Origin of the sequence: Marinobacterium nitratireducens, assembly GCF_014645375.1 — a bacterium.
Classification (GTDB): Bacteria; Pseudomonadota; Gammaproteobacteria; order Pseudomonadales; family Balneatricaceae; genus Marinobacterium_A; species Marinobacterium_A nitratireducens.
Window position 1 is genome coordinate 617951 of record NZ_BMLT01000002.1, and the last position, 51272, is coordinate 669222.

At 63.6% G+C, this 51272-nt stretch carries 38 protein-coding genes (1 of these 38 cut by a window edge); 28 read left to right on the forward strand and 10 right to left on the reverse strand.

What is annotated here, in order from left to right; translation table 11 throughout:
- The 3 genes from IEX85_RS05730 to IEX85_RS05740 form a co-directional block, all read right to left on the reverse strand.
- Positions 1-683, reverse strand: partial view of an ATP-binding protein gene (locus tag IEX85_RS05730; RefSeq protein WP_188859299.1) — the 5' portion only. 592 nt of this gene lie to the left of the window's left edge; only the first 683 of its 1275 coding nucleotides appear in the window; the start codon lies at positions 681-683; its stop codon lies off the left edge, out of view.
- Positions 684-809: 126 nt separating this feature from the next.
- Positions 810-3941, reverse strand: coding sequence for an efflux RND transporter permease subunit (locus IEX85_RS05735; protein ID WP_188859302.1), 3132 nt, complete (start codon positions 3939-3941; stop codon positions 810-812).
- Positions 3942-3944: 3 nt separating this feature from the next.
- A complete protein-coding gene (locus tag IEX85_RS05740) occupies positions 3945-5138 on the reverse strand; it encodes an efflux RND transporter periplasmic adaptor subunit (protein ID WP_188859303.1) in 1194 nt (397 codons plus the stop codon).
- Positions 5139-5295: 157 nt separating this feature from the next.
- On the opposite strand from IEX85_RS05740, the gene IEX85_RS05745 reads away from it, so the two are divergent.
- The 8 genes from IEX85_RS05745 (at position 5296) to IEX85_RS05780 (ending at position 20922) form a co-directional block, all read left to right on the forward strand.
- Positions 5296-5940 carry a TetR family transcriptional regulator gene (locus tag IEX85_RS05745; RefSeq protein ID WP_188859305.1) on the forward strand — a complete coding sequence of 215 codons (645 nt, stop codon included), beginning with the start codon at positions 5296-5298 and terminating at the stop codon, positions 5938-5940.
- A gap of 413 nt (positions 5941-6353) precedes the next feature.
- On the forward strand, positions 6354-11459 hold the full coding sequence (locus tag IEX85_RS24125; RefSeq protein ID WP_188859313.1) for an Ig-like domain-containing protein: 5106 nt from the start codon (positions 6354-6356) through the stop codon (positions 11457-11459).
- A 98-nt stretch (positions 11460-11557) separates the two neighbouring features.
- A complete protein-coding gene (locus IEX85_RS05755; RefSeq protein ID WP_188859315.1) occupies positions 11558-13741 on the forward strand; it encodes a type I secretion system permease/ATPase in 2184 nt (727 codons plus the stop codon).
- Positions 13738-14925: a beta-barrel domain-containing protein gene (locus IEX85_RS05760; protein ID WP_188859318.1), complete on the forward strand. Its 1188-nt coding sequence runs from the start codon at positions 13738-13740 to the stop codon at positions 14923-14925. The genes IEX85_RS05755 and IEX85_RS05760 overlap by 4 nt, the downstream gene beginning before the upstream one ends.
- Before the next feature lie 196 nt (positions 14926-15121).
- Complete coding sequence (locus tag IEX85_RS05765) at positions 15122-16183, forward strand: peptidoglycan-binding domain-containing protein (RefSeq protein ID WP_188859325.1); 1062 nt, start codon at positions 15122-15124, stop codon at positions 16181-16183.
- Positions 16184-16202: 19 nt separating this feature from the next.
- The gene (locus IEX85_RS05770; RefSeq protein WP_188859327.1) at positions 16203-17987 is read left to right on the forward strand and encodes a TolC family protein; all 1785 of its coding nucleotides are present in this window, start codon (positions 16203-16205) and stop codon (positions 17985-17987) included.
- Positions 17988-18117: 130 nt separating this feature from the next.
- Positions 18118-19704 carry a peptide chain release factor 3 gene (locus tag IEX85_RS05775; protein ID WP_188859329.1) on the forward strand — a complete coding sequence of 529 codons (1587 nt, stop codon included), beginning with the start codon at positions 18118-18120 and terminating at the stop codon, positions 19702-19704.
- A gap of 441 nt (positions 19705-20145) precedes the next feature.
- The gene (locus IEX85_RS05780; RefSeq protein WP_188859331.1) at positions 20146-20922 is read left to right on the forward strand and encodes a TatD family hydrolase; all 777 of its coding nucleotides are present in this window, start codon (positions 20146-20148) and stop codon (positions 20920-20922) included.
- A 158-nt stretch (positions 20923-21080) separates the two neighbouring features.
- Here the strand turns inward: IEX85_RS05780 and IEX85_RS05785 are convergent, their stop codons facing one another.
- Together IEX85_RS05785 and IEX85_RS05790 are read right to left on the reverse strand one after the other, a co-directional pair.
- Positions 21081-21491: a hypothetical protein gene (locus IEX85_RS05785; RefSeq protein ID WP_188859333.1), complete on the reverse strand. Its 411-nt coding sequence runs from the start codon at positions 21489-21491 to the stop codon at positions 21081-21083.
- Entirely contained in the window at positions 21491-23401 is a 1911-nt protein-coding gene (locus IEX85_RS05790; RefSeq protein WP_188859335.1) for a beta-ketoacyl synthase, read from the reverse strand. Before IEX85_RS05790 ends, IEX85_RS05785 begins: the two co-directional genes overlap by 1 nt.
- Before the next feature lie 298 nt (positions 23402-23699).
- Here IEX85_RS05790 and IEX85_RS05795 point away from each other — a divergent pair, with 298 nt between their 5' ends.
- Positions 23700-24356, forward strand: coding sequence for a YiaD family glycine zipper/OmpA-like lipoprotein (locus tag IEX85_RS05795; RefSeq protein WP_188859337.1), 657 nt, complete (start codon positions 23700-23702; stop codon positions 24354-24356).
- A 122-nt stretch (positions 24357-24478) separates the two neighbouring features.
- Here the strand turns inward: IEX85_RS05795 and IEX85_RS05800 are convergent, their stop codons facing one another.
- Positions 24479-24679, reverse strand: coding sequence for a hypothetical protein (locus IEX85_RS05800; RefSeq protein ID WP_188859339.1), 201 nt, complete (start codon positions 24677-24679; stop codon positions 24479-24481).
- 135 nt (positions 24680-24814) lie between these two features.
- Positions 24815-26008 carry a flagellar assembly protein T N-terminal domain-containing protein gene (locus IEX85_RS05805; RefSeq protein ID WP_188859341.1) on the reverse strand — a complete coding sequence of 398 codons (1194 nt, stop codon included), beginning with the start codon at positions 26006-26008 and terminating at the stop codon, positions 24815-24817.
- 195 nt (positions 26009-26203) lie between these two features.
- On the opposite strand from IEX85_RS05805, the gene IEX85_RS05810 reads away from it, so the two are divergent.
- Positions 26204-26896 (forward strand): FlgO family outer membrane protein, encoded by a 693-nt coding sequence (locus IEX85_RS05810; protein ID WP_188859343.1) that lies wholly within the window; start codon positions 26204-26206, stop codon positions 26894-26896.
- A 2-nt stretch (positions 26897-26898) separates the two neighbouring features.
- The gene (locus tag IEX85_RS05815; RefSeq protein ID WP_188859344.1) at positions 26899-27369 is read left to right on the forward strand and encodes an LPP20 family lipoprotein; all 471 of its coding nucleotides are present in this window, start codon (positions 26899-26901) and stop codon (positions 27367-27369) included.
- A gap of 391 nt (positions 27370-27760) precedes the next feature.
- Here the strand turns inward: IEX85_RS05815 and IEX85_RS05820 are convergent, their stop codons facing one another.
- The 3 genes from IEX85_RS05820 to map all read right to left on the reverse strand — a co-directional run bounded on the left by IEX85_RS05820 (position 27761) and on the right by map (position 31781).
- Positions 27761-28057, reverse strand: a complete 297-nt coding sequence (locus IEX85_RS05820) for a DUF1244 domain-containing protein (protein ID WP_188859346.1) — start codon at positions 28055-28057, stop codon at positions 27761-27763.
- A 244-nt stretch (positions 28058-28301) separates the two neighbouring features.
- On the reverse strand, positions 28302-30998 hold the full coding sequence (locus IEX85_RS05825; RefSeq protein WP_188859349.1) for a [protein-PII] uridylyltransferase: 2697 nt from the start codon (positions 30996-30998) through the stop codon (positions 28302-28304).
- 9 nt (positions 30999-31007) lie between these two features.
- Complete coding sequence (gene map, locus IEX85_RS05830; RefSeq protein WP_188859351.1) at positions 31008-31781, reverse strand: type I methionyl aminopeptidase; 774 nt, start codon at positions 31779-31781, stop codon at positions 31008-31010.
- 265 nt (positions 31782-32046) lie between these two features.
- On the opposite strand from map, the gene rpsB reads away from it, so the two are divergent.
- From rpsB to tilS, 17 genes are all read left to right on the forward strand, one after another.
- Positions 32047-32781: a 30S ribosomal protein S2 gene (gene rpsB / locus IEX85_RS05835; protein WP_188859353.1), complete on the forward strand. Its 735-nt coding sequence runs from the start codon at positions 32047-32049 to the stop codon at positions 32779-32781.
- A gap of 111 nt (positions 32782-32892) precedes the next feature.
- The gene (gene tsf, locus IEX85_RS05840) at positions 32893-33753 is read left to right on the forward strand and encodes a translation elongation factor Ts (protein ID WP_188859355.1); all 861 of its coding nucleotides are present in this window, start codon (positions 32893-32895) and stop codon (positions 33751-33753) included.
- A gap of 87 nt (positions 33754-33840) precedes the next feature.
- On the forward strand, positions 33841-34599 hold the full coding sequence (gene pyrH / locus IEX85_RS05845; RefSeq protein WP_188859357.1) for a UMP kinase: 759 nt from the start codon (positions 33841-33843) through the stop codon (positions 34597-34599).
- Positions 34589-35146 (forward strand): ribosome recycling factor, encoded by a 558-nt coding sequence (gene frr, locus IEX85_RS05850; protein ID WP_188859359.1) that lies wholly within the window; start codon positions 34589-34591, stop codon positions 35144-35146. The genes pyrH and frr overlap by 11 nt, the downstream gene beginning before the upstream one ends.
- Before the next feature lie 38 nt (positions 35147-35184).
- Entirely contained in the window at positions 35185-35949 is a 765-nt protein-coding gene (gene uppS / locus IEX85_RS05855) for a polyprenyl diphosphate synthase (protein WP_188859365.1), read from the forward strand.
- A 7-nt stretch (positions 35950-35956) separates the two neighbouring features.
- Complete coding sequence (locus IEX85_RS05860) at positions 35957-36754, forward strand: phosphatidate cytidylyltransferase (RefSeq protein ID WP_229721803.1); 798 nt, start codon at positions 35957-35959, stop codon at positions 36752-36754.
- Positions 36754-38106, forward strand: coding sequence for a sigma E protease regulator RseP (gene rseP, locus IEX85_RS05865; protein ID WP_188859369.1), 1353 nt, complete (start codon positions 36754-36756; stop codon positions 38104-38106). The genes IEX85_RS05860 and rseP overlap by 1 nt, the downstream gene beginning before the upstream one ends.
- A gap of 45 nt (positions 38107-38151) precedes the next feature.
- Positions 38152-40464, forward strand: a complete 2313-nt coding sequence (bamA, locus tag IEX85_RS05870; RefSeq protein WP_188859371.1) for an outer membrane protein assembly factor BamA — start codon at positions 38152-38154, stop codon at positions 40462-40464.
- 9 nt (positions 40465-40473) lie between these two features.
- Complete coding sequence (locus tag IEX85_RS05875) at positions 40474-40974, forward strand: OmpH/Skp family outer membrane protein (protein ID WP_188859373.1); 501 nt, start codon at positions 40474-40476, stop codon at positions 40972-40974.
- A gap of 6 nt (positions 40975-40980) precedes the next feature.
- Positions 40981-42033 carry a UDP-3-O-(3-hydroxymyristoyl)glucosamine N-acyltransferase gene (gene lpxD, locus IEX85_RS05880; RefSeq protein ID WP_188859375.1) on the forward strand — a complete coding sequence of 351 codons (1053 nt, stop codon included), beginning with the start codon at positions 40981-40983 and terminating at the stop codon, positions 42031-42033.
- Entirely contained in the window at positions 42030-42467 is a 438-nt protein-coding gene (gene fabZ, locus IEX85_RS05885) for a 3-hydroxyacyl-ACP dehydratase FabZ (protein ID WP_188859376.1), read from the forward strand. The genes lpxD and fabZ overlap by 4 nt, the downstream gene beginning before the upstream one ends.
- Before the next feature lie 3 nt (positions 42468-42470).
- Positions 42471-43241, forward strand: coding sequence for an acyl-ACP--UDP-N-acetylglucosamine O-acyltransferase (lpxA, locus tag IEX85_RS05890; RefSeq protein ID WP_188859377.1), 771 nt, complete (start codon positions 42471-42473; stop codon positions 43239-43241).
- Between the two features lie 7 nt (positions 43242-43248).
- On the forward strand, positions 43249-44397 hold the full coding sequence (lpxB, locus tag IEX85_RS05895; RefSeq protein WP_188859378.1) for a lipid-A-disaccharide synthase: 1149 nt from the start codon (positions 43249-43251) through the stop codon (positions 44395-44397).
- The gene (rnhB, locus tag IEX85_RS05900) at positions 44397-44999 is read left to right on the forward strand and encodes a ribonuclease HII (RefSeq protein WP_188859379.1); all 603 of its coding nucleotides are present in this window, start codon (positions 44397-44399) and stop codon (positions 44997-44999) included. Before lpxB ends, rnhB begins: the two co-directional genes overlap by 1 nt.
- Before the next feature lie 6 nt (positions 45000-45005).
- Positions 45006-48500: a DNA polymerase III subunit alpha gene (gene dnaE, locus IEX85_RS05905; RefSeq protein ID WP_188859380.1), complete on the forward strand. Its 3495-nt coding sequence runs from the start codon at positions 45006-45008 to the stop codon at positions 48498-48500.
- Between the two features lie 291 nt (positions 48501-48791).
- Positions 48792-49748, forward strand: a complete 957-nt coding sequence (accA, locus tag IEX85_RS05910) for an acetyl-CoA carboxylase carboxyl transferase subunit alpha (RefSeq protein ID WP_188859381.1) — start codon at positions 48792-48794, stop codon at positions 49746-49748.
- Between the two features lie 23 nt (positions 49749-49771).
- Positions 49772-51082 carry a tRNA lysidine(34) synthetase TilS gene (tilS, locus tag IEX85_RS05915; RefSeq protein ID WP_188859382.1) on the forward strand — a complete coding sequence of 437 codons (1311 nt, stop codon included), beginning with the start codon at positions 49772-49774 and terminating at the stop codon, positions 51080-51082.
- The last annotated feature ends 190 nt before the right edge of the window (positions 51083-51272 follow it).

A 51272-nucleotide genomic window follows, 5' to 3' on the forward strand; every position in this document is an offset into this window, starting at 1 on the left:
TCCCTCAGCAGCACGCGCATGGTGCCGAGCGGGGTGCCCAGTTCGTGCGCGGTGCCGGCGGCGCTGTTGGCCAGCGCCAGCAGCTGCTGGTCCTCGATGCGTTTCTGCCGGGCCCGCTCCAGGCGCTGCTGCTGCTGCATCAGGCTTTCGTGCATCCGGGCGACGAACCAGCCGATCATCATTACCGTCAGCAGGAAGCTGAGCCACATGCCGGTGATATGCAGATTGAACAGCTTCGGCAGCTGGTGCTGGTGGATATCGGCCAGGTTCCACAGTGGCATATGATGCAGCAGCAGCGAGCCGTAGATGGCGACCACCAGCGCGGCGGTCAGCCAGGTGTAGCGCCAGGGCAGCGTCGTTGCCGCGATGATCAGCGGGATCAGCAGCATGAAAATGAAAGGGTTGGTGGCGCCACCGGTCTGATAGAAGAGGGCGCCGTAGAGCACGGCGTCGGCGGTCAGCTGGCCGAACAGCTCCGGGTTCGTCACCGGCAGCCGGGAGCCGAGGCGTTTGTAGGTCACCACGTTGACCAGCGCCATCGCCAGCAGCGTGGCGCTGGCGAGCCAGTTGTCGATCTGGGTGCGCAGGCCGTAGACCGCGTACAGCAGCAGCAGGCTGAGCCCGAACAGCGCGAAGGTGCGGATGTAGGTCAGTTGCAGCAGTTGCTGGCGGTTGCCGAACAAGGCCGGATCTCCAGAGTGCGAAAGACGCCCAGTATACCGCGAGGGGAAGAAAGTTCGCCCACGGAGTGGGCTCCTACGAATGCCGGAAGGGTTGTAGGAGCCCGGTCTCCGGGCGAAGCGGTGCTATCAGTCGGCCGTTGCGAGTGCAGGTTCCGACTCGGGTGTCTTCTGTCTGCTGAAGTAGCGCATCACCAGTACGAAGAACAGCGGCACGAAGAAGATCGCCAGCACCGTTGCGCTGATCATGCCGCCCATCACGCCGATGCCGATGGCGTTGCGGCTGCCGGCGCCGGCGCCGCTGCTGATCGCCAGCGGCAGCACGCCGAGGATAAAGGCAAGGGATGTCATCAGGATCGGCCGCAGGCGCAGGCGCGACGCCTCGACCACCGACTCGAACAGCCCCTTGCCCTGGTCATGCAGCTGCTTGGCGAACTCAACGATCAGGATGGCGTTCTTGGCCGACAGGCCGATGGTGGTGAGCAGGCCGACCTGGAAGTAGACGTCGTTCGACAGGCCGAAGAGGCTGGCGGCGACAATGGCGCCGAGCACGCCCAGCGGTACCACCAAGATGACCGCGAAGGGCACCGACCAGCTTTCGTACAGCGCGGCCAGGCAGAGGAACACCACCAGGATCGACAGTGCGTACAGCAGCGGTGCCTGATCGCCGGCCATGCGCTCCTGGAACGACAGCCCGGTCCACTCGATGCCGACGCCGTCCGGCAGCTGATCGACGATGCGCTCGATCGCGGCCATGGCGTCGCCGGTGCTCATGCCGGGAGCGGCCTGGCCGACGATATTGATCGCCGGTATACCGTTGTAGCGTTCCAGACGCGGCGAGCCGAAGCTCCATTCGCTGCGGGCGAAGGCGTCGAAGGGCACCATTTCGCCATTGCTGTTGCGCACGTGCCAGAGCTTGAGGTCTTCGGCGTTCATGCGAAAGGGCGCGTCGGCCTGCAGGTACACCTTCTTGACGCGGCCCCGGTCGATGAAATCGTCGACATAGGCCGAGCCCCAGGCGATCGACAGCGCCGAGTTGATATCGGCGATGCTCAGACCCTGCGCCATGGCGCGGTCGTAGTCGATCTCGATCCGAAGCTGGGGGGTGTCATTGAGACCGTTGGGCCGCACCTGGACCAGCGCCGGATCCTGGGCCGCCATGCCGAGCAGCTGGTTACGGATCTCGGTCATACGCTCGTGGCCCAGATTGCCCCGGTCCTGCAGGTAGAAGTCGAAACCGCTGCCGGTACCGAGCTCCGGAATCGCCGGCACGTTGAAGGCGAAGGCCTGGGCTTCCTTGATCTGCATCAGGAAGCCCATGGTGCGCCCGATAATGGCATTGGCGCTGGCCTGGGGCGTCTTGCGCTCACTCCAGTCCTTCAGCTTGACGAAGGCGATACCGGCATTCTGACCGCTGCCGGCGAAGCTGAAGCCGGATACGGTCAGTACCGATTCGATGTAGTCCGACTCTGCCTCCAGCAGGTGGTCGCGGGCATTCGCCATCACGGCTTCCGTCCGCTCCAGCGACGCCCCTGCCGGCAGCTGCACCAGTGCCAGGAATACGCCCTGATCCTCCTCCGGCAGGAAGGAGCTTGGCAGACGCACGAACAGCAGCGCCAGCACCGCTACCAGCGCCAGGTAGACCGCCGTAACGCGGACCGGGCGGCGTACCAGGCTGCCGACACCGCGCTTGTAGCCTTCGGTACTGCGGTCGAAGTTACGATTGAACCAGCCAAAGAAGCCGCGTTTGCTGCCGTGCTGCCCCGACTTGAGCAGCGTGGCGCACAGCGCCGGTGTCAGAATCAGCGCGACCAGCACCGACAGCGCCATCGCCGAAACGATGGTGACGGAGAACTGGCGATAGATGGCACCGGTGGAGCCGGTGAAGAACGCCATGGGGACGAAAACCGCGGAGAGTACCAGGGCAATGCCGATCAGGGCGCTGGTGATCTGCGACATCGACTTGCGGGTGGCCTCGCGTGGGGACAGTCCCTCTTCGGCCATGATGCGTTCGGCGTTCTCGACCACCACGATGGCGTCGTCGACCAGCAGACCTATCGCCAGCACCATGCCGAACATCGTCAGGGTGTTGATCGAGAAGCCGAGCGCCGCCATGACGCCGAAGGTGCCGAGCAGCACGACCGGCACCGCGATGGTCGGAATCAGGGTGGCGCGGAAGTTCTGCAGGAACAGGTACATGACCAGGAACACCAGCAGAATGGCTTCGAACAGGGTTTGCACCACTTCTTCGATGGATATCTTGATAAAGGGTGTGGTGTCGTACGGGTAAACCACCTCGACGCCGTCCGGGAAGTAGGCGGAAAGTTCCGAGATGCGTTCGCGAACCCGCTCGGAGGTATCCAGTGCATTGGCGCCGGTGGCGAGTTTGATCGCCGCCGCCGCCGTCGGCTGGCCGTTGTAACGCGCGTCGACGCCGTAGCTGTCGGAGCCGAGTTCGATACGCGCCACATCCTTGAGGTACACGCGGGAACCGGCGGGGGTCACGCGCAACACCAGGTTGCGGAACTCCTCGACACTCTGTTTGCGGCTCTGGCCGGTGATGGTGGCGGTGAACTGCTGGCCCTCGACCGCCGGCTGTGCGCCGACCGCGCCGACCGACACCTGGCTGTTCTGGGCCGCAATGGCGGCCTGCACATCCTGCGGTGTCAGGCTGAAGCTGGTGAGCTTGTGCGGATCGAGCCAGATGCGCATCGCGTACTGGCCGCCGAACTGGGTCACGTCACCGACACCGCTGACGCGGCTGAGCGGCTCGCGCAGGTTGGACGCCACATAGTCGCCAAGGTCCTCGCGACTCATGCGCCCGTCGGTGGAAATCAGCGAGACCACCATCAGGAAGCTGCTCGACGACTTGGACACGTCGAGGCCCTGCTGCTGAACCGCGGCCGGAAGCTGGGTGGTGGCGGCCTGGAGCTTGTTCTGGACCTGCACCTGGGCGATGTCCGGATCGGTGCCGGCCGCGAAGGTAAGGGTCACGCTGGCCGCGCCGGTCGAGTCGCTGGTGGAGGACATGTACATCAGGTTGTCGAGCCCGGTCATGTTCTGCTCGATGACCTGGGTGACGGATTCCTCCAGAGCCTTGGCCGATGCACCCGGGTAGGTGGCGGTGATGGTCACTGCAGGCGGCGCGATACTCGGGTACTGAGCCACCGGCAGCTTGAGAATCGAAAGGCCGCCGGCGAGCATGATGACGATGGCGATGACCCAGGCGAAAATGGGTCTGTCGATGAAATACCTGGCCATGGTTTAGCTATCCTGCGGGTTGCTGTTCCGGGTCTGGACGACGTGCTCGGAGGTGCCCGTCTCCATGGGCTTTACGGTCATGCCGGGTCGGACTTTCTGGATACCGGCGACGATCACGCGAACGCCGTCCTCGAGACCGGACTCGACCAGCCAGTTGCCGTCGATGGCGCGGCCCAGCTCTACGGTGCGCTTTTCCACCTTGTTGTCGGCAGTGACGACCAGCACGCTGGCGCCGCCGTTGGGGGTGCGGGTGACACCGGCCTGAGGCACCAGCATGCCTTCGGGGCGCTTGCCTTCGGTCAGTTGGCCGCGCACGAACATGCCCGGCAGCAGCAGCAGGTCGGGATTGGGCACTTCGGCGCGCAGGTTTACCATGCCGGTGCTTTCGTCGACGGTGACGTCCGAGAACTGCAGCGTTCCGGGGGCGTCGTAGCGGGTGCCATCCTCGAGCTGCAGGTGAATCCGGGCGCTTTCGCCCGGGCCCGCGACCAGGCTGCCGTCGGCAAAGGCGCGCTTGAGACGCAGCAGCTCGCTGGTGGACTGACGCATGTCGACGTACAGCGGGTCGAGTTGCTGGATAGTGGTCAGCGGCGCCGCCTGCTCGGCGGTGACCAGGGCGCCTTCGGTGACGCCGGACTTGCCGATGCGGCCGTCGATCGGTGCCTTGACCTCGGTATAGGCAAGATCGATGCGGGCACGCTCCAGTGCGGCCCGGGCCGCGGCGACTTCAGCCTGTGCCTGCTTCCAGGCGGCATGGGCGTCGTCCTGGTCCTGGCGGCTTACCGCCTGTCGCTTGGCCAGTTCCGTATAACGGTCGGCTTTCAGGCGGGCGCTGCGTTCCGCCGCCTGCGCCTTGGCCAGGGAGGCTTCGGCACTGGCGACCTCAGCCTTGTAGATGACCGGGTCGATACGGTACAGCACCTGGCCGGTCTTGACGTCCGAGCCTTCCTCGAAGAGGCGCTCAAGAACGATCCCGGTCACCTGGGGCCGCACTTCGGCAATACGGTGCGCCGCGGTACGCCCGGTGAGCTCGGTTCGCAGGTCAACCGCGCGGCTGTGCACCGTCAGAACATCGACTTCGGGTGCCGGAGCGGCGTGCCCGGCGGTTGCGGTCGGAGCCGAAGTATCACAGCCGGCGAGCAGCAGGCCGGCCACCAGGGCAGCGGAAAGCGATCTAACGAGTGACGTGTGCAGCATGGGAAACTCTTTGAAGTTGGCTCTGTGCGATGCGGTCAGTCCCTGACGAGTGAGCCGCTGGAATTCTAGTCTGTTGTCTATCTTACATACAAACGCGTATGTATGTAAGATAGACGGGCTTGAACTTTAGAATAATTACAGAAGCCGGAGTTACCCCTTGGCCCGTCGTACCAAAGAAGAAGCACTGGAAACCCGAAACTGCCTGCTGGACACGGCGCTGCACCTGTTCTGTGTCAGGGGAATCGTCAACACCACCCTGACCGATATCGCCAGCGAGGCCGGGCTGACCCGTGGCGCCGTTTACTGGCACTTCAAGAACAAGGCCGATATCTTCGCGGCGTTGTGGGCGCGCCTGCGGGAGCCGCTGGATGAGCTGGCCACCATCAGCGAAAGCCCCAGTCAGCCGTACCCGCTGGAACGTTTGCGCGAATTTCTGGTGGCGGTACTGCGTACCATCGTGTTCCAGCCCGAGCACCAGCAGATATTCCGGCTGCTGATCAAAAGGTCCGAACTGGACGGTGAGTTGCAGGGTATCGGTGAGCAGTTGAAGGAAGCCCATGCGGCGTTTCGCGCCCGGATCGAACGCATCCTCTCCAATGCTCTCAATCGCGGCCAGCTTCCCGAGGGCTACCCGCTTGAACTTGGGGCCTTTCTGGTTCATTCGGCACTGGATGGCGTCGTGCTCAACTGGCTCGAGGACGGTCGCAACCGGGATCTGGCGGCCGAGGCGCCGCAAATCGTCGATGCGCTGCTTGTCATGGCACTCCGGGGGCTGTCGACGTCGACATTGCGGGCGGGGTAGGCGGACCGCGCGAACGTGATGCATCGTTGCCGAATCAAAGGGCACGCAGAGTCCAAATGGGACTTGTTCGCAGGTTCCATAATTTATGGCCGATTATAACCGTGAATTATGTCGCTGATACTGCCGTGCCCGACCGGGAATAAATAAGGTGCTGCTTTAATTGATTGTTCGTTCTATTATTTGCGCATGTTTTTGATCGAACGCTTAAAATAATGAGTGTATTCATTCACTGTTTTTCTAATTAGCACTTCCGGTTTTTTCATATCATTTCCGTTAATTCCGCTTTTGTAATTAACCTTGAATTAATAGGGTTTTATAGCGCTTGTTAGCTCGATATTCAGGGGCTAGTATCGGGTGAAAATCTGCTTTTGATATGGATGTTAAAGCTTGCGCTTGTGGCATGGAGGAAAGGTATGCCCGTGTTAATCAAAGTGTCATCCCACGGTGATCTGTCGAACCAGAAGGAAGTGATTCGAAATGCAGATGTTATCGAGTTGACCGAAGCGGGCGATATAACGCTCGATATAGCACCCGATCAGATTGCCTCCTTGTCCCGCAGCGAAGATGACCTGATAATCGAATTGCTGACGGGTGAAACCATCACCTTGGGGAATTTCTTTCTCTACGAATCCGAAAGTCATCTCTATCTGCAGGGTGCCGATTTTGACGGGGAAATATGGCTGGCCGATATCGCAGCCGATCCCGTGCCTGGGCCGTTGCCGGTTGCTTTTAACGCCGTTGCCGATACCTTCGAGGAGCTCGATGGCGGTATGTTCCTTGCCGGTGCAATGGGTGCCGGTCTGGCTGCGCTGGCGGCCAGCGGTGCCAGTGGGGGTGGCGGCTCATCGTCCGGATCCCGCGACGAAACAGCCGAAAACGACGAGCCATCGGACGACAGCGACACAGTCGGCGACGGGGAAGTCGATGACGGGGAAGGCTTGGATACGCTGGCGCCGTCGGTTGGGCTGGATCCCGTTGTCACCAACGATGAAACACCTGCGCTCGGCGGTACCGTCGATGACCCGGATGCCACTGTGGTGGTTACCGTGGACGGCAAGGACTACGAGGCCGTCAACAACGGCGACGGCACCTGGTCGCTGCCGGACGGGGCCCTGGACCCGCTGCCGGAAGGGGATAACGAAATCAGTGTCACGGCGACGGATGGTGCGGGAAACAGTTCGACCGAGACGGAAACCGTAACCGTTGACCAGACCGCCCCCGAGGTGACCTTCGACACTGAAGTCACCAACGACGACACGCCGGCGTTGAGCGGTACCGTCGATGACCCGGATGCCACCGTGGTGGTTACCGTGGACGGCAAGGACTACGAGGCCGTCAATAACGGGGACGGCACCTGGAGCCTGCCGGACGGCGCCCTGGACCCGTTGGCGGAAGGGAACAACGATATCACCGTGACAGCGACGGATGCTGTAGGAAACGAAACCGTTGTCACCGGCACCCTGACAGTCGATACCACGGCGCCGGCGGCGCCGACAATCAATCCGACCGACGGCACTCTGCTGGCCGGCAGCGCCGAGGCGGGCAGCCGCGTCGACATTGACGTCGACGGCGACGGCAGTCCCGACTACAGCGTTATGGCCGACAGTGCCGGCAACTGGTCCGTCGATCTCGACCCCGACCTCGCGGACGGCACCGAGGTCACGGCCACCGCGACCGATGCCGCGGGCAATGAAAGCCCCGAGGCGAGCGCGACCGTCGATATGTCCACGCCCGATATCACCCCCCCGGCGGCCCCGACCATCGGCGGCGCCCTCGATGATGTCGGGACGATCACCGGCTCGCTTTCCAGCGGCGACAGTACCGACGACACCACCCCGACGCTGAGCGGCACCGCCGAGGCGAACAGCACCGTCACGATCTTCCAGGACGGCGGCGAGATCGGCGCAGTTGTCGCCGATGGCAGCGGCAACTGGAGCTATACGCCGGCGGCACTGACCGATGGCAGCTACAGCTTTACGGCCACAGCGACCGATGCCGCCGGCAATGAAAGTGGCCTCAGTGCCGCCTTCGAGCTGAACGTCGACACCAGCGCCCCCGCGGCGCCGACGATCAATCCGACCGACGGCACCCTGCTGGCCGGCAGCGCGGAGGCGGGCAGTACCGTCGAGATAGACGTCGACGGCGACGGCAGTCCCGACTACAGCGTCATGGCCGATAGCGCCGGTAACTGGTCGGTCGACCTCGATCCGGATCTCGCGGACGGCACCGAGGTCACGGCCACGGCAACCGATGCCGCGGGCAATGTCAGCCCCGAGTCGAGCGCGACCGTCGATATGTCCACGCCCGATATCACCCCCCCGGCGGCCCCGACCATCGGCGGCGCCCTCGATGATGTCGGGACGATCACCGGCTCGCTTTCCAGCGGCGACAGTACCGACGACACCACCCCGACGCTGAGCGGCACCGCCGAGGCGAACAGCACCGTCACGATCTTCCAGGACGGCAGCGAGATCGGTACCGCCACAGCGGACGGCAGCGGGAACTGGAGTTTTACGCCGGCGGCGCTGGCTGATGGTTCCTACAGCTATACGGTCACCGCGACCGATGCCGCGGGTAACGAGAGCGGTACCAGCCCGGCCTTCGAGCTGACCATCGACACCACGGCGCCGACTACCGGCGACGGCAGCAACAGCATCGCCTTCGACGACGGTGGCGACGAGCTGCTGAGCGCCACCGAGGCGGGCAGCGTTACCCTGAGCGGTGTCATCGAAGCTGGCGCCACGGTGGACGGCATCAGCATCAGCGACGGTGTCACCACGCTGAACGTCGCCGCGGGTGACATCAGCGTCGACGGCAGCGGCAACGTCTCGGTCGCCGGGCAGGATCTCTCGGGTCTGGCCAACGGCACCCTGACGGTGACGATGACGGTCAGCGATGCCGCCGGCAACAGCGGGGATATCACCGATACCACCACCCTCGATACCACCGGTCCCGCCACCGGCGACGGCAGCAACGCCATTGCCTTCGACGACGGCGGCGACGAGCTGCTGAGCGCGGCGGAAGCCTCCAGCGTGACGCTGAGCGGCACCGTCGAGTCCGGCGCCACGGTGGACGGCATCGCCATCAGCGACGGTGTCACCACCCTCAACGTCGCCGCGGGCGATATCAGCGTCGACGGCAGCGGCAACGTCTCGGTCGCCGGGCAGGATCTCTCAGGTCTGGCCGATGGCACCCTGACGGTGACGATGACGGTCAGCGACGCGGCCGGCAACAGCGGGGATATCACCGATACCACGACGCTGGATACCACCGCACCGGCTGCACCGGTTATCGATCCCACAGATGGCACAGTCATTACCGGTACGGCCGAAGCCAACAGTACGGTGAATATCGATGTCGGCGACGATGGCAGCATCGATTACACGGTGGTGGCCGATGGCAGCGGCAACTGGTCCGTGGATGCCGATCCGGATATCGCTGACGCAACAGTGATTACGGCGACTGCAACCGATGCGGCGGGCAATGTCAGTCCGGAAGGCAGCGTTACGGTCGATGCCGGCCTTGTCGATGTCACCCCGCCGGCACAGCCTGTGATCAGCCATGCCGGGGATGACGTCGCCCCGCTGACCGACGATCTGGCCTCGGGCGACAGCACCAACGACACGACGCCGACCCTGGTGGGTACCGCCGAAGCGGGCAGTACCGTCGAAATTTTCCAGGACGGCGGCAGCGTCGCGACGGTCACCGCCGACGGCAGCGGAAACTGGAGCTACACCTCAGCGGCGCTGGCCGACGCGACCTACGAGTTCACCGTGACGGCGGAGGATGCCGCCGGCAACACCAGTGTGCTCAGCGCGCCGTTCGAGCTGACCATCGACACCACGGCGCCGGCGGCGCCGACAATCGTCAGCGCCGCCGACGATGTCGGAGCCCTGACCGATCCGCTATCCAGCGGTGACAGCACCGACGATACCACCCCGACCCTGACCGGCACCTCCGAAGCGAACAGCACCGTCACGATCTTCCAGGACGGTTCCGAGATCGGCACCGCCACGGCCGACGGCAGCGGTGACTGGACCTTCACGCCGGCGATGCTGGCCGACGGCAGCTACAGCTTTACCGCGACGGCGACCGACGCGGCGGGTAACGACAGTGCGCTCAGCGCCGCCTTTGCGCTGACGATCGATACCGCAATAGACGCGGATGCCGACGGCAGTACCGTCAGCATCGACAGCATCACGGTTGATGACGGCGTGGACAATGCCGACTTCATCACCTCCGATACCAGTCTGCTGATCAACGGCACCCTGGACCTGGACGATGGCACCAGCCTGAGCGTCGAGTTCGACGGCACCACCTATACAGCCGCCGACAGCGAGCTCAGTGTCGACGGCAGCGGCAACTGGACGCTGGATCTGACGGCATCGCCCCTGGCCGAGGGTTCCTATAGCGCTACCGCGACGGCAACCGATGCGGCCGGCAATTCGGTGAGCGATTCCAAAAGTGTGGTGGTGCAGGCGAATGCCGCTCCGGTCGTGACCGCCAGCAGCTCAACCCTGCTCGGGCTTGTGGGTGCCGATGCGCTCGACCTCATCGATCTTAGTACCCAGGCCCTGACCGCCTTCGATCGGGATGGGAATCTGGAGCAGGTGGAAATTGTTTACAACCCACTGCTGGCGGTACTCAACAACGGCTGGAGCTATTCCGCTGATCTTGCGGACGAGCTGGGTATCAGTGTCAATGTCGTCACCAATACCGTCCTTATCACGGGGCTGGTCACCGATTCGACGCTGACGATCACCGCCGCGGGCGGAGGCGTTATCGACAACCTCGCAATAAACGAGCTGCTGGCCTCGGTAACGCTCGATAGCGCCGTGCTCAATGCCGACCTGCTCGCCGCAATCACCATCACCGCGACCGACAGCGACGGCCTTAGCGACTCGGCCGGTGCGGGCAGCTTGGCGGACGCCAACGTGCTGGATACCGGGGATGACGCCCTGATAGAGGGCACGCCCGGGAATGGTGATGAAACCCTTGATGGCACCTCGGCCAGCGACCGCCTGTACGGCTACGATGGCAACGATACCCTCAACGGCAACGGCGGTGACGACCTGCTGCGTGGGGGGGCCGGCGACGACGTCCTCAACGGCGACGGCGGGGACGATCTGCTGATTTACGACGGCCTTGGCAGTGACACCTTCAACGGTGGCGACGGCGAAGACGTGCTGCTGCTGACCGGCGATGGCATTGTACTCGACTTCGTCGATTCAGCCTCCGGCGACTACATCGATCCGACCCGGGTCAACGATATCGAACAGATCTCGCTTGGCGGCAGCGGTGCCAACGACCTGATACTGGACGAGGATGCCATCGTGGCGCTGACCGACGCCGATGACCTGCTTTACGTGACGGGCGACCAGGGCGACAGCGTGCAGCTCGACGGCGCGGTACAGACCGGCACCGGTACCACGGCGGGGGGCAATGACTATGTCGAGTACCAGCTCGGTGTCGCCATCGTTCAGGTCGACGACGACCTGACCGTGATCGGAGCCGTCTGACGGAGCGGGAACGGGGCCGGGACCGGCCCCGTTGTGGAGCTCGCTGCCTGAGCACGAGCGTTGCCGGTGTATTGTTCGTCCAGGGAGCATGAGCGCCTATGGAAGCCAGATTCAGTCCTTCGCTAAGGCCTATCGAGCCGGTCGCCGGGCAGGCCGGTGGCGATGACCCTCTGCTTGCCGCCGTCCGTTGCCTGCTGGCGCGGTACGATCTTCACCTCGACGAGGCGCGGCTCCGTTATGGCGCCGCGCTGGAACAGGGCCCTGTGCGCTGGGAGCAGCTGCCCGGGCTGCTGGCGCATCATCGGGTTGCTGCCCGCTTGCTTGACGCCGAGCCCGGGCAGCTCGGCGAGACGCTGTTGCCCTGCCTGATCGATACCCATGACGGCCAGCCGCTGGTGCTGCTGGCCATCGACGGGCAGGAAAGCAGGTTGCTGAGCCCCGTGACCGGCGGTGAGCTGCGGATGCCGCTGGAGCAGCTGCGGTCGTTGCAGCGCGGGCGGGTGCTGGTGGCTCATCCTGCCGGTCAGGACGACTGGCGCGCAGCCGGTTATGCCCGCGCGGCCTCTGGGCACTGGTTTCGTGATCTGGTGGGGAGGCAGTGGCGTCGCTTCGCCGAGGTGGCGCTGGCGTCCTTGCTGGCGGCGCTGCTGGCGGTGGCATCGGCGCTGTTCGTGATGCAGGTCTATGACCGGGTGCTGCCGACCCGGGCCGACGGCACGCTCTGGGCGCTGGCGCTGGGGGTATTCATCGCCATCGGGCTTGAGTTCCTGTTGCGCGCTTTGCGCTCGGTCGTAATCGAGCAGGGTGGCAAGCGGCTGGATCTTGCGCTGTCCCGCAGTCTGTTTCAGCAGGCTATCAGTCTTCGGCTCGCTTCGCGGCCCGGCTCCACGGGAGCCTTCGCCAGCCAGATGCGCGACTTCGAAATCGTGCGTGAGTTCTTTACCGCCAGTACCCTGGGCGCCTGCGGCGACCTTCCCTTCAGTCTGCTGTTTCTGTGTCTGATCGCCTTTATCGGCGGCCCCGTGGCGCTGGTGCCACTGGCGGCGATTGTGCTGATCGTGCTGCCGAGCCTGCTGTGCCAGCCGCTGATTGCTCGTCTGGCGCGCGAGGGTATGCGTGAGGCGGCGGTGCGCAACGCCCTGTTGCTGGAGTCGGTGGACCATCTGGAAACGTTGAAAACCAACCGCGGCGAGGGCCGGGCACTGGCGACCTGGCAGCGGCTCAGCGCATCGCAAAGCGCCCGGGGACTGAGATCACGCAATCTCAATGCCTGGATCGCGAGCTGGACGACGGCGGCGATGCAGCTGGCCTATGTCGCCAGCGTTATTGCCGGGGTATACCTGGTGTTCGCCGGTGAACTGACCGCTGGCGCGCTGATCGCCTGTTCGCTGCTGACATCGAGGGCGCTGGCGCCTTTTGCGCAGGTCTCGCAGCTGCTGGCGCGCTGGCAGCAGGTGAGGGTTGCGTTCGAGGGGCTGGACGAGCTGATGCAGCGTCCCGTCGAGCGCCCCGAGGGGCGGCGCTTCGCGCGTCTGGCAAGTGTCGACGGCCACTATCGGCTGGAGTCGGTCTGCTGGCGATACGATGCGCAATCCGTGCCGGTGCTGGCGCTGGACCGGCTGGAAATCAGGCCGGGACAACGCTGGGTACTGCTGGGCGGCAACGGCTCGGGCAAGTCGACGCTGCTGCGGTTGCTGGCCGGGCTGTTCGATCCGGCATCGGGCAGCCTGCGGCTGGACGATCGCGAGCTGGCTCAGGTGGATCCGGTCGACCGGCGTCGGCATATCGGCTACATGCCGCAGGATATCGCGCTCTTCCAGGGCACGCTTCGCGACAACCTGTTGCTCGGTGGTGGCGATAGCGGTGACGACCGTCTGGTCGCGGCGCTGGACATGGCCGGGCTCGGCGATTTCGTGCGCCGCCATCCGCTGGGGCTGGATCTGCCCATCGCCGGCAACCAGAGCCTGTCGGGCGGGCAGCGGCAGTCCGTCGGTCTGGCGCGCCTGATCTTGCAGGACCCGCCGGTGGTGCTGATGGATGAACCCACCGCGGCGCTGGATCAGAACACCGAAAACCGGGTGATACGCACTCTGGAGCCCTGGCTTGAGGGCAGGACCCTGGTACTGGCGACCCACAAGCGGGCGTTGTTGGCCTGGGCGGAGTACGCTCTGGTGCTGCAGCAGGGGCAGCGGGCCCTGGATGGCCCCTTGCAGGAGGTGCTGAGCGCAACGGCCAGCGCCGCCCGTCGTGACGGTGCGCGGCAGGAGGCGACCACCGCATGAGTAAGGGTATCGATACGCGGGCGCTGCGGCGCCAGTTGGGGGATCCCGAGGTCTCGCTCGACAGCGCCTGGACCCGGCCTCTGCTCTGGGCCTGCATGCTCAGCGTCTTTTGCCTGCTGGCCTGGGCCGCCTGGGCCCGGGTCGACGAAGTCGCCCGCGGCCAGGGCACGGTGATTCCGACCAGCCGGCAGCAGTCGGTGCAGAGTCTCGAAGGCGGTATCGTGGCGGATATCCTGGTGCAGGAAGGGCAGGTGGTGGAGGCGGGCGAACCGCTTGTGTTGCTCGACCAGACCCGCTTTCACAGCGTCGTTCAGGAGTCCCGCATCAAGCAGCGCGAGCTGAAAGCGGCGATTGCGCGGCTCGAGGCGGAAGTTTTCGACGAGGCGCAGATCGCCTTTCCCGAGGGGCTGGAACAGGAATGGCCGGAGATCGAAAGTGAGCGCCGCCTGTTCGAGGCGCGGCGCACGCGGTTGCAGTCGGCGCTGGGCTCGATTCGTGAAGAGCTGGCCGCGGCGACGCGGCAGGTTGAGGTCGTCGAGGCGCTGGTGAGAAAAAAGGCGGTCAGTGAAATGGAGCTGCTCAAGCTGCGCCGCGAAGTGGCGTCGATGAAGGGCCGTCTGGCGGAACTCAGGAACAGCTTCATGCAGGACGCCTATGCGGAGCTGGTGGCCAGCAGGGCGGAACTTGCGGTACTGGAACAGACGCTGGTTCAGCAGCAGGATCAGCTGGCCCGCACGCGCCTGCTGTCGCCGGTAAAGGGGGTGGTCAACAATATCGCGATCACCACCCGTGGCGGCGTGGTCGCGCCGGGTGAGGAAATCATGCAGATCACGCCGCTGGATGATCAATTATTGATCGAGACCCGGGTGCTGCCGCAGGATGTCGCCTTTATCGCGCCGCAGATGTCGGCGGCGGTGAAAATCAGCGCCTATGACTACTCCGTTTATGGCTGGCTGGAGGGGAAAGTGGTGCAGATTAGTTCCGATACTCTGGAAGAAAGCACGCCCAGAGGCGAGGAGGCCTTTTACCGGGTTCTGGTCAAAACGGACAAAAACTCGCTGCAGCATGGCGGTCAGTCATTACCGATCAAGCCGGGGATGATCGCCGTGGTCGATATTCGCACCCGCGAGCGCTCCGTGCTCAGTTATCTGGTTCGCCCGCTGTCGCGGCTGGAATTCAACTGAAGAGAGCAGACGGGAAAAGGCGCTTACAAGGTCAGGCGCCGATGCTATAGTTGTCTGCCTTTTCATATGTTTTCCCGGTAATTCGACGGGGTTGTAGCGGGTGCTTCTTATTCGCATGCTGCCTGGTCCCGTCGCGTGGCTATTATTTTTTTTTGAAGCGTTTGCCGGCATGGATTATCAAACAGGATTGGTTTTGATGTTTAAAAGAGGTGGGGTTTTCCTTTCCGTTTTATTGGTCTCGGGTTGCAGCTCTCTGGGCTATCAGAATGATGCCGGGAAGGCGTTTGCACCGCAGAAGCGCAGCAGCGAAACCCTGGATACAGCAACAGCCCCCGACCTGCAGCCCACCGTTGCTGCACCCGCATACCGGGGGACACTCGACGGTGCCGACCTGACGGCGGGTGTCGAGCCGGGTCAGTGCTGGGTCTACGCCCAGGTCAAGCCAAGGCCGCTGCGTGAAAGTGTCGAGGTGCTGGTCCAGGACTCCGCCAGCCGGATCACGGTGACGCCGGCCGAGCTGGAGCGAGGCCTCAAGACGGTGGTGACCCGCGAGGGAACCACCACCTACCGGATCCTTCCGGCCAAATACCGACAGGTGGTCGAGGACGTGGTAGTGAGACCGGAAGTCATCCGCTATGAAGTGGAGCCTGCGGTCTACGAGGAAAAGGATGTCACCGTCGTGGTCGAGGAGGCGCGGGCAACCATGGAGCCCTGCCAGAGCGCCGGCACGCGTTTTTCCCGTGGTACTGGCGCCATGGCGTTCTGTACCGGCGAGATTCCGCAGCAGACGCGAACTTTCAAGCGGCGTGAACTGGTGAAGCCGGAAGCGACCCGTGTGATTATCGAACCGGCCCAGACCCGGCAGGTGGCGCGCTGGGTCGTGGCCGAGCCGGCCCGGGCGGTACCGGTCGTCGTCGACGCCGAGACCGACAGCGTCGAAGTCCAGAACCTGGTGCGGGCCGAGACCGTGGATATGGAGCGGATACCGGCGGTAACCGAGGCCCTCACCGTTACCCGCTACGAAGGCCAGCCACGCATCGTCTCGCGTCGGGCCGTCTGTGATGATCAGCTGAGCGAAACCTTCGTCAGGCGCCTGCAGACGCGGCTGCTCGACAGCGGTTTCCATCCCGGCCGGATCGACGGCCTCGTCGGCACCCGCACTGTGGACGCGCTGAGCGCTTACCAGGTCGAGAACGGTCTGGCCGTCGGGGCACTGACGTACGAAAGCCTCGAGCACCTGGGGATCGTACTGGACTGACAGGGGCAACGGATTCTGCATGGCTTACGCAACGGATGCATCTGAGCGCAAAACCGCAGGCAAACGCACGCTGACCGCCGGACTGCTGGCGTTGCTGCTGATCGCGCCGCAGGCCCAGGCGGCGTTCCGACTGGTCGTAGGTGCCGAACAGCATCTGCGTTTCGAAGGTGACCTGCAGCGGGTCGAGATCTCGGATCCTGCGGTCCTCGGCGCGACGGCGCAGGGTGCGGAACTGGAACTGCAGTCGCTCGCGCCCGGACTGGCGCGGGTGTCTTTCGTGCTGGCGGGCGATCCCGCGGTCCGCAGCTTCGAGGTGGTGGTGTCTGCGGCCGGGGAGTCAGCGGACATCGAAGCCGTCGCGCCGCGGACACTGCAGGCTCCCGGGGCTGCGGCGGATACGCCGGCTCCGGCACCGTCCCCTCTGCTGGCGTCCGATGTACACCAGTCCAGGCCCGTCGACCGGCCCGAACCACAGCCGCCGGCCCGGATGGAGACCCGGCTCTGGCCCGAGCCTGTGCAGGAGGGGGCATCGGCTGCGCCAGTGCCTGTTGCCGGCGTCCGGCCCGGCCCTGCTGTGAAGTCTCCGGCCGCGGGGCAGGGACTGCCGGGAGCGGTGGCCCTCAGTATCGCACGGCACCCGGAAATGGCGGCGCGGCGTTATGCCTACGAGCGTGCGCAAACGGAAGTTGCCATTGCCCGGGACGGCTACCTGCCGGCGCTGGAGCTGTCGCTGGGGCAGGACGACAGTTTTTCCGGCGGCGAAGCCGGTTTCGATATTCTGGTCTCGCAGATGCTTTACGACTGGGGGCTCGTCGGCAGTGACGTCGATGCGGCGAAGGCGCGGCAGCGGCAGAAGAACGCCGAGATTCTGGTGGCCCGCAACGATATCGCGCTCGACGTCGCCGGGGTCTATCTCGACGTGCTCTATGCCCGCCAGCGGGTCGAGGCCGTGGAGGCGCTCAAGCGGCGTCTCGGTGAGCTCGACGTGCTGGTTACGCAGCGGGCGCTGGGCGGCTACTCGGACAGCAGCGAACGGGATCGCATGACGCAGGCGAAGGCATTCGCCGACGAGCAGCTCGATCTGCGGCGGGGGGAGCTGGCGCGGGCACGCCGCGACTATCGTTTGCTGGTGGGCACGGAGGCGGGTTCCCTGCCGACGCCGCCCTACCGCAGCAGCGAATACCTGTTCGATTCGGACGCCGCACTCGAGCGCCTTATCGAACGCTCGCCGGTCTACCTCGGGGCTGTCGAGGAGGTGCTGGCGGCCCAGGCCGAGGTCGAGGGCGCCAGCGCGGCGCTCAAGCCCCGGCTGGTGCTGGAAGGCAGCAGCTATCGGCGCCAGGATGGCGGCGATATCGAGGAAGATGCCTATTTCGCACTGCGCGCGCGCATGAACTTTCAGGGGCTCTCGGAATTCCGGCGCGTCAGCGCCGAAACCCAGGGGCTGGAAGCCGCGCGTTTCCAGCAGGCTTCGGCCCGGCGCGACCTGCGTCGCCAGGTACAGGGCTATCTCGAGGAGGAACGTGCGCTGGCGCGGGCGCTGCCGGCGATCGAAACCCAGCTGCGGGAGGTCGGTTCGGTTCGTGAGGCCTACCTGGAGCAGTTTACCGCCGGGTATCGTGATATCGAGGATCTGATCAATATCGAGCGGGAAGGCTTCAACATCGCCCTGCAGTCGCTCGACACGACCTCAAGACTGTATCGTCTGACCTACAGGCTATCGGCGGAGCTCGGTGTGCTCGAAGCCTTTATCGCCGCGGCGGCCGGGGATCCGGTGAAAAAACGCGCAGCATCGGCGCTTTGATTGTTAAACGACCGCGGATCGGGGAAAATAGGCGCCATTCCCGACCATTGTCACGGAGACGCAGCCCCCGAGCACCGCTCGCGGTGGCCCGGGCTGCGCCGTTCCGCGACCGATCAGAAGATTTTCATCAATGTCCAATGCCGCTATTCAGCGCGAAGTCTCGAAACGCCGGACTTTCGCCATCATTTCCCACCCCGACGCCGGTAAGACCACCATTACCGAAAAGCTGCTGCTGCTCGGTCAGCTGATCCAGACCGCCGGTACCGTCAAGGGCAAGAAGAGCGACCGCCACGCCACGTCCGACTGGATGAGCATGGAGCAGGAGCGCGGTATCTCCATCACCTCGTCGGTGATGCAGTTTCCGTACAACGGCCGTACCGTCAACCTGCTCGATACGCCGGGGCACGAGGACTTCTCCGAGGATACCTACCGCACTTTGACGGCGGTCGACTCGGCGCTGATGGTGGTGGACGGCGCCAAGGGTGTCGAGGACCGGACCATCAAGCTGATGGAGGTCTGCCGTCTGCGCGACACGCCGATCTTCTCCTTCGTCAACAAGCTCGACCGCGATATCCGCGATCCCATCGAACTGCTCGACGAGATCGAGGAGGTGCTGAACATCGAGGCGGCGCCGATCAACTGGCCGATCGGTATGGGCAAGCAGTTCAAGGGTGTCTACAACCTCTACAACGACGAGATCCACGTTTTCCAGCCCGGCAAAAACGCGGTGCTGTCCGAGGACATCCGCATCAAGGGCATCGACTCCGACGAGGCCAGGGAGCTGCTCGCAGACGAGTACGACGACTTCGTCGAGGAGATGGAGCTGGTGCGAGGCGCCACCCATCAGTGGGATCAGGAAGCCTTCATGGCCGGCAGGCTGACCCCGGTCTACTTCGGTACTGCGCTGGCGAACTTCGGTGTGCGCGAGATGCTCAACGACTTCGTCGAATGGGCACCGGCGCCCATTGCACGCCAGACCGACCAGCGCCCGGTGGCCGCCGACGAAGAAGCCTTCAGCGGTTTCGTGTTCAAGATTCAGGCGAACATGGATCCCAAGCACCGCGACCGCATAGCCTTCATGCGCATCTGCTCGGGCCGATACGAGCGCGGCATGAAAATGCGCCACACCCGCATCGGCAAGGACGTCAAGATCGCCGATGCGGTGACCTTCCTGGCCGGTGACCGCGAGAACGTCGAGGAAGCCTGGTCCGGCGATATCATCGGTCTCCACAACCACGGCACCATCCAGATCGGCGATACCTTCACCGCCGGCGAGTCGATGAAGTTCACCGGCATTCCGCACTTCGCGCCGGAGATGTTCCGTCGCGTGCGGCCCAAGGACCCGCTGAAAATGAAGCAGCTGCAGAAAGGACTGCAGCAGCTGTCGGAGGAGGGGGCGGTGCAGCTGTTCCAGCCGCTCAAGAACAACGACCTGGTGCTCGGTGCTGTCGGTCAGCTGCAGTTCGACGTCGTCGTCTACCGCCTCAAGGACGAATACAAGGTGGATTGCGTCTACGAGGGCGTCACCGTGCAGACCGCGCGCTGGGTCGAGTGCAGCGATAACAAGATGCTCGAGGACTTCCGCCGCAAGGCCTACGACAACCTCGCCATCGACGGCGGCGGCCTGCTGACCTACCTGGCGCCGACCCGCGTCAACCTGAGCCTGACCGAGGAGCGCTGGCCGGACGTTGCCTTCCGCGCCACGCGGGAGCATTGATTTTTGGGTGACAGGTGACAGGTGACAGGTGACGGGTGACGGGTAGGATGGGACAAGCGATGCATCCGCACCAGCCCCACCGACGTCTCGCGGCTCGGGCATCGCGGCCCCATCATATCGATCGCATTACAGATCGATTGGTCTCGGTTGGCACTGTCTTACCTCGAACCTCCCCCTGTTGGGAATACTTGAATTTGCTCCTGCAATTCAAGTATTCCCGCCGTCCCTGGCGGTCACGCGGCCAGCATTTGCTCCTGCAATGCTGGCATTCCCACGGGGCGGCCTCCCACAGTCCATTGTGGTCGCTTCGCCGCTAGACCCAACCTACAAAGCTGTCACCTGTCACCTGTCACCCGTCACCCGCGTCACCCGCGTCACCCGTCACCCGTCACCTTCCGTGCTAGTCTCTGGATGTTATCCACCACGGTCGCGTTAAAGCCCATGAATGCCATCCCGTCGCTCTTCGACAGCCACTGCCATCTCGATTTTCCGGCCTTCGACGGCTGGCGCGATACCGCGCTGGCCGAAGCCCGGGCTGCCGGCGTCACGGAAATTCTGGTGCCGGGCGTGACCGCTGAGCACTGGGAACGCGTCGAGCGGCTCTGCGCAAGCGACCCGCGGCTTTATCCGGCGCTGGGGCTGCATCCCTGTTTTCTGTCCGAGCACCGCCCCGAACATCTCGAGCAACTGGCGACGCGGCTGGCCGCAGGCACGGCGCGGGCGGTGGGTGAAATCGGGCTGGATTACTTCATCGACAACGCCGATCGCGATCAGCAGCAGTTCTACCTTGAGGCGCAGCTCGATCTGGCCGCGCGTCATGACCTGCCGGTGCTGCTGCACGTGCGCAAGGCGCACGATCAGATGCTCAAGGCGCTGCGTCGGGCGAAACTGCGAAGGGCGGGTATCGTGCACGCGTTTTCCGGCAGCGAGCAGCAGGCGCAGCAGTATATCGAACTCGGCTTCAAACTGGGGTTCGGTGGCGCCATCAGCTATGACCGTGCGACCAAACTGCGTCGTCTGGCGTCGGCTTTACCGCTCGATGCACTGGTGCTGGAAACCGATGCGCCGGACATGCCGCTGGCTGGCTGGCGCGATGAACCGAACCGCCCGCAGCGGGTGAGGGATACCTTCGACGTACTCTGTGCGCTGCGAGCGGAGCCACCCGGAGAGATCGCGCGCCGCACCACCGCGAACGTTCATCGGCTGCTGGCTATCTGAGACGCCCGTAGCCGCGTACCCAAACTTACGGGCACTTCCCCGCGGCGAAGGGTTCCGTACCGCTCGGATGTTCGCGCCGGGGCGGCGCTCCTACGGGTGTCCGGCGGCGCACCATGGCTTCGACGCGCGCATTCGCTGTACGGCGTCGCTCCCGGATTTCAGTTGCCGACGTCCTCGTACAGCCAGGCGTGCATATCGTCGAGGGTGTCCCAGGCGATGTTGGTTTTGTCGTTGACCGGCAGGGTGTAATAGCGGGAGCTGCCGTCGACCGGCTGGCCGCGGTAGCTTTCGTCGGCCGGGCTCAGCAGGATTCTGGCCAGGCTGAGCGGGTAGTTCGGGCCCTGAATCTGACGCCCGTACGCTTCCTCGATCGGGTCGGCCTTGGTGATCGCGGATGCGACCAGCGACAACTCCAGGCAGTGATTGCTGGTGCCGCGGCACAGCAGCAGGTAGCGGGTGTCGAGGGTGTAGTAATCCTCGTTCTTGAGGTTAGGTGTACCGCAGCCGGCCAGACCGATGGCGGCGGCGACACCGAGGGCGGCCAGTTTCGCAGGGCGTCCGGGCGTCATCAGCACATGTCCTTGTAGGGGTTGTCATCACTCAGCTTGACCGCCTGTGGATAACCCGGCAGGCGGATCTCGTCGGCACTGATCTGCAGGTCGCTGCCCTCGAGTACCGAGTAGTCGTAGCGGTAAATCGGCCGCGTCAGTCCGTTGCTGTTGTCGTCGTCGTAGGCCGCGGCTCTTTCGATAACGCCTGCCTGGCGCGTGCGCCACGCCTTCATTGCCTCGGCGCCGTGGCGGCGTGTCAGCAGCTGTTCGGTTATCTGCGGAGACAGCAGCGGCGCACTGGCATTGTTGCCGCCAAAACCCTTGGAATTGAGCAGCACGGCGTCGATCTGGTCGCTGCCGACCTCGATATGGTCGAGCGCGAAGCGCAGGTTGCTCTGATGAACGTCCCCGGCGACTTCCCTGGTGTTCAGGATGCCCGGGATATAGCCGTACTGCCAGGTGCCGAGCGAGATGGTCAGCTGGTCCCCGGCGGCGGTGCCCTGGGAGTGACCGAGCTGGGCCTTGATGGCCGCCACCGGCCAGGACGGGATATCGAAGGCGCGGGCGATCTCGTTGATGACGTGCGATTCGGTGACCCGGTTCTGCGGCGTGCTGGTACCGTGCGCCTGGACGAAGCTGCGATGGCGCAGGGCGTTGTCGCCGAGCATCGAGCGCACCAGGCCCGCGGCTTTGCCAAGGCAGAGATAGTTGCCGATGCCGGGTGCCGAAATCGACTTCTTGTGGCCGTCGGCGTTGACGAAAACGTCGGGTACCGCGCCGAAGATCTGGGCGCCGAGTTCCAGCGCCAGATCGTCGCTCATCAGCATCACGAACTGGCTCGACTCGCCGATGGTGAAGCCGCAGTTCTCGCCGAACGGGCGGCAGGCCCGGCGGTAGTCGTCGTCGCCAAGCTCGGCGAGACCGTCCAGTGCCCGCAGGTCCTTGTCTTCCGCCAGCGCGCCCATGGAACGGAAACCCTCGATGACCTCGGGGGTGACCGGCGCGTCGCTGCCGCCGACCAGTACCACCTTGCGCAGGCCGGAACGGATATCGTTGACGGCGTTGCGCAGGTTGTAGAGGAAGGTGGCGCAGGCGCCCAGCGAGCCGCCGGTGACGCCGACGTTGCCGAGAATGTAGGCGTTGACGAAGTCGGCCGGCATCTGGGCATAGCCCAGCGGCATCTGCTTGGACGTGGTGCGCTTGCCCAGTGCCGGAAATTTGGTCAGGCCGCCGAAGCCGAAGTCGTCAAGCTGGCCGATGGAATTGCTGGCATAGACGCCGACCTGGTCGGGCCGCACCCGTTCGAGAACGGTTTCGAACGGAATGCCGCTGGAGTAGAGTGCGTCCGATGCGGCGTAAACGGTCATCTGCAGGTTGCGCGGATGGTTGCGGGACTGGTAGAGCTCGCCGGGGGCGAAACCTGTGGGCAGCATGCCGGCGGACTGAACCAGCGCGTCCTTGATGTCCGGGAAGATGACGTCGCAGGGGCCAGCCACGCTGATCTCGAGCTGGTTGGCCGAAAGCTCGCGTATTTCCCAGTTGTCGGGAATCTGGTGCGGCATCTGGCGACGTCGCAGCGTGAAGCGCAGTGTGCCGTCAGGGCCTTCGACTTCCGCGGGGCGGTTGAACATCACCGCGTGGACATCGAACCAGTTCGGATGAATGCGACGCACCAGGGTGTTGTCGAGCACCTGCCGGGCGACCTGTTCCAGCAGACCTTCGAGCGGCAAGCGCTCGCCGGCCGCGGTCAGGTAATTTCCGTCCTCGAAGCTGGCGAGCTTCATCAGCGTGGCCAGGCTCAGCAGCGTTTTGCGGCGGCTGTCTGCGTCGAGCCGGTCGATGATCAGGCGGCGATAGGCGTGGTGTGACGAGGCTCTACCGGCCGGATTGATTCCGCCAAAACCGACAATGACTGGCAGCTGAGACAATGGGCACTCCTCGGATGGAACGGACACTGAATTTAAAAGAGGACTTGCGGGCAAGGCTCCCTTGGGCGGGGACATTTTATCGGTTGTTCGCCGGACTGACTACCATGAATCGGCTTTGCGACGACCCGCAGTGGGCTCGTACCGGGCAGGCAGCCAGGCTGCGCCCGCCGAATAGCACAGGAGTGAGCGGGTTTCATTGCCGGTTAAGGCGGGAGCGTTATAATGCTCTCACTCAGCACCTCCGGTGTGCAGGTTTGCGCCTCAGGCGGGCGAACCGAACAGTTGAAATGGGAATTCAATGATGAAAAAAGCGCTTACTCTTGCAATGGCCATGACTGTACTGGCCGGCTGTACCACCCTGGACCCCTACAGTCGTGAGGAAAAGACCGCCCAGGCGACCAAGGGGGCGGGTATCGGGGCTGTGACCGGTGCGCTGCTGGGGGCGGCGGTGGACCACCATGATCGTGGCCGTGGCGCCCTGGTCGGCGCGCTGGTGGGTGGTGCCGTGGGCGGTGGCGTCGGTCACTACATGGACCAGCAGGAAATGGCGCTGCGTCAGCGTCTGGACGGTACCGGTGTCGGCATCGAGCGCGTCGGCGACGATATCCGTCTGGTGATGCCGGGCAATATTACCTTCGAGACCGGCAGCGCACAGCTGGATTCCGGCTTCTATCCGGTGCTGGACGACGTTGCCCTGGTGCTCAACGAGTTCAACAAGACCGCCGTCGGCGTCAACGGCTTCACCGACAGCACCGGTTCCTTCGAGCTGAACCAGGGATTGTCGGAGCAGCGCGCGGCGAGCGTTGCCCGTTACCTGGTGAGCCGCGGTGTCGCCCAGGGGCGTATCAGCACCCAGGGCTACGGCCCGCGCTATCCGGTTGCAAGCAACGATACCGAGGCCGGGCGCTCGCAGAACCGCCGCGTCGAGGTCTTCATTCGCGGCAGTGCCGGCTGATTCATCGGCCTGAATATACAAGAAGCCCGGCAATTGCCGGGCTTCTTTGATTGGGCAGGGGCTATCGGCCCCTGGATTCACGCTAATCTGCGATGAACCTTTAGCTTTACACTCCCGCGTGATCAGGCGGCGGACTGCTGTTCTTCGTCGTCTTCGAAGCGGGCCAGCAGGCCTTCCAGGCGTCGCAGGGACTCGGCCTTATCCTCTTCCAGCTCTGCCTTGGCGTCACGCAGTTCGGCGACTTCCATGCGCAGCAGCTCGACTTCTTCCAGCATTTCTTCGATCTTGCGCTCCAGCAGCGCGAACATTTCACTTTGTTGCATTGTGTCTGAGACCTTGAATCCTTGGTGGTACGGACGCCGGGGTGGCGAAAGTGATCCAGTATAGGGAAAAAATCCGGCGCTCACTATTGTCGGCGTTACGCGACCCGATAAATTCGTGAGGCGTAACGCTTAACGTTAATGCGCCACCACCAGGTCGCCCTGCTGGATATTGATCTGTCCGCCGTGGCTGGCGAAGGTACCGCTGGAAATGCCGGCCTGAACGTCGTCGACGACCAGGGTCTGGCGGGTATTGTCCAGATTGGGGCCGAAGTCCCGCTGCAGCCGGTACAGGCTGAGCCTGTCGCCGCGGTTGATGCCGTCGCTGCGCCCGGCGCGGAACCATACGCGATCGTTTTCCACCCTCACGATCTCGGCCCGAAATGGCTGACAGGCCAGCTCGGCGCCGACTTCGTCGCTGATCCGTTCGAGCAGCGCGCGGGTCTTGCGGCCGTAATCCTGCTCCCAGAAGGCGGCGCTGCCAAATCCCGTGGCGCGGTTCTGCGGTAGATTCCACAGGCCTTCGGTGCCGTACTGGCGGCGCAGCAGCAGGGCGCCGGTCAGGGCATCGTGAACATAGAGGTCGAGCTCGAGCCTGCGCAGATAGCGTTCGTCCTGCCGGCGGGCACGGTTGTACCAGTGCTGCAGCTGATTCTGCTCTAGATGCACACCTGGGTCTTGCATGGACAGGTCGCGTATCACGCCGGAAATCAGGTACTGCACATCGAGCTGGCGGGCGTTGGGGGTGAAATTGCTCAGGCGGGTGTCGTGCAGCTGGCGGCTGGGGGCCGTCCCGGGATCCTGGATCAGGCTGGAGTGGCTGGCGTCCAGACTGTGCAGCCCGGGGTTCTGGCTCAGTGCCTGGGCCAGCAGGGACGGCAGGGCGCTGTCGATACCGTTGAGCCGGCCCAGGTTCGCCTGCTGCGGATGCAGCAGCGGAAAGGCGGTGACGGCGAGGTGGTTGCGATAGCTGTGTCCTGCGCCGTTGCGACAGCCCTGCTCGGTTTCGATTTCGGCGCGTATACGCACGATAAGCCAGTTGCCCTGACGCTGTTCGCCGATCACCTGGACGTTGCTGACGGTGCCGAGCGCGCCGAGCTGCAGGTTGTCGACCTCGAGGATGCCGTCGGTGACCCGCTGAGTCACGCTGATATAGGCGGCCGCCTGCAGCGACGCCTGCTCGGTGGCATCCTGCACCGCCAGACGGCGGGCCGACATCAGGTCGTCGCCGATAATGGCGGCGCGCCCCTCAGCCTCGATGCTGTGTGCACCTGCGACCTGACTCAGGAGCAGCAGCGAGAGTGCCAAAGCGCGCATCAAGTGGCTAAACATCCGGGCATCCTGACCGATATTAAAAGAGACAAGCGACGCTGGACCTTTCCGCAGAGCAGGGCCGTCATGGGGCTTTGCCGCCTGCCGTTCGCGTCTTCAGGTTCCCGGTAAAGTATGCAATTTGTGCGGTCCTTGCAAATGGCTTGTACCCTGCGGGGGCTTGGCGTAGGCTGGCCGCAAAAGGGATGGATACAGATGAAGAGAGTGTTGGCGGCGGGTTTCGGGTTGTTGCTGGCAGGATGCGCGTCGCAGCAGCCGGTGCCGGTGCAGGTCGAATCCCTCGGGGACGGGGTAGTGCAGCAGCTGCGCGGAGGCGGCGCTTGGGGCGCAGACCCGGCCGCGCCTGCTTCGTCGGGGCTGGCGCTGGTGGCTGCCCGTTCGTCCACCGATCCGATGAGCGAGGCGGTGGCGCAGATGGCGCAGCAACTGTCGGCGGGGCTGCGGGAAAATCGCATCCGTCGTCTGCCGATGGCGGTGCTGCCGTTCGCCGATCTCGACCGCGCCGCAGTGCCGGCCACCAACCCGGTCGGCGAGCGGATCGCCGAGAATTTCATCTACCAGTTGCAGCAGGCGCAGTACAACCTGGTCGACTTTCGTGCCGTCAGTCTGAACACCACCGAAAAGCCGCCACTGTCGCGCCAGTCGCTGTCGCTGCTCAACAGCCACTACCGCATCTATTTCGTCCTCACCGGCACCTATGCCCGGTATCCCGATGGTGTCGTGCTCAATGCCCGGGTGCTCGACACCACCACCCGCCAGGTACTGGCCAGCGCCCAGACCCACGTTCCGGGCGGGCGACTGGAGGGCGCGTTGCCGGGCTATGACCCGCTGACGTCGCGCGAACGTGGCATGATTATCGAGAACCGCAATGGCGAGGTGGCGCCGTGATCATGGGAAAACTGCTGCCGGCGCTGCTGCTGGCGTTGCTGCTGGCCGGGTGCGCCGGTATCAGTGACAACAATGCTGCCGCGCCCGTACCTAAGGTGCCCGATCTGGTAACGGTCACCGGTTACGCGCCGATCAGTCTGCAGCCGGGGAAAACCGAGCAACATCGCATGCTGATGGCCATGCGGGCCTCCAAGCTGCGGGCCTACCAGGAGCTGGCGGCGATGGTCCATGGTCAGTATCTGTACGGCAGCACCCAGGTCAGCGATATGGTGATGCAGAACGACCGTTTCCGCGCCGCCGTGGCCGGTATCGTGCGCGGTGCCCGGGTGGTCAAGACGTTTCCGGTGCAGGACGACACCTACGCCACCACGCTGGAGCTGGACCTCAATCAGGTCCAGCGCGCCTGGATCCTGTCCGATGACAGTGATTACGACGGTTGCGGACGCAGGCGCAGTCCCTGCCAGACGCCCTGAGCGGGCCTGCCTCGCGTAGGTGGGGCCCGTTCCGTAGGCTGTCCGTAGGTTGGGTCTAGTCCGTAGGTTGGGTCTAGCGGCGAAGCGACCACAATGGACAGTGGGAATGCCAGCATTGCAGGAGCAAATGCTGGCCGCGTGACCGCCAGGGACGGCGGGAATACTTGAATTGCAGGAGCAAATTCAAGTAAACCCAACAGGGGAGGTTCTGACCACTACATTCGGTGCGGGACAGTGCCAAGGGACACCAATCGATCTGCAATGCGATCGATATGATGGGGCCGCGATGCCCGAGCCGCGCGGTGTTGCAGGGGCTGGTGTGGATGCATCGCTTGACCCATCCTACCCGTCACCCGTCACCCGTCACCCGTCACCCGTCACCCGTCACCCGTCACCCTTTCCTGTTCTTCGCCTCGAACGCGGCCAGTTGCTCCGGTGTCGCTTCCTGCTGATACTTCTCTTTCCAGTCGGCGTAGGGCTCGCCGTAGACAAGCTCGCGGGCCTGTTCGTAGTCGACGCTTTCGCCGCGTTCGGCCGCGGCGGCAACGTACCATTTCGACAGGCAGTTGCGGCAGAAGCCCGCAAGGTTCATCAGCTCGATGTTCTGCACATCCTTGCGGCTGTCCAGGTGTTCCAGCAGGCGGCGAAAGACCGCCGCTTCGATTTCGGTTTGGGTTTTATTGTCCATGGCATGTCCTTTAAGTGGTGATCAGGGTGGTAATGGTTGCTGTCAACCGTTAGCGGGTCCGCTGTCGACCGAAACCAAGGCGTCTTCGGCGCCTGTGACGGGTTAGGCGGCGCCCGGACCAAGGTGCCAAACGGCGGATTATATCGCCATTGCGCCGCTAACCCATCCTGCGCCCTGCGGTTGGCGTAGGAGCGGCGCCCCGCCGCGAATGGCTTCGGTGCCTACGGACGCTATTCGCCTGCGGTCACGACTCCTGCTGTATATGCTCGTCGAGCTGCTTGCAGATGGTTTCCTGGAGCCGGCGGCAAAGCTCCGGATCGCTGATCGGCTGTTCGTTGGCGTCGGTAATGAAGAAGTAGTCCTCGACGCGTTCGCCGATGCTGGCGATCTTGGCCTTGCGCACCGAGATGCCGAATTCGACGAAAATGCGGCCGATACGCGCCAGCAGGCCGGGGCGGTCGGGGCTGCTGACTTCGAGCACGGTCTGCTGCATCACCGGGTCGTTGCTGATGGTGACCCGGGTCGGCGAGGCGAACAGCTTCAGGGTGCGCGGCACGCGGCGCTGAATGATGTTGGGGAAGTCGTCCGGATCGTCCAGCTCCTCGATCAGGGTCTCGCGTATATTGGCGAGGTAGTCCGGGTTTTCCGACAGCGGCTGGTTGTCTTCGGTCAGCACCGAGTAGGTGTTCAGCGAGCGGCCGTCCTCGGTGAGGATGATGCGCGCGTCCTGGACGCTCAGGTGCAGCTGGTCGAGCGCCGCCACCGTGGCCGGAAACAGGTTGGGCAGGTCGTCACTGTAGATGAAGATTTCGGTGGCGCCTTCACTGATCCGGTACGAGGTCTTGCGTACCAGTACCAGCGGCAGCCTGTCCGCGCCGTGCTCGATGATCGCTTCGGTGTGCCAGGCCACGCTCTGGGCATCTTCGCGCAGGAAGTAATCGTTGCCGATATTGCCCCAGACCGCCAGTGCTGCCGCTTCGCGGATGCCCCGTCGGCGCAGTGCCGCCAGTGCATCTTTCTGCAGCTGCTCGATGCGGTCGTCGATGTTGACCGGATTCTCGAGCCCGCGGCGCAGCGCGCGGCGAGTCTCGGTGTAGAGCTGGCGCAGCAGGGTGGCGCGCCAGCTGTTCCACAAGGTGTGGTTGGTGGCGTTGATGTCGGCCACGGTGAGAACGTAGAGGTAGTCGAGGTGGACGCTGTCGCCGCAGTGCTTGGCGAAGCGGTGGATAACCTCGGGATCGGAAATATCGCGCCGCTGCGCGGTCATCGACATCAGCAGGTGGTTGCGCACCAGCCAGGCTACCAGGTGTGAGTCCCACTTGCCGAGGTGGTGACGGCGGCAGAACTCCAGCACGTCCTCGGCGCCGAGCTCGGAGTGGTCGCCGCCACGGCCCTTGGCGATATCGTGGTAAAGGCCGGCGATATACAGCAGCTCGATCTTGGGCAGCTGATTGACGATGCGGTAGACGATCGGGAACTGTTCGCGGTGCTCGATGTGCCGCAGCTGGCGCATCTTCTGGATCACCTTCAGGGTATGGGCGTCGACCGTATATATATGAAACAGGTCGTGCTGCATCTGGCCGACGATTTCCCCGAACTCGGGCAGATACCGGCCGAGAATGCCGTAGCGGTTCATGCGCTTGAGTTCGGTGGAGACGCCGTCGGGCGAGCGCAGCAGCTCCATGAACAGCGAGGTGTTGCGGATGTCGTTGCGGAAGGCTTCGTCGATCAGGTGGCGGTGATCGCGGATCAGCTTGATCGTTGCGGCGCGAACGCCCTTGATCTCCTGATGCTGCGCCAGCAGTACGAACAGCTCCATCAGCGCGAACGGGTGGTGCTCGAAAATCTGCGAGTGCCGGACCTCGATATAGCCGTTGTGGATCTGAAAGCGCTTGTTGAGCGGCTCGATCACCTGCTGGTCGTCGGCGCGCAGTATGGCCTCGTCGAAGTACTGCAGCAGCATGTCGTTGAATTCCGACATTGACTTGGCGACCCTGTAGTACTTGTTCATGAACTGCTCGACGGCCAGTGCGCCGTGCTGGTCCTTGTAGCCGAAGAATTCCGCCAGGGTGCGCTGGTGATCGAACAGCAGCCGGTCCTCACGCCGTTTGCAATGCATGTGCAGCGCGTAACGCACGGTCCAAAGATAGAGTTCGCCCTTGTTCAGGATGTCGAGCTCGGATTCGGTCAGGAAGCCATGGTCGACCAGGTCGCGGATATAGGTGGCGCCGAAATGGCGCTTGGCGACCCAGCCGATGGTCTGGAGGTCGCGCAGGCCCCCGGGCGAGGTCTTGAGGTTGGGCTCCAGGTTGTACTCGGTGTTGTTGGTGCGCTCGTGGCGGTCGCGCTGCTCGTCGAGCTTGGCGATAAAGAACTCGCGGTCGGTCCAGGCGCCCTCCGAGGTCACCCTGTCGAAAACTCTTTCCTGCAGCACCGGGTTGCCGACCAGGGTGCGTGACTCCAGCAGGTTGGTGGCGATGGTGATATCGTTGCGCGCTTCCTCGTAGCACTCGTCCACTGTGCGTACGCTGGAGCCGATGTCCAGGGACATGTCCCACAGCAGCGTCAGGAAACCGCTGATGCTGTCGCCGGCGGATTCGGCCTCGATGCCGTCGAGCAGGATCAGGATGTCGATGTCGGAGTGGGGGTGCAGCTCGCCGCGACCGTAGCCGCCCACCGCCACCAGAGCGATGTGTTCGCGGGAAGGCCAGTCGAACAGGTCCCAGGCGGCGGCGAGTATCTGGTCGATGAACCAGGCGCGGCCGTAGATCAGTTTGCGGATGTCTTCGCCGTCGCGAAAGCGCTGGTGCATGCGTTCCTGCGCCGCCCGAATGTGCTGCTTGAATACCGGGATCGGTGAACGGGCTTCGGACAGGGCCTGTCGAAGCGCGTCGACGTCCAGCAGTTCGGTGTCATTCGGGGCGGTCAGGGCGGCGGTCATAGGCGATCTCTACTGGAAGGTTTCTTCTGAACGGCGGGTCAGGATCTCGTAGCCGTCAGCGGTCACCAGCACGGTGTGCTCCCACTGCGCGGACAGGCGGCGGTCGACGGTTTCGACGGTCCAGCCGTCCTTCTTGGACAGTTTTACGTGACGCTTGCCGGCGTTGATCATCGGCTCGATGGTGAAGATCATGCCTTCGCGCAGCTCGACGCCGGTGCCCTCGCGGCCGTAGTGAAGCACCTGGGGGTCCTCGTGAAATTCGCGGCCGATGCCGTGGCCGCAGTATTCACGCACCACCGAGTAGTGCTGTGACTCGGCGTATTGCTGGATGACATGGCCGATATCGCCCAGGTGCGCGCCGGGACGAACCAGCTCGATGCCCTTGTACATGCACTCCTGGGTGATCTCGACCAGGCGCTGGGCGTGCGGTGCCGGTTTGCCGACAAAAAACATCTTACTGGTATCGCCGTGGAAGCCGTCCTTGATCACGGTGATGTCGATATTGATGATGTCGCCGTTCTTCAGCGGCTTGTCGTTGGGGATGCCGTGGCAGACCACCTGGTTGATCGAGGTGCAGATCGATTTCGGAAAGCCGTGGTAGTTCAGCGGCGCCGGAATCGCCTTCTGCTCGTTGACGATGTAGTCATGGCAGATCCGGTTCAGTTCGTTGGTGGTGACGCCGGCCTGGACGTGGGGCTCGATCATCTCCAGCACCTCGGCCGCGAGGCGACCGGCGATGCGCATTTTTTCGATCTCTTCCGGGGTCTTGATGTTAATGGTCATGGGATCTCGGTGTGGTCTTTCATTATCTGTGCAGCCGGACGCCGCCCGGCGATGAACCTGAATTGTATCGAATGTTGCTTCCTTAGCGAAGGTGGTGCTTCAAAATGGAGCCTCACTGTGGTATAAATCCGCCTCCCAAAAAGGGAGCCTAAAACAGGCTATACAGACCACACACACGTGTCGACACAGCATTCAGGGTGCCGCTTGCGGTTGGATGCTGGGATGCGTGGAGGTTTAACCCACTTAATATCAGGAAGTTAGATCCATGGCAAAAGTCACCATGCGTGACCTGCTCAAAGCAGGCGTTCATTTCGGTCACCAGTCCCGCTACTGGAACCCGAAAATGTCCAAGTACATCTTCGGTGCCCGTAACAAGATTCATATCATCAACCTCGAGCACACTCTGCCGGCGCTGAACAACGCGCTGGACGTGGTCAAGGGCATGGCGTCCAACAAGAACAAGATTCTGTTCGTTGGCACCAAGCGCGCGGCCAGCAAGATCGTACAGGAAGAAGCCCTGCGTGCCGGCATGCCTTATGTCAACCACCGTTGGCTGGGCGGCATGCTGACCAACTACAAGACTATTCGTCAGTCCATCCGCCGTCTGCGCGAACTCGAAGCTCAGGCCCAGGACGGTACCTTCGAGAAGCTGACCAAGAAAGAAGCGCTGATGCGTCAGCGTGAAATGGACAAGCTCGAGCGTTCCATCGGCGGTATCAAGGACATGGGCGGTCTGCCTGACGCTCTGTTCGTGATCGACGTCGACCACGAGCGCATCGCTGTCAACGAAGCCAACAAGCTGGGCATCCCGGTTATCGGCGTCGTTGATACCAACAGCAACCCGGACGGCATCGACGTCGTCATCCCGGGTAACGACGATGCGCTGCGCGCCATCCAGATCTACGCCAAGTCGGCTGCCGACGCCTGCGTCGAAGGTCAGGAAGCCGCTGCCGGCGACCGGAACGAATTCGTCGAAGTAGAAGAGCCGGCCGGCGAGTAATTCGCCTGTCAAGCGAGCCGGGTAGTCTCTTCATACTTGTGCAAGGGGGAAGCGTGCGCTGCCCCCTTTTTTGAATGTGAATCAATGCGTTAACTAATGGGGTAAATCGACATGGCGAACTTCTCTGCAGCGCTGGTCAAGGAACTGCGCGAGCGTACCGGTCTGGGCATGATGGAGTGCAAAAAAGCACTGTCCGAAGCCGACGGCGACGTCGAAAAGGCGATCGAGGACCTGCGCAAGGCTTCCGGCATGAAGGCTGCCAAGAAGGCAAGCCGTACCGCCGCTGACGGCGTTGTGGCTATCAAGGTCGCTGACGACAACAGCTACGGTGTTGCCGTTGAAGTCAACTCTGAAACCGACTTCGTTGCCCGCGATTCCGGTTTCCTGGCATTTGTCGATCAGGTCGTTGCCAAGGCTTTCGCCGACAAGCAGACCGACGTTGCCGCACTGATGGCAGGCGAGCTGGAAGCTGCCCGCGAAGCCCTGGTGCAGAAGATCGGCGAGAACATTTCCGTTCGTCGCGTGATTCTGGTCGAAGGCCAGACCGTCGGTGCTTACGTTCACAGCACCAACAAGCTGGCTGCGCTGGTCGCCCTGAGCGGCGGCGAAGCTGAACTGGCTAAGGACATCGCGATGCACGTGACCGCCGTCAACCCGCAGGTCGTCCGCAAGGAAGACATGCCGGAAGAGGTGGTCGCCAAGGAGAAGGAAATCATCCTGGCGCAGCCGGACATGGCCAGCAAGCCGGCGGAAATCGCCGAGAAGATGATTGTTGGCCGCATCAACAAGTTCCTGGCCGAAAACAGCCTGGTCGAGCAGCCGTTCGTCAAGAACCCGGACCAGAAGGTCGGTCAGCTGGTCAAGGATGCCGGTTGCGACGTGCTGTCCTTCGTACGCGTCGAGGTTGGCGAAGGTATCGAAGTCGAGAAGACCGACTTCGCCGCCGAAGTGGCCGCTCAGCTGAAAGGCTGATCCTGTCCGACATACAGGCCGCGCCCGTCCGGGCGCGGCCTGCCTTCCTGCTACACTGATCTGACCTCGATGAGCGGAGACTCACTGATGCCTGCCAGCGACAGACAATCCAGGTATAAACGCATTCTTCTCAAGTTGAGCGGCGAAGCGCTGATGGGGGACGATAGTTTCGGTATCGATCCCAAGGTGCTCAACCGCATGGCGCTCGAAATCGGGCAGCTGGTCGGAATCGGCGTCCAGGTCGGCATGGTGATCGGCGGCGGCAACCTGTTCCGCGGTGCGGCTCTGAGCGCCGCCGGCATGGATCGGGTGACCGGCGATCACATGGGAATGCTGGCCACTGTGATGAACGCGCTGGCGATGCGCGACGCGCTGGAGCGCAACAACATCAATACCCGCGTGATGTCGGCGATTCCGATGAGCGGCGTGGTGGATCATTACGATCGCCGCAACGCCATGCGCTACCTGAATCAGGGTGATGTGGTAATCTTCAGCGCCGGTACCGGCAACCCCTTTTTCACCACCGACTCGGCGGCCTGCCTGCGCGGTATCGAGGTTGAAGTCGACGTGGTGCTCAAGGCTACCAAGGTGGACGGCGTCTACACCGCCGATCCGATGAAGGATCCGTCGGCCCGTCGCTATCTGCATCTGAGCTATGACGAATGCCTCGAGAAGCAGCTCGGGGTCATGGATCTGACCGCCATCTGCCTGACGCGGGACCATGACATGCCGGTGCGGGTATTCAACATGAACCGTCCCGGCGCGCTGGTAAACCTGGTCGTGGGCGGCAAGGAAGGCACCCTGATCGATAACGGTGAGACGGTAGGAGAGAAGTATGCTGAATGAAATCGTGAAAGACGCCGAAGGGCGCATGAAGAAGAGCGTTGACGCTCTGGTCGAGAACTTCAAGAAGATTCGTACCGGTCGCGCCCATCCGAGCATTCTGGACTCGCTGATGGTGAGCTACTACGGCTCCGACGTGCCGGTCGGTCAGGTTGCGAACATCACCGTGGAAGATGCCCGGACCCTGGCGATCAACCCCTGGGAAAAGCAGATGGTACCGGTGATCGAGAAGGCGATCATGAAGTCCGATCTCGGTCTGAATCCGGCCACTTCCGGCGATACCATCCGCGTGCCGATGCCGGCGCTGACCGAGGAAACCCGCAAGGGCTACATCCGTCAGGCCCGCCAGGAAGCGGAAAACGGTCGCGTTGCGATCCGTAACGTGCGCCGCGACGCCAACGGCACCATCAAGGACCTGCTCAAGGAAAAGGAAATCACCGAGGACGAAGGTCGTCGTGCCGAGGATCAGGTGCAGAAGCTGACGGACAAGTTTGTCGGTGAAGTCGACAAGCTGCTCGAGCACAAAGAAACCGATCTGATGGAAATCTGATGACGTTACGGGGCGCTTGGCGCCCCGTGCATTTTCTTATGCCGGTAAATAACGATACCAATAACGGCGCGGGCACGGCGCCTCTGCGCCATATTGCCGTCATCATGGATGGCAACAACCGTTGGGCCAAGGTTCGCCGTCTCCCCGGCCTGGCCGGACACAAGGCCGGTGTCGAAAGCGTTCGCCGCCTGATAGAGGGCTGCATGCGCCAGGGTGTCGGGCACCTGACGCTCTTTGCCTTCAGCAGTGAAAACTGGCAGCGTCCGCCGCTCGAAGTGAAGGGGCTGATGGAGCTGTTCATGCTGGCGCTCAAGCGTGAGGCGCGCAAGCTCCTCAAGAACGATATCCGTCTGCGCATCATCGGTGACCGCAGCCGCTTCAGCGAGGCGCTGCAGGAAAAGATCGCCGAGGTCGAGGCGCTGACCGCCGGCTGTACCCGCATGCAGCTCAATATCGCCGCCAATTACGGCGGGCGCTGGGATATCGCCCGGGCCGCATCGCGCATCGCGCAGGACTGCCGCGACGGCCGGCTCGATCCCGACGCCGTCGACGAGACGCTGTTCGGTGACTACATGAGTCTGTCCGATCAGCCGTCGCCGGACCTCTGTATCCGCACCGCCGGGGATCACCGCATCAGCAATTTTCTGCTCTGGCAGATGGCCTATACCGAGTTCTATTTCGCCGATTGCTACTGGCCGGATTTCGGCGAGCAGGAACTGGCAGACGCAATCAGGGACTATTGCGGCCGCCAGCGCCGCTTTGGCAAGACCAGCGAACAGATAGAGGCGGGCGGCAGTGCTTAAACAGCGAATGTTGACGGCTTTGGTGCTGGCGCCGGCGGCGCTGGCGGGTGTTTTTCTGCTGCAGCAGACCTGGTTCGAGGTCTTCGTCGCCGCCGCGATGGTGCTTGGCGCCTGGGAGTGGGGGCGGCTGGCCGGTTTTGGTCAGCGTCGCGCCCGGCTGCTGTTCGCCGCCGGTCTCGGCGTATTGCTGCTGGCCTGTATCTTTGTGCGTCCCTGGGTGCCGGTGCCCGGCCTGATGCTGGTGACGGTACTGTTCTGGCTGCTGGCGCTTTACTGGGTGGTGCGTTTTCCCCGGGTCGGTGCCTGGGAAGGTTCGCTGAGCCGGCTGCTGATCGGTTACCTGGTGCTGACGTCGAGCTGGTTCGCGCTGGTGGAGCTCAAGCAGCTCGAACGCGGCAATCTGATGATCCTGCTGCTGCTGTTGCTGGTGTGGGCGGCGGATGTCGGCGCCTACGTTGCCGGCAAGACCTGGGGGCGCAACAAGCTGGCGCCGGCGGTCAGCCCCGGCAAGACCCGCGAAGGCCTCTTCGGCGGGCTGTTCAGCTGCATACTGGTCGGTGCGCTCTTTGGTGCCTGGCTTGAACTACCGCTGCTGTCGTTGGTCTACCTCGTCGTACTGTCGTTCTGTACCGGCCTGGCGTCGGTGCTGGGAGACCTTTTCGAAAGCATGCTCAAGCGCCATCAGGGTATCAAGGATAGCGGCCGCTTACTGCCGGGGCACGGCGGTGTACTCGACCGCATCGACAGCCTGACTGCGGCAGCGCCGGTGTTCGTGCTGGGCATGTGGCTGATGACGGAGCTGTAATGAGCATACTGACCACAGTGCTGGCGTTTGTCGCTACCCTCGGGGTGCTGGTGACCATCCATGAATGGGGACATTTCTGGGTGGCGCGTCGCTGTGGTGTCAGGGTGCTGCGGTTTTCCGTCGGTTTCGGCAAGCCGCTATGGTCGCGCAAGGGTCGCAACGGCACCGAGTACGTGGTCGCGGCCATTCCCCTGGGCGGTTATGTCAAGATGCTCGACGAGCGCGAGGGCGAGGTGCCCGAAAGCCTTCGTGATCAGGCATTCAACAACAAGCCGCTGTGGGCGCGCAGCGCCATCGTCGCCGCAGGTCCTGTGGTGAATCTGCTGTTCGCGCTGCTGGCGTACTGGTTCATGTTCGTTGCCGGCGTCAATACGGTCGCGCCGGTGATCGGGGAAGTGCGTACCGATACGCCGGCCTGGCAGGCCGGTATCGAACCCGGTGGTGAAGTCGTCGGCCTCGACGGCGACCCGGCGCGCTCCTGGGAAGAGCTCAACCTGCTGCTGGTGTCCCATATCGGTGAAAGTCGCACCCTGTCGCTGCGGGTGCGCTACAACGATTCTGCCACGCCTGTCACCTATCCCATACGGCTCGATGACTGGTCGGTCGATATCGAGCGCGAAAGCCCGCTGCGCGCCCTCGGACTCGTGCCGTACCGGCCGGAGATTCCCCCGGTGCTCGGACAGCTGCTGCCCGACGGCCGCGCGGCGGTCGCGGGCCTGCAGAGCGGTGATCGGGTGCTCAGCATCGACGGCACCGCGGTGCCGGACTGGGGTGCGCTGGTCGAGCGGGTTCGCGCCGCGCCTGACGTGGCGTTGCAGCTCGAGATCGAGCGCGACGGCATCCGTCGCGAGCTGACGCTGACGCCGGCCCGGCGTGACGGCGAAACAGGCGCCATTGGCTATATCGGTGCGGGGGTTCAGGCTGTCGAGTGGCCGCCGGAGTTGCTGCGCACCCTGAGGTACGGTCCGCTGGAGGCCTTCGGCGTCGCCGCCGACAAGACCGGGCAGATGATCGGCCTGACGCTCGAGTCGATCTGGAAAATGCTGGAGGGCGTGATCTCGGTAAAAAACTTGAGCGGCCCGATTACGATTGCTAAAGTGGCGGGGGCTTCGGCGGCCTCCGGTCTTGAGTCCTTTATCAGCTTCCTGGCGTACCTGAGCATCAGTCTCGGTGTATTGAATCTGTTACCCATCCCGATGTTGGATGGCGGTCACCTGTTCTACTACGGTATCGAGGCGCTGCGGGGCCGTCCTGTCAGTGAACGGGTGCAGATGTTCGGGCTGCGGGTCGGAATGGCCGTACTGTTTACCCTGATGGCAGTTGCAATCGTGAATGACCTGATGCGGCTGTAGAAATGGCATGGTTGCCGGTTTTTTCGATGGAATAAGACGTAGTTCATGAAACGCAGACTGGGACTCTTCTTCTCCCTTCTATGTTGGGGAACCCTGGCGAGAGCCGCCATATCACCCTTCACCGTTACCGATATTCGCCTCGAAGGCCTGCAGCGGGTCGATCCCGGCAGCGTGTTTCGCAACTTCCCGATCGCCTCCGGCGACCTCATCACCGAGTACGAGCTGACCCGGGCGACCCGGGAGCTGTTCGAGACCGGCAATTTCGACAATATCGAACTGCTGCGTGACGGCGATGTGCTGATCGTGCGCCTCACCGAGCGTCCTGCCGTCAGTCTGATTCGTCTTGACGGCAACAAGGTCGTCAAGGACGAGGCGCTGATGCAGGGACTCAAGCAGAGCGGTCTCGAGGAGGGCGAGGTGTTCAAGCGCGCCGCGCTCGACCGTATCCAGCTCGAGCTGCAGCGGCTGTATGTCGCCCAGGGGCGCTACGGTGCCGGCGTCGAAACCGAGGTGGAAGAGCTGCCGGGCAACCGCGTCGCGCTGAATATCGATATCACCGAGGGCTCGGTCGCCTCGATCCAGCACATCAATGTGGTCGGCAACAAGGTGTTCAGCGACGAGGAGCTCAAGGAGCTGTTCGAGCTGCAGCTGCCGAACATGTGGAGCTTCATCACCGACAGCGATCGCTATTCCCGCGAAAAGCTCGCCGGCGACCAGGAGCGCCTGCGCTCCTGGTACCTGGACCGCGGCTATATCAACTTCTCCATCGACTCCACCCAGGTGTCGATCTCGCCCGACCGGCAGCACGTCTACATCACCATCAACATCACCGAGGGTGAGCAGTTCAAGATCCGCGAGGTCGATCTGGCCGGTGATCTGGCGGTGCCGGAATCGGACCTGGCGTCGGAGCTGAGCTTCGAGCAGGGCGATGTGTTCTCGCGTCAGGAAATGACCGATATCCAGGAGCGCCTGCAGCGGGTGCTGGGCGATGGCGGCTACATGTTCGCCAACGTCAGCCCGGTGCCGACCCTGCACGAGGAAGACAACACCGTCTCGCTGCGCTATTTCGTTGAGCCGGGCCAGCGTACCTACGTGCGCCGGATTCTGATCAAGGGCAACACCACCACCGCCGACGAGGTGCTGCGTCAGCAGCTGACGCAGATGGAAGCGGCCGTGGCCTCGGCGGAGAAAATCGAGGAGTCCAAGAACAAGCTGTCCCGTACCGGCTACTTCAAGACCGTCGATGTCGAAACCCGCCCGGTGCCGGGAACCAACGATCAGGTCGACGTCGAGTACACCATCGAAGAGCAGCCTTCGGGCCAGTTCACCGCCGCGGTGGGCTTCTCGCAGAGCTCCGGCTTCATCTTCCAGCTCGGGGTGCAGCAGGACAACTTCTTCGGTACCGGCAAGCAGGTCGGGTTCAACTTCTCCAACAGCGACACCCTGACCGAGTACAGCTTCAACTACACCGATCCGTTCTATACGGTCGACGGCGTCAGCCGCGGTTTCAACGTCTTCTATCGCGAGCGTGACTACGACGAAGACGACGTCAGTAACTACACCACCGACGAGTTCGGCGCCGGGGTCAACTTCGGTTACCCGATCAACGAATACCAGCGTCTGAGCTTCGGTCTCGGCTTCGAGAACATTACGCTCGACACTTTCAATTCGACCGCGGACGAAGTGTTCGGCTTCATCGAAGAGGAAGGCGACAGCTATCTCGACTGGCTGTTCAAGACCACCTGGAGCAACAATCACCTGAACCGCGGCCTCTTTCCGACCAGTGGCTGGAATCAGACCCTTTCGGCGGAAATCGCGGTGCCGGGCAGCGATCTGAGTTATTTCCGTTCGCAGTATCGCGCCGAGTACTATCTGCCGCTCAACAGCGACGAGACCTGGGTCGTGTCCGCCTCGGGGCGCCTCGGCTACGGCGACAGCTTCGGCAGCAACAACTATCCGTTCTTCAAGAACTACTACGCCGGCGGCCTGCGCAGCGTCAGGGGCTTCGACAACAACTCCCTGGGTCCGCGCGACTCCAACGACGACGCTTTCGGCGGCAATCTGCAGACCATCGGCTCGCTGGAGCTGATCTTCCCGACGCCGTTCCTGAACGACAATACCAGCTGGCGCACCCTGGCGTTCGTGGACGGCGGCAACGTCTTCACCACCGACTGCCTGGAAGCGGCGAGCGACTGCACCGAAGGTCTCGAACTGGACGAGATCCGTTACTCCGCGGGTGTTGGTCTGAGCTGGCTGACGCCGGTGGGCCCGCTGTCGATCTCGCTGGCGATGCCGCTCAACGACCGCAAAGACGACGAAACCGAGGTGTTCCAGTTCTCCCTTGGTCAGACCTTCTAAGGAGTCAACATGAAGTATATCCAGTCCGCACTGCTCGCCCTGGTCATGATGTTCAGCTTTCAGGCCGCCGCGGCCGACAAGGTGGCCGTGCTGGGTGTCGAGGAAGCGCTGCTCAAATCCGATGCCGCCGCCGACCTGCGGGATCAGCTCAAGCGCGAGTTTTCCGGCGAGGAAAAACAGCTGCTCGAGCTGGAAAAGCAGGCCAAGGCGCTGCAGGAAAAGCTGCGCAAGAATCAGGGGCTTCAGTCCAAGGAAGATGAGCAGAAGCTGCGCCTGCAGTTCCAGAAGGCCTTCGGCCAGTACCAGAAGCAGGGGCAGGAACTGCAGCAGAAGCGCGCCGAACGCGAGCGCGGCTTCCTGGCCGAAATGCGTCCGAAGCTGGACGAGGTCATCCGCGACATCATCAAGAAGGAAAAGTACGACGTCGTGATCGCCAAGCAGGCGACCGTCTATTCCGACAAGAGCGTCGACATCACCCAGACCGTTATCGACGCCCTGAACAAAAAATAGGCCGGCATGACGCGCGCAACCGAATTCAGCCTGCAGGAGGTCGCCGACGTTGTCGGCGGCCGCGTCAGCGGTGATCCGCTGCACCGGATCACAGGTCTTGCAACACTTCAGACAGCTGGCCCCGGCCAGCTGTCGTTTTTTGCCAGCGGACGATACCTGAACCAGCTCAAGGCCAGCCAGGCCGGCGCGGTGCTGGTTGCCGAAGCCCATCTCGATGCGGTCGGCGGACACGCCATCGTCGTCGAGGACCCTTACCTTGCCTTTGCCCGTGTCAGCGAGCTGTTCGACTGGCGCGCACCGGTATCTCCGGGTGTGCACGCCACGGCGGTGATCGCCGAAGACGCCGTGATCGACGCGGCGGCCCAGGTCGGGGCGCATGCGGTGATTGGCGCCGGGTCGAAGATCGCGGCGGGGGCCTGTATCGGTCCCCAGGTCGTGATCGGCGCCCGTTGCAGCATCGGGGTCGACACGCGCCTCGAGGCCGGTGTGGTGCTCTACGACGACGTTCGTGTTGGCGAACGCTGCATTCTGCACTCCGGCGCGGTGCTCGGCGCCGACGGCTTCGGCTTTGCGCCGGAGGCCGGTCGCTGGCGCAAGATCTGCCAGCTCGGTGGCGTCAGTATCGGCAACGACGTCGAAATCGGCGCCGGCACCACCGTCGACCGCGGCGCCCTCGACGACACCCGTATCGACGACGGCGTCAAGCTCGACAATCAGATTCAGGTGGCGCACAACGTCGAGATCGGCCGTGATACGGCCATCGCAGGCTGTACCGCCATCGCCGGAAGCACTAAAATTGGCGAACGCTGCACCATTGCCGGTCTTTCGGGCATTACCGGGCATCTGACGATAGCGCCTGGCACCCACGTTACCGCCATGTCTCTCGTCAGCAAGTCGATTACCGAGGCCGGCGCCTATTCGTCCGGTACGGGACTGCAGCCGCACCGAAACTGGAAGCGCAATGTCGTTCGCTTCCGTCAGCTCGACGAGCTGGCCCGTCGAGTGACGAAACTAGAACAGTTAATCGAGCAAAACTCTACTGAAGGTCATACAGAATGATGGATGTTAAGGAAATCCGCGAGTACCTGCCCCACCGTTACCCGTTTCTACTGGTGGACAGGGTGCTGGAGCTGGAAGTAGGTGAGTCCATCGTCGCGATCAAGAACGTAACCGTCAACGAGCCTTTCTTCAACGGTCACTTCCCGGATCATCCGGTTATGCCGGGCGTGCTGATCGTCGAAGCCATGGCGCAGGCCGCCGGCATCCTCGGCTTCAAGACCATGGACAAGAAGCCGCAGGACGGCTCCATCTATTACTTCGTCGGTGCCGACGACCTGCGCTTCAAGCGTCCGGTGGTACCTGGCGATCAGCTGCGCCTCGAAGCCCGCAAGATCTCCGAGCGTCGCGGTATCTGGAAATTCGACGTCCGGGCCACGGTCGACGGCGACGTGGTCAGCACCGCCACTATCCTTTGTGCAGACAGAAAGGTGTAACCCTTGATCGATTCCCGCGCCATCGTTGATCCCGGTGCCCGTATCGCGCCTGACGTCGAAGTCGGGCCTTTCAGCATTATCGGCCCTGACGTCGAGATCGGCGCCGGAACTGTCATAGGGCCCCACGTGGTGGTGCGGGGACCGACCCGTATCGGCGAGCACAACCGCATCTTCCAGTTCGCCTCGGTGGGCGAAGAGTGCCAGGACAAGAAGTACCGCGGCGAGCCGACCCGGCTCGAGATCGGCGATCACAACGTCATCCGCGAAGGCGTCACCATTCACCGCGGCACGGTGCAGGATCAGGGGCTGACGAAGATCGGCAGCCACAACCTGCTGATGGCCTATGCCCACGTCGCGCATGACTGCATGGTCGGCGATCATATCATCCTGGCCAACAACACGGCGCTTGCCGGCCATGTGCACGTCGACGATCACGCCATACTCGGCGGCTTTACCCTGGTGCATCAGTTCTGCCGTATCGGCGCCCACGTGATGTGCGGCACCGGCACCGTGGTGCTGAAGGACATCCCGGCCTACCTGATGGCGTCCGGCAACACCGCCAAACCCCACGGCCTCAATCTCGAGGGGCTGCGCCGTCGGGGCTTTTCGCCTGAAGCGCTGCGTACCCTGCGTCAGGCGTACAAGACCGTGTTCCGGCAGAAACTGACGCTCGAGCAGGCGCTGGAGCGGCTTGACCCGATGCTGCCTTCCTGCCCCGAGCTCAAGCCTTTCGTCGATTCGCTGCGGGCCTCGACCCGCGGCATCATCCGCTGAGGCCGCCATGGCCCTGCGTATCGGAATCGTTGCCGGTGAGGCTTCGGGGGATATCCTCGGCGCCGGCCTGATCGAGGCGCTCAGGCGCCGTTACCCCGATCTCGAAGTCGAAGGTATCGGCGGCGACCTGATGGTCGCCGCGGGTTGCCGCTCGCTGTATCCGATGGAACGGCTGTCGGTGATGGGCCTGGTCGAAGTGCTCGGGCGGCTGCGGGAGCTGATGGGCATCCGCAAGGCCCTGGCCGAACACTTCGAGGCCGAGCGGCCGCACCTTTTCATCGGCATCGACGCGCCGGATTTCACGCTGAATCTGGAAGGTCGCCTGCGCGAAGCGGGCATACCGACGGTGCACTATGTCAGTCCGTCGGTCTGGGCTTGGCGCCGCAAGCGGGTGTTCAAGATCCTGGGCACCACCGATCTGATGCTGACTCTGTTCCCGTTCGAGGCCCACTTCTACCGCGAGCACGGCCAGCGCGTCGCCTTCGTCGGTCATCCGCTGGCGAGCCGGATTCCGGAGGAGCCGGACAAGGGCGAGGCGCGCCAGGCGCTGGGGCTGCCGGCGGATACCGAAGTGGTGGCGCTGTTGCCGGGCAGTCGCGGTGGCGAGCTCAAGTACCTGGCGCGCCCCTTCCTCGAAACCGCGCGCTGGCTCAGGGCGCGGCGTCCGAATGTGCGTTTCGTGCTTCCGGCCGCGAACGAGGCGAGGCTGCATCAACTGCATGAGCTGGTACAGGGCGAGTTCGCCGATCTCGAGGTCGAGCTGATGCTCAAGCACTCGCGCGAAGCCATGCAGGCGGCCGATGCCATACTGATCGCCTCGGGCACGGCGACGCTCGAAGCAATGCTGCTCAAGCGCCCGATGGTGGTGGCATACCGCATGGCGGGGCTGACCCATTTCATCCTCTCGCGACTGATCAAAAGCCCCTATATCTCGCTGCCGAACCTGCTCGCCGATGCGCCGCTGGTACCGGAAGTGCTGCAGGACGAGGTCCGTCCGGAGGTGCTCGGACCGCTGCTGCTGAAGCAGCTCGAGGATCCGGCCAACGCCCGGCGGCTCAAGACGCGTTTCACCAAGATCCACCGCGAGCTGAATCGCGATGCCGACGAGCGCGCGGCCGATGCGATTGTCGAGCTGCTGCAAAACAGAGAGCGCTGATGCAACCGATGGGATTCGACTTCGCCGCCGGGCAGCGTATCGCCGGTGTCGACGAGGTCGGCCGCGGGCCCCTTGTCGGCAATGTCGTGGCGGCCGCGGTCATTCTGGACCCGGACCGTCCGATCCGGGGGCTGGCCGACTCCAAGGCCCTGAGCGAGAAAAAGCGTCTGGCGCTCTATGACGAAATCCGCGAGCGGGCGCTGGCCTGGTGCGTGGCGTCGGCGAGTCCGTCCGAGATCGATGCTATCAATATCCTGCACGCCAGCATGCTGGCGATGCAGCGGGCGGTCGAGGGGCTGGCGCCGGCGCCGGACTACGCCCTGATCGACGGCAACCGCTGCCCGGTGCTGGCCTGTCCGTCAGAGCCCGTGATCAAGGGCGATGCGAAGGTGCCGGCCATCAGCGCCGCCTCGATACTGGCCAAGGTCGTGCGCGACCGGGAGATGCAGGAACTTCACCTGCGCCATCCCGACTACGGTTTCGCGCAGCACAAGGGCTACCCGACACCCGCCCATCTGGAGGCGCTGCGCCGGCTCGGCCCCCTGCCTGAATATCGCCGCAGCTTTCGCCCGGTGCGAGAGTTGCTGCAACCCGGAGACTGATCTGTCATGGCTACACCTCAATTCGTTCATCTGCGACTGCACACCGAATACTCGCTGGTCGATGGCCTGGTGCGGGTCAAGGAGGCGGTCAATGCCGCCCGGGACGAGGGCATGCCGGCGGTGGCGGTCACCGACCAGAGCAACCTGTTCGCGGTGGTGAAGTTCTACAAGGCGGCGCTGGGCGCCGGCGTCAAACCCATCTGCGGCGCCGATGTGCTGGTGATGAACGAGGCAGAGCCCGAATCCGAGCCCTATCGCATGACACTGCTGGTGCGCAACGGTCAGGGCTACCGCAACCTGATGGAGTTGATCTCCCGGGCCTACGCCGAGGGGCAGAACATCATCGCCGAGAAGGCGCTGGTGAAAAAAGCCTGGATCGAGGAAAAGGCGGAAGGCCTGATCGCGCTTTCGGGCGCGCGCCTGGGCGAGGTCGGTCGGGCGCTTCTGGCGGACAACGGTTCGGCGCAGTTCGTGCTCGAAGAGTGGATGCGCATCTTCCCGGGCAGCTTCTACCTCGAAATCCAGCGTACCGGCCGCAAGAATGACGAGGAACTGGTGCACGCCAGCGTCGCGCTGGCGCACGAAACCGGCTGTCCGCTGGTGGCCACCAACGACGTGATGTTCATCAAGGCCGAGGATTTCGACGCCCACGAGGCGCGGGTCTGCATCAACCTCGGCCGTACCCTGGAAGACGCGCATCGCCCGCGCGATTACAGCGAGCAGCAATACTTCCGTTCCACCGCCGAAATGCTCGAGCTGTTCGCCGATATTCCCGAAGCGCTGGCCAACAGCGTCGAGATCGCCCGGCGCTGCAATATCGAGATTGAGCTCGGTACCTACTACCTGCCGAAGTTCCCGGTGCCGGAAGGCATGCTGATGGACGACTATTTCCGAGAGGTGTCCTACAGGGGCCTCGAGGAGCGTCTCGAAATCCTGCTCGATCGCAACGATCCCGACTATCAGGCCAAGCGCCAGCTCTATGTCGACCGTCTCGAGTTCGAGCTCGATATCATCATCCAGATGGGTTTTCCGGGCTACTTCCTCATCGTCATGGACTTCATCAAGTGGGGCAAGGAGAACGGTGTGCCGGTGGGGCCGGGCCGAGGCTCGGGCGCCGGCTCCCTGGTGGCCTACGCACAGAAGATCACCGATCTGGATCCGCTTGAATACGACCTGCTGTTCGAGCGCTTTCTGAACCCGGAACGTGTCTCCATGCCCGACTTCGATATCGACTTCTGCATGGACAACCGCGACAAGGTGATCGACTACGTGGCGCGCACCTACGGCCGCGACGCTGTCTCCCAGATCGTCACCTTCGGCACCATGGCGGCGAAGGCGGTGGTGCGCGACGTCGCCCGCGTGCAGGGCAAGCCGTTCGGCCTCGCCGACCGGTTGTCGAAGCTGATTCCGTTCGAGGTCGGCATGACCCTCGGCAAGGCCTGGGAAGTGGAGCCTGCGCTGCGCGAATTCGTCGAGGCGAGCGAAGAAGCGCAGGAAATCATGGAAATGGCCTACAAGCTGGAAGGGGTGACCCGCGGCGTCGGCAAGCACGCCGGCGGTGTGGTGATCGCCCCGACCAAGCTGACCGACTTCGCCGCCACCTACTGTGACGAGTTCGGCGAAGGCCTGGTGACCCAGTTCGACAAGAACGACGTCGAGGAAGCAGGGCTGGTGAAGTTCGACTTCCTCGGCCTGCGCACCCTGACCATCATCGACTGGGCGGTGGAAACCATCGACCGCATTCGCGCCAAGGAAGGGCTGGAGCCGCTCGATATCTCGCTGATCGACCTTGAGGACAAGAAGTCCTTCGATCTGCTGCAGGCGGCCGAAACCACCGCGGTGTTCCAGCTCGAATCCAGCGGCATGAAAGACCTGGTACGGCGTCTGAAACCCAGCCGCTTCGAGGACATCGTCGCACTGGTGGCGCTGTTCCGCCCGGGTCCGCTGCAGTCGGGCATGGTGGACGACTTCATCAACCGCAAACACGGCCGCGCGGAACTCGCCTGGCCGCATCCCGACTACCAGCTCGATATTCTGCAGCCGATCCTGGAGCCGACCTACGGCATCATCCTGTACCAGGAGCAGGTCATGCAGATCGCCCAGGTGATGGCCGGCTATACGCTCGGCGGCGCCGATATGCTGCGCCGCGCCATGGGCAAGAAGAAGCCGGAGGAAATGGCCAAGCAGCGCGCGGTCTTCCTCGAGGGTTGCGAAGGGCAGGGGATAGACCGTGATCTTGCGGGCAACATCTTCGATCTGGTGGAGAAGTTCGCCGGTTACGGCTTCAACAAGTCGCACTCGGCCGCCTATGCGCTGGTTTCCTATCAGACCGCCTGGCTGAAAGCTCACTACCCGGCGCCCTTTATGGCGGCGGTTATCTCCTCGGATATGCAGAACACCGACAAGGTGGTGATCTTCATCGAGGAGTGTCGCAAGATGGGGCTGGCGCCGCTGCCGCCCGACGTCAATGGCGGCGAGTACATGTTCACCGTCAACGACGACGGCAAGATCGTCTACGGGCTCGGGGCCATCAAGGGCGTCGGCGAGGGCCCGATCGACGCCATCGTCAAGGCGCGTCAGGACGGTCAGGGCGATTTCAAGGATATCTTCGACTTCTGTCAGCGGGTCGGCGCCAAGAAGCTCAACAAGCGCGTGCTCGAGGCGCTGGTGCGCTCCGGCGCGCTCGACAAGCTGGGGCCGAACCGCGCGGTGCTGTTCGAAGCCATCGCCGACGCGCTCAAGGCGGCCGACCAGAACGCGCGCAACGAAGACGCCGGCATGTTCGATCTGTTCGGCGAGGTCGAGGTGGAGGAGGCGCGCGATCCCTACGCGGACTATATCCGGGTGCGCAACTGGAGCGACAAGGAGCGTCTGACCGGCGAGAAGGACACCCTGGGGCTGTACCTGACCGGGCACCCGATCGACGAGTACGAGCCGGAGCTGAAAAATTTCATCAGCAAGAAGATCGTCGATATCCAGCCGGCCCGCGGACGGGTGCAGAAGATCGCGGGGCTGGTGGTCGACCTGAGGCTGAAGAAAACCAAGCGCGGCGACAACCTCTGTTTCGTTTCTCTGGACGATCGCAGCGCCCGGATAGAGGTCACGCTGTACGGCGAAACCTACGACGAGGCGCGCAACAAGCTGAACAAGGACGCGGTGCTGATCATCGAGGGCGAAGTCGCCCAGGACGACTATAATGGCGGACTCAAGGTCAAGGGCAGCCGGGTGCTGGATATCCCGCAGGCCCGTGCCCAGTACGCCAACTGTCTGGAGATACGCTGTGTCAGCCAGGATATCGCCGGCCGGCGACTGCGCCAGCTGGCCGATATACTGGAAGCCTATCGCGGTGACGCCAGCCTGCCGGTACGGCTGCGCTACCGTCGCGAGGACGCCGAGGCCAGCCTGCCGTTCGGCGAACGCTGGCAGGTCGAGGCCAGCGACGATCTGGTGCTGCGTCTCAAGGACCAGTTCGGCGAAAAGGCGGTGAGTCTGTGTTATTGAAAAGCGGTGACGCGTTACGCGTAAAAGCGGAGTGCCGTAGGGTGCCGCTGAGTGAAACGAAGCGCACCGTCGGTACCGGTGCGGTGCGGTGCGCTGCGCTTACCGGCACCCTACGATTTGCCCATCCTGGGCGTGGGCGTAAGGATGACGCGTAACTCGTCCCCCGTAACCCGTAACCCGTAACCCGTAACCCGTAACCCCGTTTGGGTGGTTATCGCCGGGGGCAACAGGTAGAATTGCCGGTTTTATGATCTTCAAGTAACCGAATTGCAGAGCGGAAGCAGACGCGAAATGAACCCGAATTATCTTGAATTCGAACAGCCTATCGCTGAACTGGAAGCGAAGATCGAAGAATTGCGTCACGTCGGTGACGACTCGGACATCAACCTGTCCGACGAGCTGGGCAAGCTGCAGGAGAAAAGCCGCAGCCTGACCGCGTCGATCTTCTCCAACCTCTCGGCCTGGCAGGTTTCGCAGCTGGCCCGTCACCCGCAGCGGCCCTACACGCTGGACTACGTCGCGCATATCTTCGAGGATTTCGACGAGATTCACGGCGACCGTCATTTCGCCGATGACGCGGCTATCGTCGGCGGCATCGCGCGCCTGGAGGGCAAGCCGGTGGTGGTGATCGGCCATCAGAAGGGGCGTGAAACCAAGGAAAAGGTACGCCGCAACTTCGGCATGCCGCGTCCGGAAGGTTATCGCAAGGCGCTGCGCATCATGGAGATGGGCGAGCGTTTCAAGATGCCGGTGCTGACCTTTATCGATACCCCCGGCGCCTACCCCGGCATCGACGCCGAGGAGCGCGGCCAGTCCGAGGCGATCGCCTTCAACCTGGCGAAAATGTCCCAGCTCAAGACGCCGGTCATTTCCACCGTCGTCGGGGAGGGCGGTTCCGGTGGCGCGCTGGCGATCGGCGTCTGCGACGAGCTGCTGATGCTGCAGTATTCCACCTACTCGGTCATCTCCCCCGAGGGCTGCGCCTCCATTCTCTGGAAAAGCGCGGAGCGCGCTGCCGACGCCGCCAAGGCCATGGGTATCACCTCCGAACGGCTGCACGAGCTGGGTCTGGTCGACAAGGTCGTCAGCGAGCCGCTGGGCGGCGCGCACCGTGACCCGGCGCTGATGGCCGCCAACCTCAAGCTGGAGCTGGTCAGCGCCCTCGACCGTCTGCAGGCGCTCTCCACCGAAGAGCTGCTGGAACGTCGCTACGAGCGCCTGATGGCCTATGGCGTGAACCAGGGCTGAGCCCCTGTTGAGAGTCCTGTCGCATGGGGCCTGACGCGCTGCTGTCCGCGTTCCGGCGGCAGCTCGGGGCCCTGCCTTGCGTCCGCCGCTGGCTGATCGGATTCAGCGGCGGGCTCGACTCCCGCGTGCTGGCGGAACTGGCTGCCCGCACCCTCGATCCCGGCAGCGTGCTGCTGCTGCATGTCAATCATCACCTGCAGGATGGCAGCGATGCCTGGGCGCAACACTGCCGGCAAATCGCCGGCCGTCTCGGTCTTGCCATCCGGGTGCTCGATGTCAGCCCGCGCTCTGCGTCCGAGGATGCCGCCCGCGAGGCGCGCTATGGGGCCTTCGCGAGAGAACTGCTGCCCGGCGACTGTCTGCTGCTCGGGCATCATGCCGACGACCAGGCCGAAACGCTGCTGCTGCGCCTGTTGCGTGGCGCCGGCGTGCGCGGTATGCGCGGTATCCCGCGCCGTCGGCCGCTGGGTGAGGCCGAACTGCTGCGTCCGCTGCTGGACCAGACCCGTGCCGGCCTCGAGGCCTGGGCCCGGGCCCATGAGCTCGACTGGATCGAAGACCCGTCCAACGCCGTTGCCGGCTACGATCGCAACTATCTGCGTCTGACTGTCATGCCCGAGCTCGCCGCGCGCTGGCCCGACGCGGCGCAGCGCATGGCACAGAGTGCCCGCCATCTCGCCGAGGCCGACGAGCTGCTGGCGGAACTGGCCCGCAGCGACCGGCATGGCTGTCGCGGGCGTCACGGCGGCCTGGACACCACTGCGCTGCGGGAATTGAGCCTGGCGCGGCGGCGCAATCTGCTGCGTCACTGGTGCGAGGCCGGGAGCGGGGTGGCGCTGAACGACCGGCTGCTGGCCGCGGTCGATACCGAAGTGCTGGGCGCGGCAGTGGACCGCCAGCCGCAGCTGGCGCTCGGGGATCAGGTCCTGCGCCGCTATCGCGACGAGCTGTTTCTGGTTCCCAAGCGCCAGCCGGCCTCTGCCGGGTCGCTTGCCGATATCGCGCTGGTGCCCGGTGAGATCCGCCTGCTCCAGGGGCGGCTGTCGATTCGGCCGTCGCGCACGGGGGGGCTGCGAACGCTGGACGGACTGTCGCTGCGCTACCGTCGCGAGGGCGAACGCTGCCGGCCCGCAGGTCGTGGCGGATCCCACCCGCTGAAAAAGCTGTTTCAGGAAGCCGCGGTGCCCCCCTGGCTGCGCGAAGGCTGGCCGCTGCTGGTGCGTGGCGACGAGATCGTCGCGGTGCCCGGACTTTTCGTCTGCGAGGGTTGGCAGGTGGGGCCGGATGAAGATGGCTTCGTGCTGGAGTGGTTGCCGGCAGGCACCGCGTCGTAGGTTGGGTCTAGCGGCGAAGCCGCGTAACCCAACACCCGGGGTTTCTGGATGGCACGCTGCCAACCGAGACCAATCGATCTGTACTGCGATCGATATGATGGGTCCACGATGCCCGGGCCGCGAGGCCAGCGATGCAACCCGTGCCATGACATCGCTTGACCCATCCTACCCGGCCGGATGCCTCGGTAGC

What these genes read in the sequence shown, in the direction of transcription:
- IEX85_RS05735 (WP_188859302.1), bottom strand. Translation starts at nt 3,941, where the DNA reads ATGGCCAGGTATTTCATCGACAGACCCATTTTCGCCTGGGTCATCGCC.
- IEX85_RS05740 (WP_188859303.1), bottom strand. Translation starts at nt 5,138, where the DNA reads ATGCTGCACACGTCACTCGTTAGATCGCTTTCCGCTGCCCTGGTGGCC.
- IEX85_RS24125 (WP_188859313.1), top strand. Translation starts at nt 6,354, where the DNA reads ATGCCCGTGTTAATCAAAGTGTCATCCCACGGTGATCTGTCGAACCAG.
- IEX85_RS05755 (WP_188859315.1), top strand. Translation starts at nt 11,558, where the DNA reads ATGGAAGCCAGATTCAGTCCTTCGCTAAGGCCTATCGAGCCGGTCGCC.
- IEX85_RS05760 (WP_188859318.1), top strand. Translation starts at nt 13,738, where the DNA reads ATGAGTAAGGGTATCGATACGCGGGCGCTGCGGCGCCAGTTGGGGGAT.
- IEX85_RS05765 (WP_188859325.1), top strand. Translation starts at nt 15,122, where the DNA reads ATGTTTAAAAGAGGTGGGGTTTTCCTTTCCGTTTTATTGGTCTCGGGT.
- IEX85_RS05770 (WP_188859327.1), top strand. Translation starts at nt 16,203, where the DNA reads ATGGCTTACGCAACGGATGCATCTGAGCGCAAAACCGCAGGCAAACGC.
- IEX85_RS05775 (WP_188859329.1), top strand. Translation starts at nt 18,118, where the DNA reads ATGTCCAATGCCGCTATTCAGCGCGAAGTCTCGAAACGCCGGACTTTC.
- IEX85_RS05780 (WP_188859331.1), top strand. Translation starts at nt 20,146, where the DNA reads ATGAATGCCATCCCGTCGCTCTTCGACAGCCACTGCCATCTCGATTTT.
- IEX85_RS05785 (WP_188859333.1), bottom strand. Translation starts at nt 21,491, where the DNA reads ATGACGCCCGGACGCCCTGCGAAACTGGCCGCCCTCGGTGTCGCCGCC.
- IEX85_RS05795 (WP_188859337.1), top strand. Translation starts at nt 23,700, where the DNA reads ATGATGAAAAAAGCGCTTACTCTTGCAATGGCCATGACTGTACTGGCC.
- IEX85_RS05800 (WP_188859339.1), bottom strand. Translation starts at nt 24,679, where the DNA reads ATGCAACAAAGTGAAATGTTCGCGCTGCTGGAGCGCAAGATCGAAGAA.
- IEX85_RS05805 (WP_188859341.1), bottom strand. Translation starts at nt 26,008, where the DNA reads ATGTTTAGCCACTTGATGCGCGCTTTGGCACTCTCGCTGCTGCTCCTG.
- IEX85_RS05810 (WP_188859343.1), top strand. Translation starts at nt 26,204, where the DNA reads ATGAAGAGAGTGTTGGCGGCGGGTTTCGGGTTGTTGCTGGCAGGATGC.
- IEX85_RS05815 (WP_188859344.1), top strand. Translation starts at nt 26,899, where the DNA reads ATGGGAAAACTGCTGCCGGCGCTGCTGCTGGCGTTGCTGCTGGCCGGG.
- IEX85_RS05820 (WP_188859346.1), bottom strand. Translation starts at nt 28,057, where the DNA reads ATGGACAATAAAACCCAAACCGAAATCGAAGCGGCGGTCTTTCGCCGC.
- IEX85_RS05825 (WP_188859349.1), bottom strand. Translation starts at nt 30,998, where the DNA reads ATGACCGCCGCCCTGACCGCCCCGAATGACACCGAACTGCTGGACGTC.
- map (WP_188859351.1), bottom strand. Translation starts at nt 31,781, where the DNA reads ATGACCATTAACATCAAGACCCCGGAAGAGATCGAAAAAATGCGCATC.
- rpsB (WP_188859353.1), top strand. Translation starts at nt 32,047, where the DNA reads ATGGCAAAAGTCACCATGCGTGACCTGCTCAAAGCAGGCGTTCATTTC.
- tsf (WP_188859355.1), top strand. Translation starts at nt 32,893, where the DNA reads ATGGCGAACTTCTCTGCAGCGCTGGTCAAGGAACTGCGCGAGCGTACC.
- pyrH (WP_188859357.1), top strand. Translation starts at nt 33,841, where the DNA reads ATGCCTGCCAGCGACAGACAATCCAGGTATAAACGCATTCTTCTCAAG.
- frr (WP_188859359.1), top strand. Translation starts at nt 34,589, where the DNA reads ATGCTGAATGAAATCGTGAAAGACGCCGAAGGGCGCATGAAGAAGAGC.
- uppS (WP_188859365.1), top strand. Translation starts at nt 35,185, where the DNA reads ATGCCGGTAAATAACGATACCAATAACGGCGCGGGCACGGCGCCTCTG.
- IEX85_RS05860 (WP_229721803.1), top strand. Translation starts at nt 35,957, where the DNA reads ATGTTGACGGCTTTGGTGCTGGCGCCGGCGGCGCTGGCGGGTGTTTTT.
- rseP (WP_188859369.1), top strand. Translation starts at nt 36,754, where the DNA reads ATGAGCATACTGACCACAGTGCTGGCGTTTGTCGCTACCCTCGGGGTG.
- bamA (WP_188859371.1), top strand. Translation starts at nt 38,152, where the DNA reads ATGAAACGCAGACTGGGACTCTTCTTCTCCCTTCTATGTTGGGGAACC.
- IEX85_RS05875 (WP_188859373.1), top strand. Translation starts at nt 40,474, where the DNA reads ATGAAGTATATCCAGTCCGCACTGCTCGCCCTGGTCATGATGTTCAGC.
- lpxD (WP_188859375.1), top strand. Translation starts at nt 40,981, where the DNA reads ATGACGCGCGCAACCGAATTCAGCCTGCAGGAGGTCGCCGACGTTGTC.
- fabZ (WP_188859376.1), top strand. Translation starts at nt 42,030, where the DNA reads ATGATGGATGTTAAGGAAATCCGCGAGTACCTGCCCCACCGTTACCCG.
- lpxB (WP_188859378.1), top strand. Translation starts at nt 43,249, where the DNA reads ATGGCCCTGCGTATCGGAATCGTTGCCGGTGAGGCTTCGGGGGATATC.
- rnhB (WP_188859379.1), top strand. Translation starts at nt 44,397, where the DNA reads ATGCAACCGATGGGATTCGACTTCGCCGCCGGGCAGCGTATCGCCGGT.
- dnaE (WP_188859380.1), top strand. Translation starts at nt 45,006, where the DNA reads ATGGCTACACCTCAATTCGTTCATCTGCGACTGCACACCGAATACTCG.
- accA (WP_188859381.1), top strand. Translation starts at nt 48,792, where the DNA reads ATGAACCCGAATTATCTTGAATTCGAACAGCCTATCGCTGAACTGGAA.
- tilS (WP_188859382.1), top strand. Translation starts at nt 49,772, where the DNA reads ATGGGGCCTGACGCGCTGCTGTCCGCGTTCCGGCGGCAGCTCGGGGCC.